Origin of the sequence: Streptomyces sp. H27-D2, from assembly GCF_035828615.1 — a bacterium.
Classification (GTDB): Bacteria; Actinomycetota; Actinomycetes; order Streptomycetales; family Streptomycetaceae; genus Streptomyces.
The window spans coordinates 1-48,986 of record NZ_JAYMZR010000058.1; the positions used below are offsets into that span (position 1 = coordinate 1).

Annotated in this window: 42 protein-coding genes and 1 tRNA gene; 31 read left to right on the forward strand and 12 right to left on the reverse strand. The window is 71.4% G+C overall.

All coding sequences use genetic code 11. The features are described 5' to 3' along the window. On the reverse strand, positions 1-702 hold a 702-nt coding region (locus tag QMK28_RS21410), incomplete at its 3' end, for an AfsR/SARP family transcriptional regulator (protein ID WP_326440408.1). 201 nt (positions 703-903) lie between these two features. Between QMK28_RS21410 and QMK28_RS21415 the strand changes: the two genes are divergently transcribed. Then, positions 904-1,770 carry an IclR family transcriptional regulator gene (locus tag QMK28_RS21415; RefSeq protein WP_326440410.1) on the forward strand — a complete coding sequence of 289 codons (867 nt, stop codon included), beginning with the start codon at positions 904-906 and terminating at the stop codon, positions 1,768-1,770. A 112-nt stretch (positions 1,771-1,882) separates the two neighbouring features. Here QMK28_RS21415 and cynR read toward each other — a convergent pair whose 3' ends face one another. Next, positions 1,883-2,794, reverse strand: a complete 912-nt coding sequence (gene cynR / locus QMK28_RS21420) for a transcriptional regulator CynR (protein WP_326440412.1) — start codon at positions 2,792-2,794, stop codon at positions 1,883-1,885. A gap of 135 nt (positions 2,795-2,929) precedes the next feature. Here cynR and QMK28_RS21425 point away from each other — a divergent pair, with 135 nt between their 5' ends. Together QMK28_RS21425 and cynS are read left to right on the forward strand one after the other, a co-directional pair. Further along, on the forward strand, positions 2,930-3,610 hold the full coding sequence (locus QMK28_RS21425; protein WP_326440415.1) for a carbonic anhydrase: 681 nt from the start codon (positions 2,930-2,932) through the stop codon (positions 3,608-3,610). A 121-nt stretch (positions 3,611-3,731) separates the two neighbouring features. Continuing rightward, positions 3,732-4,202 (forward strand): cyanase, encoded by a 471-nt coding sequence (gene cynS / locus QMK28_RS21430; RefSeq protein WP_326440417.1) that lies wholly within the window; start codon positions 3,732-3,734, stop codon positions 4,200-4,202. An 82-nt stretch (positions 4,203-4,284) separates the two neighbouring features. Here the strand turns inward: cynS and QMK28_RS21435 are convergent, their stop codons facing one another. Together QMK28_RS21435 and QMK28_RS21440 are read right to left on the reverse strand one after the other, a co-directional pair. Next, a complete protein-coding gene (locus tag QMK28_RS21435; RefSeq protein ID WP_326440419.1) occupies positions 4,285-5,094 on the reverse strand; it encodes an AfsR/SARP family transcriptional regulator in 810 nt (269 codons plus the stop codon). A gap of 90 nt (positions 5,095-5,184) precedes the next feature. Further along, entirely contained in the window at positions 5,185-5,388 is a 204-nt protein-coding gene (locus QMK28_RS21440) for a hypothetical protein (RefSeq protein WP_326440421.1), read from the reverse strand. Between the two features lie 295 nt (positions 5,389-5,683). Here QMK28_RS21440 and QMK28_RS21445 point away from each other — a divergent pair, with 295 nt between their 5' ends. The 21 genes from QMK28_RS21445 to QMK28_RS21545 all read left to right on the forward strand — a co-directional run bounded on the left by QMK28_RS21445 (position 5,684) and on the right by QMK28_RS21545 (position 29,997). Further along, complete coding sequence (locus tag QMK28_RS21445; RefSeq protein WP_326440423.1) at positions 5,684-6,040, forward strand: hypothetical protein; 357 nt, start codon at positions 5,684-5,686, stop codon at positions 6,038-6,040. A gap of 73 nt (positions 6,041-6,113) precedes the next feature. Next, the gene (locus tag QMK28_RS21450; protein ID WP_326440425.1) at positions 6,114-8,054 is read left to right on the forward strand and encodes a phage tail sheath family protein; all 1,941 of its coding nucleotides are present in this window, start codon (positions 6,114-6,116) and stop codon (positions 8,052-8,054) included. 30 nt (positions 8,055-8,084) lie between these two features. Further along, positions 8,085-8,585 (forward strand): phage tail protein, encoded by a 501-nt coding sequence (locus QMK28_RS21455; RefSeq protein ID WP_326440427.1) that lies wholly within the window; start codon positions 8,085-8,087, stop codon positions 8,583-8,585. Between the two features lie 27 nt (positions 8,586-8,612). Continuing rightward, a complete protein-coding gene (locus QMK28_RS21460; protein ID WP_326440429.1) occupies positions 8,613-9,503 on the forward strand; it encodes a T4 family baseplate hub assembly chaperone in 891 nt (296 codons plus the stop codon). Beyond that, positions 9,493-10,767, forward strand: coding sequence for a hypothetical protein (locus tag QMK28_RS21465; RefSeq protein WP_326440431.1), 1,275 nt, complete (start codon positions 9,493-9,495; stop codon positions 10,765-10,767). The genes QMK28_RS21460 and QMK28_RS21465 overlap by 11 nt, the downstream gene beginning before the upstream one ends. Beyond that, positions 10,764-11,603, forward strand: coding sequence for a DUF4255 domain-containing protein (locus QMK28_RS21470; RefSeq protein WP_326440433.1), 840 nt, complete (start codon positions 10,764-10,766; stop codon positions 11,601-11,603). The genes QMK28_RS21465 and QMK28_RS21470 overlap by 4 nt, the downstream gene beginning before the upstream one ends. Next, entirely contained in the window at positions 11,600-13,966 is a 2,367-nt protein-coding gene (locus QMK28_RS21475; RefSeq protein WP_326440435.1) for an ATP-binding protein, read from the forward strand. The genes QMK28_RS21470 and QMK28_RS21475 overlap by 4 nt, the downstream gene beginning before the upstream one ends. After that, positions 13,960-16,305, forward strand: coding sequence for an eCIS core domain-containing protein (locus QMK28_RS21480; RefSeq protein WP_326440437.1), 2,346 nt, complete (start codon positions 13,960-13,962; stop codon positions 16,303-16,305). The genes QMK28_RS21475 and QMK28_RS21480 overlap by 7 nt, the downstream gene beginning before the upstream one ends. Beyond that, positions 16,298-16,774, forward strand: a complete 477-nt coding sequence (locus QMK28_RS21485) for a hypothetical protein (RefSeq protein WP_326440439.1) — start codon at positions 16,298-16,300, stop codon at positions 16,772-16,774. Before QMK28_RS21480 ends, QMK28_RS21485 begins: the two co-directional genes overlap by 8 nt. Then, positions 16,771-17,481 carry a hypothetical protein gene (locus QMK28_RS21490; protein ID WP_326440441.1) on the forward strand — a complete coding sequence of 237 codons (711 nt, stop codon included), beginning with the start codon at positions 16,771-16,773 and terminating at the stop codon, positions 17,479-17,481. Before QMK28_RS21485 ends, QMK28_RS21490 begins: the two co-directional genes overlap by 4 nt. After that, entirely contained in the window at positions 17,478-18,071 is a 594-nt protein-coding gene (locus QMK28_RS21495; protein ID WP_326440443.1) for a hypothetical protein, read from the forward strand. Before QMK28_RS21490 ends, QMK28_RS21495 begins: the two co-directional genes overlap by 4 nt. Positions 18,072-18,080: 9 nt before the next feature. Next, positions 18,081-19,205 carry a phage late control D family protein gene (locus QMK28_RS21500; RefSeq protein WP_326440445.1) on the forward strand — a complete coding sequence of 375 codons (1,125 nt, stop codon included), beginning with the start codon at positions 18,081-18,083 and terminating at the stop codon, positions 19,203-19,205. Then, positions 19,205-19,849: a phage baseplate assembly protein V gene (locus QMK28_RS21505; RefSeq protein ID WP_326440447.1), complete on the forward strand. Its 645-nt coding sequence runs from the start codon at positions 19,205-19,207 to the stop codon at positions 19,847-19,849. Before QMK28_RS21500 ends, QMK28_RS21505 begins: the two co-directional genes overlap by 1 nt. Positions 19,850-19,853: 4 nt before the next feature. Beyond that, entirely contained in the window at positions 19,854-20,336 is a 483-nt protein-coding gene (locus QMK28_RS21510) for a hypothetical protein (RefSeq protein ID WP_326440449.1), read from the forward strand. An 83-nt stretch (positions 20,337-20,419) separates the two neighbouring features. Beyond that, on the forward strand, positions 20,420-20,782 hold the full coding sequence (locus QMK28_RS21515; RefSeq protein WP_326440451.1) for a GPW/gp25 family protein: 363 nt from the start codon (positions 20,420-20,422) through the stop codon (positions 20,780-20,782). A 52-nt stretch (positions 20,783-20,834) separates the two neighbouring features. Further along, complete coding sequence (locus tag QMK28_RS21520) at positions 20,835-22,409, forward strand: baseplate J/gp47 family protein (protein WP_326440453.1); 1,575 nt, start codon at positions 20,835-20,837, stop codon at positions 22,407-22,409. Continuing rightward, positions 22,406-24,469, forward strand: coding sequence for a hypothetical protein (locus tag QMK28_RS21525; protein WP_326440455.1), 2,064 nt, complete (start codon positions 22,406-22,408; stop codon positions 24,467-24,469). The genes QMK28_RS21520 and QMK28_RS21525 overlap by 4 nt, the downstream gene beginning before the upstream one ends. Before the next feature lie 35 nt (positions 24,470-24,504). Continuing rightward, positions 24,505-26,046, forward strand: coding sequence for an IPT/TIG domain-containing protein (locus QMK28_RS21530; protein ID WP_326440457.1), 1,542 nt, complete (start codon positions 24,505-24,507; stop codon positions 26,044-26,046). 14 nt (positions 26,047-26,060) lie between these two features. After that, entirely contained in the window at positions 26,061-29,237 is a 3,177-nt protein-coding gene (locus tag QMK28_RS21535; RefSeq protein WP_326440459.1) for a hypothetical protein, read from the forward strand. A gap of 181 nt (positions 29,238-29,418) precedes the next feature. After that, the gene (locus tag QMK28_RS21540) at positions 29,419-29,850 is read left to right on the forward strand and encodes a protein-tyrosine phosphatase family protein (RefSeq protein WP_326440461.1); all 432 of its coding nucleotides are present in this window, start codon (positions 29,419-29,421) and stop codon (positions 29,848-29,850) included. A gap of 73 nt (positions 29,851-29,923) precedes the next feature. Next, positions 29,924-29,997, forward strand: a tRNA-Met gene (locus QMK28_RS21545). 886 nt (positions 29,998-30,883) lie between these two features. Here the strand turns inward: QMK28_RS21545 and QMK28_RS21550 are convergent. Continuing rightward, positions 30,884-34,924, reverse strand: a complete 4,041-nt coding sequence (locus QMK28_RS21550) for an amino acid adenylation domain-containing protein (RefSeq protein WP_326440463.1) — start codon at positions 34,922-34,924, stop codon at positions 30,884-30,886. An 818-nt stretch (positions 34,925-35,742) separates the two neighbouring features. Between QMK28_RS21550 and QMK28_RS21555 the strand changes: the two genes are divergently transcribed. Together QMK28_RS21555 and QMK28_RS21560 are read left to right on the forward strand one after the other, a co-directional pair. Next, positions 35,743-36,681 carry a glycoside hydrolase family 16 protein gene (locus QMK28_RS21555; protein ID WP_326440465.1) on the forward strand — a complete coding sequence of 313 codons (939 nt, stop codon included), beginning with the start codon at positions 35,743-35,745 and terminating at the stop codon, positions 36,679-36,681. A gap of 224 nt (positions 36,682-36,905) precedes the next feature. Continuing rightward, a complete protein-coding gene (locus tag QMK28_RS21560) occupies positions 36,906-37,313 on the forward strand; it encodes a hypothetical protein (RefSeq protein ID WP_326440467.1) in 408 nt (135 codons plus the stop codon). Between the two features lie 289 nt (positions 37,314-37,602). Here the strand turns inward: QMK28_RS21560 and QMK28_RS21565 are convergent, their stop codons facing one another. From QMK28_RS21565 to QMK28_RS21575, 3 genes are all read right to left on the reverse strand, one after another. Continuing rightward, complete coding sequence (locus QMK28_RS21565; RefSeq protein ID WP_326440469.1) at positions 37,603-39,549, reverse strand: ABC transporter permease; 1,947 nt, start codon at positions 39,547-39,549, stop codon at positions 37,603-37,605. Positions 39,550-39,667: 118 nt separating this feature from the next. Then, the gene (modA, locus tag QMK28_RS21570) at positions 39,668-40,480 is read right to left on the reverse strand and encodes a molybdate ABC transporter substrate-binding protein (RefSeq protein ID WP_326440471.1); all 813 of its coding nucleotides are present in this window, start codon (positions 40,478-40,480) and stop codon (positions 39,668-39,670) included. 101 nt (positions 40,481-40,581) lie between these two features. Further along, on the reverse strand, positions 40,582-40,977 hold the full coding sequence (locus tag QMK28_RS21575; protein WP_326440473.1) for a TOBE domain-containing protein: 396 nt from the start codon (positions 40,975-40,977) through the stop codon (positions 40,582-40,584). Between the two features lie 210 nt (positions 40,978-41,187). Here QMK28_RS21575 and QMK28_RS21580 point away from each other — a divergent pair, with 210 nt between their 5' ends. Next, complete coding sequence (locus QMK28_RS21580) at positions 41,188-41,694, forward strand: DinB family protein (protein WP_326440475.1); 507 nt, start codon at positions 41,188-41,190, stop codon at positions 41,692-41,694. Between the two features lie 176 nt (positions 41,695-41,870). Here QMK28_RS21580 and QMK28_RS21585 read toward each other — a convergent pair whose 3' ends face one another. Further along, positions 41,871-42,842, reverse strand: a complete 972-nt coding sequence (locus QMK28_RS21585; RefSeq protein WP_326440476.1) for an NADP-dependent oxidoreductase — start codon at positions 42,840-42,842, stop codon at positions 41,871-41,873. A 159-nt stretch (positions 42,843-43,001) separates the two neighbouring features. Here QMK28_RS21585 and QMK28_RS21590 point away from each other — a divergent pair, with 159 nt between their 5' ends. The 3 genes from QMK28_RS21590 to QMK28_RS21600 all read left to right on the forward strand — a co-directional run bounded on the left by QMK28_RS21590 (position 43,002) and on the right by QMK28_RS21600 (position 44,977). Further along, positions 43,002-43,388, forward strand: a complete 387-nt coding sequence (locus QMK28_RS21590) for a winged helix-turn-helix transcriptional regulator (RefSeq protein ID WP_326440478.1) — start codon at positions 43,002-43,004, stop codon at positions 43,386-43,388. 180 nt (positions 43,389-43,568) lie between these two features. After that, positions 43,569-44,756 carry a cytochrome P450 gene (locus tag QMK28_RS21595; RefSeq protein ID WP_326440480.1) on the forward strand — a complete coding sequence of 396 codons (1,188 nt, stop codon included), beginning with the start codon at positions 43,569-43,571 and terminating at the stop codon, positions 44,754-44,756. 26 nt (positions 44,757-44,782) lie between these two features. After that, positions 44,783-44,977: a ferredoxin gene (locus QMK28_RS21600; RefSeq protein WP_326440482.1), complete on the forward strand. Its 195-nt coding sequence runs from the start codon at positions 44,783-44,785 to the stop codon at positions 44,975-44,977. An 89-nt stretch (positions 44,978-45,066) separates the two neighbouring features. Here the strand turns inward: QMK28_RS21600 and QMK28_RS21605 are convergent, their stop codons facing one another. Next, entirely contained in the window at positions 45,067-45,639 is a 573-nt protein-coding gene (locus QMK28_RS21605; RefSeq protein WP_326440484.1) for a hypothetical protein, read from the reverse strand. Positions 45,640-45,869: 230 nt separating this feature from the next. Here QMK28_RS21605 and QMK28_RS21610 point away from each other — a divergent pair, with 230 nt between their 5' ends. Next, entirely contained in the window at positions 45,870-46,514 is a 645-nt protein-coding gene (locus tag QMK28_RS21610) for a CatB-related O-acetyltransferase (RefSeq protein WP_326440486.1), read from the forward strand. Between the two features lie 98 nt (positions 46,515-46,612). Here the strand turns inward: QMK28_RS21610 and QMK28_RS21615 are convergent, their stop codons facing one another. Next, on the reverse strand, positions 46,613-47,131 hold the full coding sequence (locus QMK28_RS21615) for a DoxX family protein (RefSeq protein WP_326440488.1): 519 nt from the start codon (positions 47,129-47,131) through the stop codon (positions 46,613-46,615). Between the two features lie 279 nt (positions 47,132-47,410). After that, positions 47,411-48,898, reverse strand: coding sequence for a SulP family inorganic anion transporter (locus QMK28_RS21620; RefSeq protein ID WP_326440490.1), 1,488 nt, complete (start codon positions 48,896-48,898; stop codon positions 47,411-47,413). Positions 48,899-48,986 lie beyond the last annotated feature (88 nt).

Below are 48,986 nucleotides of genomic sequence, written 5' to 3' on the forward strand. Positions count from 1 at the left end.
CCGCAGAGCCGGGCCGGGGCCGATGCCCAGCTCCTGGGCTAATCGCCGCCGGGTGTGCTGGTAGCGGTCCAGGGCGTCGGCGGGGCGGCCGCAGCGGTGCAGGGCGAGGATCAGCTGGCCGGCCAGGCGTTCGTCCAGCGGGTGCGCCGCGGCGCGGGCCGAAAGCTCGGGCAGCAGCGCGGCGTGCCGTCCCAGGCGTAACTGGAGGTCGCCCAGGTCCAGTTGGGCAGCGCGCCGTTCCTGGTCCAGGGTGGCGCGCAGGGAGTTGATCCAGGGGGTGTCCATGGTGCCGAAGGCGTCCGCGCGCCACAGCCGCAGGGCCTGCTCGAACAGGGCCGCGGCACGGATGTCGTCGTCGCCGGCGCGGGCCTGTGCGACCAGCCGGCGGAAGGAGTGCAGGTCCACCGTCGCGGTGTCGGCGGTGGTGAGGGCGTAGCCGCCGGGGTGCCGCACGATGTTCGCCTCGCTGGTGGCGTCCAGGGCCTGTCGCAGGTGGGAGAGGTATCCGTGCAGGGTGGCCCTGGCCTGCCGGGGGAGACGGTCCCCCCAGACCCGGTCCGCCAGTTGATCGGTGGTCACCGGGTGATTGACGTCCACCAGCAGCACCGCGAGCACCGCACGTTGCCTGGCATGGCCCAGTGGCACGGGCCGTCCGTCGATGCCGGCCTCGATACTGCCCAACACACCGAATTCCACCGTCATCCTGACCGTATCCCCCCGAGTCCGGACACCGCTCTCCTGTCCTACCCGGTCCGACCGGCCGATTCAAGGTTTATCCCAGGTTTGTCCTTGGCCGGCCGGACACAGTGGTGCCCGGCGTGAGCCGGCAACCCATCACGAAGGACGACGCGCGCGACCACGGGTGTCGGCCGACGAGGTCACCGCGGGACCGGCGGCGACGTGATGGCAGCGAAGACGGGGGTCTCATCGGTGAGCCAGGTGCGGGAGCAGGAGAACCGGGCGTCCGAGTCCGGCAGCGGGACCGGGTGTCCGCCGTGGGCCGGGGGACGGAGCGTGCTGGAGGGCGCCTTCGGGCTGTTGCGGGCGCTGGAGCGGGCCGAGGAAGCGGGGTTGTCCAGCCTGGCGTCGGAGTGCGGGCTGCCCAAGACGACGGCGCACCGGTTGCTGGAACAGCTGGTCGGCCTGGGCGCGGTGGAGCGGTGCGGCGGCGGATACCGGTTGGGACCGCGGATGTTCCGTCTCGGGCAGGGCTGGCAGCCGTATCCGGGTCTGCGGTCCGTGGCGCGGGAGCCGGTGCGCCGCCTGGTGGGCGCGACAGGGGCGACGGTGGGGATCAACGTGCTGTGGGAGGGCCAGACGCTGGTCCTGAACTGGGCGTCCGGCGAGGCGAATGAGGTGCTCGGCCCCCTGCAGAACGGCGTGGCCTGGCCGTGGTTCACCGCGGCGGGCAAGATCCTGGTGGCCGCGGCGCGCCCTGCCCTGCCGCTGGGCCCGATGCCCGGGTCCTGGCTGCGGGAGTCGGCGGAGATCAGGGAGCGAGGCGTCGCGTACGACCGGGAGGAAGTGGTGACGGGGGTGTGCTGCGTCGCGGTGCCGCTGTACGGCACGAGCGGCGCCCCAGTGGCGTCCCTGTGCGTCCTGACGGACCCGTCCCACAATCTGGAACGGCTCGCCGACGTCGCCCAGCGGACCGGCCGGGCGATCAGCGCGGGGCTGCGGGGGACTGCGCGGGCGGTCATCGAGCCGACGGTGCGCCATGGGGTCCTCGCCCCTGGTGCCGGCCCGGCTGCGGAACATCGTCGAGGTTGAACTGCGGCTGCGCGGTGGACCGGCGGAGCGGTGGACCGGCGGAGCGGCCGGAGTGGCGCGCGTGGCCGTCAACGGGTGTGCAACCGGCCGGTACGGGTTTCGGACGTCCCGATCATCCTCGACGATCTGCGGGCCCGGCCGTGTTCGCCCAGTGCCGGGCGAGCGCGGTGAAGGCGCGGGCCGCGGCGCTCTGGTAGGCGTTCTCGCGGCGCAGCAGGGTGACGGTGCGCGGGGCCAGGGCGGGGTCGAGGGGGATCGGGTGGAGCCGGGCGTGGTCGCGGGTGACGGCGTCCGGGAGCACGGTGGCGAGCGGGGTGCGTTGGACGATCTCGGTGAGCGCGGTGATGGAGTTGGCCTGCACCGCGATGCGCGGCCGTACGTTGTGCCGGGTGAAGTGGGCGTCGATGTGGCCTCGGGTGGCGAAGTCGTCGCTGAGCAGGGCGAGCGGGTATGCGGCGAGTTCACGGACGGGCAGCGGGTCGGTGCGCCCCGCGTGCGGGTGGCGGGGGCCGACGACGAGGCTGAGGGCCTCGGTGAACAGGTCGGTGCCGCTGATGCCGGGCAGGTGGGAACCGCTGAAGGCGATGCCGAGGTCGAGTTCGTCGGCCAGCAGCGCGGATTCCATGCGGTCCTGTGTCATCTCCTTGACGTCCAGGGTGATTCCGGGGTGGCGGGTGTGGAGTTCCTCGGCGAGGGGGCCGATGAGGTAGGCGGTGAAGGTCGGGGTCATCGCCAGGCGCAGGGCGCCGCGGGAGAGGTCCGCGACGTCGAGGACGGCGCGTTCGGCGGCTGCGAGGTCTTGCAGGGCCCGGCGGGCGTAGTGGACATAGGCCGTGCCGGCGTCGGTGAGCCGTACGGTGCGGCCCGTGCGGTCCAGCAGTTGGACGCCCACGGTCCGCTCCAGCTGTTTGATCTGCTGCGACAGGGTCGGCTGTGAGATGCGCAAGTCCTCGGCAGCGCGGGTGAAGCTGCCGTGCTCGGCCACGGCGAGCAGATAGCGGAGGTGACGCAGTTCCAGGGCCATGGTCATGACTCTAACCACGACTATAGATGGCGTCGATAGGAATCATGGTTACTACGTCTTGGACACTATAGGAACAGGTCAGGCATGGTGGATCTCGTCAGCCCCACGGGGCCGGCCCCACCTGAGGGAGTGACCATGCAAGACCTCACCGAGGGCGTCGCGCACTTTCAGCGAGATGTCTTCCCGGCCAAGGCGCGGCTCTTCGCCCACCTGGCCACCACGCACCGGCCGACGACGCTGTTCATCAGCTGCTCCGACGCCCGCGTCGTGCCGGAGCTGATCACCCAGCGGGAGCCGGGCGAGCTCTTCGTCATCCGTACCGCCGGCAACCTCGTGCCCGCCTACACCCCCGGCGCCGACGGGGTCGCGGCCGGCATCGAGTACGCCGTCGCCGTCCTGGGCGTCTCCGACATCGTGGTCTGCGGGCACTCCGCCTGCGGCGCCATGACCGCCCTCGCCGACGGTCACGACCTCGCCGCCCTGCCGGCCATCGCCGACTGGCTGCGGCACGCGGACGCCTCCCGGGCCCGCGCCGCCTCCGCAAAGGCGGACGCGGAGGGCGCGGACGCGGTGAGCGTCCTGGTACGGGAGAACGTCGCCGCGCAGCTCGCGAACCTGGTCACGCACCCCTCGGTGGCCCGCGCGCTGGCCGGGAACGCCGGGAACGCCGGGAACGCCGGGAACGCCGGGAACGCCGGGAACGCCGGGAACGCCGGGAACACGGTCACCCTGCACGGCTGGGTCTACGACATCCCCACCGGCGCGGTCGAGGAACTCGATGCCGCCACCGGCCGGTCCGCCGCTCTCACGGCCTGACCGCGTGCCGCACCTGCCCCCGCGCCACGCCTGACCCCGGCGTCCGCCCGGGACCACCCACCCGACAATCCGCCGTTCCCGCCCTCTTCGCGGACCGGTACGTATGGAAGGAAGCCCTCTCATGGTGCACGCCCAGCTCGACCCCTCCGCCCGGCAGGCCCTGGCCGTCGTGGCTGTCGAGGCCAAGACGCGCAAGGACCTCTCCTGGCAGCAGATCGCCGATGTGACCGGCCTGTCGGTCGCGTTCGTCACCGCGGCGCTGCTGGGCCAGCATCCGCTCCCGGCCGACGCCGCCAAGGCCGCCGCCGAGATCCTGGGCCTGGACGACGACGCCGCACGGCTGTTGCAGACCATCCCGACCCGCGGTTCGATCCCCGGCGGCGTCCCGACCGACCCGACCGTCTACCGCTTCCACGAGATGCTCCAGGTCTACGGGACCACCCTCAAGGCCCTGGTCCACGAGCAGTTCGGCGACGGCATCATCAGCGCGATCAACTTCAAGCTGGACGTGAAGAAGGTCGCCGACCCCGAGGGCGGCGAGCGCGCCGTCATCACCCTCGACGGCAAGTACCTGCCCACGAAGCCCTTCTAGCCCTCCGGCCCGTGAGGCCCTCGGGGCGCGGCGGACCGATGTGCTCCCGGCCCGGCTCGACTCCGGGTCGGCGAGGCCGCCGTCAACCCCTCGGATTGACCACGGACTTCACGGGGAACGGCCCCGGCCGCGAACCGGCCGGCCCTGAACTGGGGGGACAACGCAGCAGGGCCGTGAGCTCGGGCGCGGGCCGCACGCCGAGTTCCCGGTCCAGCAGGCCCGCGTACACCGCCAGGCTGCGCCGGCCCTCCACCCAGTTGCCCGCGGCCAGGTGCGCTTCGATGAGGAGCCGCTGCGCGCTCTCGCGCAACGGCTCGGCGCCGACCGCCGCCATCGCGACGTCAACGGCGTCCGCGTAGAGGCCCATTCGCATGAGATGGCGGCTCTGGGAGTCCAGCGCGTGCAGCAGCCGCTGCCGGATGCGTTCGCGCTCCATCAGGGCCCAGTCGTCGTACCAGCCTGGCAGCAGTTCGAGTGAATCCATGCCGGGTGGCGCGGCCCGTAGATCGGCCGTGGTCGCGGTTCCGTCGATGACACGGGTGGCCCACGCGCTGACCGCGCGCAGATCGACGGCCACCTCATCGCGCATGGTGAGTCCGTACTTGTCGACCGACAGCAGTTGGACGTCCATCCGGTTCAGCCGCCACAGTGCGGATCGCAGGTTGCCGTCGGCGCGGGCCTCGTCATTTATCGGCCACAGCGATCCGGCGGCGTAGGGCCGTTCGACCCGGCTGGGACGCAGTGCCACGAAGACCAGGAGGCGCCGGCAGCTCCTGGGGATGTCCACCCGACGTGCTCCGACGCTCACGAACGGTTCGCCGAACAGGTGCAGCACGGGGAGCGGCCCGAGGGTGTCCCTCGGGACCAGCAGCTGCGGAAAATCCGGCATCATCACGCTCTCCCCCCGGGGAACGGTACCCGCCTTGTGGCGGTTCGATGAGCTCGTCATCCACTCCGGCACGGGGCGCTGAGTGATGGTTTATCACTGATCGGGAGTGGCAGCGAGGAAGTCGAGAAGAAATTCCCGCACGATCTGTACGGCGGATTCGGCATCTGCTGTAGACACGCTGACGCCTGTCGAGAACCGTTCGATTTCGGGATTGAGCCGCAGTGTGATCAGCAGTCCGTGGGTCTGGGCCTCCACGCGCACCACGCATACACCGGTTCTCGTCTCTCCGGCCGCCATGGGGGAAGCCTGCCAGGCCGATGTCACCGTGGCGTTGAAGCGGAACAGCTGAACGGGACCACGGGCACACCAGCGCGCCGGCGACCAGCGCCGCGTCCATGGTGACGGTCGGGTGACGGCGCGCGGTGATGCTGGTGTTGTGGCTCCGCTGCCCGGGTCCGTCCCGGAGGCAGGCTGCTGCGCCTGCGTGCCCCGTACCCGGGCGTCTCGGTGCGGAAGGCCTTCCGGTCTCCACGCACTTCGCCGAGGGGTGCCCGGCGCGGGCGTGCCTGGGCCCACAGCAAGGAGAAGAGACGTGGCCGTCAAGATCAAGAACCTCCGCACCTCGGGACCGATCGCGGTGCCGCTGAGCACGGGGACCACGCTGCGGCTGTCCCCTGGGCAGGTCTCGCAGGAGCTGCACGATGTGGAGGTCGCGGACAACGCCAAAGTGGAGAAGCTGCGCGGGCGGGGCGAGATCGAGGTAGAGGCGGTCGACGAGGCGTCCGGCCCGGATTCGGGCGAGGCCGCTGAGGACACGGACGAGTCGGTGGGCGACTCCGTTGAGGTGCGTGCGACGACAGAGGACACCGGTGCGCGCGACGCCCAGGCGCGAGCCGGTGAGAGCCGGTCGCGCGCACGCCCCAGTAAGCGCCCGGAGTCCTCAGGATGATCGAGGCCGGATAAGCCGGATGAGGCCGCGCGGCCGAGGCCGTGCGGCCGCGCTATCGCGACAGGAGACGACCATGCCGACGCTGAACTATCCGGGCGTCTACATCGAGGAGATTTCCGGCGGGACAAGGCCGCTCGAAGTCGCCGGCACCTCCACGGCCGCCTTCGTCGGCCTGGCCGAGATGGGGCCGGACAGTGCCACTCGCATCACCAACTGGACCGAATTCCAACGCCGTTACGGTAATTTCACCGACGAGGGTTTCCTCGCGCACAGCGTGTTCCAGTACTTCAACAACGGCGGGCGTCAGTGCTACACCGTACGGGTCACCCGCCCGGACGCCGTGATCGCCGCCGTCACCGTGAGCAACCGGGCTCCGGCCCCGATACCCGGTCTGACGTTCTTGGCCAAGAACAAGGGGGCCTGGGGCAATTCGCTGTTCCTCCAGGTCGAGGACGGCACGCTGGATCCGGGCAACGAGTTCAAGGTGAGCGTCCGCCGCCAGGCCGACCCCGCCGTCGTGCCCGCGAACTTCAAGGACATCACGCCGCTGGAGGTCTTCGACAACCTCAGCACCGACCCGGCCGCACCCAATTACGTGGTCGCCGTGCTCGCCGAGGACTCCTCCCTGATCGACGCCCAGCTGCTGTCGGGCAACACCAGCACGCAACGCGGGGTGCACCGGGGCGGTTTCGCGCCGGTCCTGCCGTTGACCGCGAATCTCGGCTTCCAGATCAATCTGGACGCCGACGGGTTCCAGGCGGTGGCCTTGCCGACCGCGGTGGGGAGCGTCACCACCCTGGCGGATGTGGCCACGGCGGTCCAGACCGCGGTACGCGCCCTGACCAAGAAGAAGACGTCCACCGACGCCCTCGCGTTCACCGCCTTCACCTGCACCGTGGAGACCGTGACCGGACAGTCCCGGCTCGTCCTCCAATCGGGCACGACCACCGCCGCCTCTTCGGTGCGGGTCCAGCCCGCGGCGGCCACGGACGCCACCGCCCTGCTCAAACTGGGCGCCGGCAGCGGCGGCCGATCCGAGGACGGGGCCGCGGTGCGCCGCCCCGCGAGGGCCGACGTGGTGCAGATCGGTGACGCGGCCATCGCCGCGCCGGTCACCGCCGCCACGGCCGGCAGCAACGGCGTCGCGCTGGTGACCGAGACGACGTTCGCCTCCGCGTTCCCCCGACTGGACAACGTGACGGACTTCAGCCTGCTGGCGGTGCCCGGCGAGGCGACCACCGCGATGATGGACCTGGGCATGGCCTACTGCGCCAACCGGCCGTTGCAGGACGTGTTCTACATCGGCGAGACGGCGGACCACGACGACACCGCGGACGAGGCCGCCGCCTTCCGTTCCAAGCTCACCACCGCCAACTCCTATGGCGCGCTGTACTTCCCGTGGGTCAAGGCGCTGGACCCGACCGGCCGCTCCCGGGAGCCGGTCCTGCTGCCGCCCTCGGGATACATCGCGGGGCTCTACGCCCGTATCGACGCCAACCGCGGTGTATGGAAGGCGCCGGCCGGCACCGAAGCGAGCCTCAACGGCGTGGCCGGGCTCGCCGTTGAGCTCAGCGACGTACAGCACGGGAACCTCAACCCGATGGGCGTGGACGTCATCCGCCGCTTCCCCGGCTCCGGAGTGGTGGTCTTCGGCGCCCGTACGATCTCGTCCGACCCGGCCTGGAAGTACGTTCCGGTCCGCCGGACCGCGATCATGCTGCGGGTCAGCATCTACAACGGCATCCAGTTCGCGGTCTTCGAGCCGAACGACGAGCCGCTGTGGTCACAACTGCGGCTCAGCATCGGGTCGTTCATGACGACGCTCTTCCGCCAAGGGGCGTTCCAGGGCTCCACGCCGTCGCAGGGCTTCTTCGTCAAGTGCGACGGCGAGACGACGACGCAGGCCGACATCGACGCCGGAGTGGTCAATGTCCTGGTGGGCTTCGCACCGCTGAAGCCGGCCGAGTTCGTCGTCGTCAAGATCAGCCAGAAGGCGGGGCTGGCGTCCGGGTAACGCCGGCGCCCACCGGAAGGAGAGCGGCCGATGGCCAAGTTCACCGTCAACAGCACACGGTTCGACCCATATCTCGGATACAAGTTCAAGGTCAAAGTGGACGGCCAGTACGTGGCCGGGCTCAGCAAATGCAGCGCGCTGAAGCGGACCACCGAGGTCACGCCCTGGTACGAGGGCGGCGATTCGAGCGGACCGCACCAGATCCCGGGCAAGTCGAAGTACGACCCGATCACCCTGGAGGCCGGTGTCACACAGGACCGCACCTTCGAGGCGTGGGCCGACAAAGTGAACAACTTCCAGGGGGACGCGGCGATGTCGCTGGCGTCCTTCCGCAAGGACATCAGCATCGAGGTCTTCAACCACCAGGGCCAGAAGGTCCTCGCCTACAACGTCTTCCGCTGCTGGGTCTCGGAATACCAGGCGCTGCCGCAGCTGGACGCGAGCGGCAACGCGGTGATGATCAGCACCGTCAAGCTGGAGAACGAGGGCTGGGTGCGGGACACCTCGGCGGTCGAACTCAAGGAAACCTAGAACTCAAGGAAACCTAGGAGGAGTCTGGTGGGTTCGCTGCCGGGCGGATACTGGGACGCCACCGGGCGGCTGCACCGTGAATTCGAGCTGGCGGCGCTCACCGGGCGCGAGGAAGAACTGCTGGTTCAGGCACGGCAGCCGCAGACCGCCACGCTGGTGACCGAGGTGCTCAGCCGCTGCGTGCGGCGGCTGGGCGACATCAGCCCGGTGCCGTCCGAGGTGGCCCGGCAGCTGCTGGTGGCCGACCGGCACTACCTGCTGCTGCAACTGCGCCGGGCGACGTTCGGAGATCTGGTCCACGCGAACCTGATCTGCCCGTGGCCGGACTGCGGCGAGCGGGTGTCGCTCGACTTCTCCCTCGCGGAGGTGCCCGTCGAGGAGGCGCGGCACCGGGCGCCGGTGCACACGATGACGCTGTCGGCCGCCGCGCCGAGCGGGAGCGGCACGGCGGCCGGCGGCTGTCAGGTGAGTTTCCGGCTGCCCAACGGAGCCGACCAGGAAGAGCTTTCCGAACAGCTGGCCCACAACGAAGCGCGGGCGCTGACCCTGCTGCTGACCCGCTGCGTCCAGCGCCTCGGCTCGTACGAGCCGCCCGAGGAGCGCCAGTTGGCGGAGCTGTCCGCGTCGGCCAGGTCCGAGATCGAGGAGCGGATGCAGCAGCTGGCGCCGAAGGTCGAACAGACGATGGAGGCCGCGTGCGCCGAGTGCGGCCGGACGATCGTCGCGCCCTTCGACATCCAGCGCTTCTTCCTCGGCGAGCTGCGCACCGACGGCGAACTGCTCTACCGGGAAGTGCACTACCTGGCGTACCACTATCACTGGAGCGAGCACGAGATCATGGAGTTCACCCGCGACAAGCGGCGCAAGTACATCGACGTGCTCGCCGACACGATCGAGGTGCTGAACAGTGGCGCCTGAGGGATATCTGCGGGGCGTACTGGCCGACGGGGCACGGCCCTTCCGGCATCGCGCGCGCGTGCGGGCGCTGCTGGGCCTGCCCGAGGAGACCGGGGTACGGGTCGACCTCGTTCCGAGGGCGCCGGTCGTGGGCTTCCCCTATCTGCGCCGCTCCTGCGAGTCGTACGGCACCGGCGAGGGCTACCTTTCCGGCGAGGCTCCGGTCACCGCGTCGAGCTGGCTGGACCAGACGGAGCACGTCTTCTTCGACGAGACGGCGCCGGTGAGCTCGGAGCAAGGCCCGTCGCCGTCCGCTGTGGATGCACCGCTCGTTGGTACGGTCCGAACGGGCGAGCTCGCCCCCGCAGAGGAGCCACCGTCGGGCTCTCCGGCTCCACCGGTCGTATCGGCCGCCTCGGTGGTCGTTCCCGGCACCACCGAGCGACCCGGGCAGAGCTGGACGCCGCCGCATCCGGGCTTCGGCGGCGGTACCACCGCCATGGTGGCGCCCGATCCGCACGGTACGCAGGCACCGCAGGGCGAGCCGGAGCGGCCACGGCAGGGCACATCGGGGCCCGCATCCCCATCTGCGAGTTCGGAGCGGCGGGAGGACAGCCAGGGGCACAACGGTGACGACGGCCCGGCCACCCGGTCGGTAGACGCCGCCACGTCTGCCCCCGGCGTACGGCCGCGCGGCTCGGCCGCCACCGCTCCGACCCCGCCGGCCGCCGGAACCGGGCCGAGCCGTCCGCCGCGCGCGCGGCCCGCGGCCGAGAGCACCGGAACGGCCGACGCGGGGGTGTACGCGGGCGGGTCGCCCGGTGATACGGGCGCGCGACCCGCGCAGGCGGCCCGGGCCGAGCGGACCGCCCCGAAACCGGCAGGTCCAGCGGCCGGTTGGCAGCCGGTGAGCGCCCCCGCACAGGTATCCGCAGCGGCAGGCCCGGCGTGGCCCGAGCCGCAGACGCCGGTCGCCGACCTGCCGAGCGGCGCGCCCGCCGCCGTAACCCGCGCAGTCGCGCGGCCCCGGCCCCGGCCGGTCCCGGGAAGGGCCGCAGGGTCGTACGCCGAGAGCGAGCCCCGTACGGCAGGGCCGCCGTCCCGCGCGGCCGCGACCGGCCGACCAGCCCCGCCACAAGCACCACAGGACCAGCCGCCAGGGACGCCCACCACCGTTCCCCTGACGGTGACCGTGGTCCAGGAACCGGCCCCCGAAGCGGTCGGCGCGGCAGCCTTCTGGGCGCGCCGGCACCTGGGCCGGCTGCGCGGCAGGATGCTGCGATGAGCGCCTCCACCGCGATCGGGATGGTCAGCGCGTCGCTGCGCAATCTGCTGGTCGGCGAGATGCGGCTGTCCCCGGCGATGGATGTGACGATCCTCGCGCCGGACGAGCAGGGCAGCGGACGGCGCATCAACCTCTTCCTCTACAAGCTCGCGGAGAACCCGTACCTCAAGAATCAGGACTGGATGCTGAAGCCGGGATCGTCCGGTCAACTGGTCGACTCCCCACTGTCGTTGAGCCTGTTCTATCTACTGACCCCCTACGCGCCCAACGACCCGCTCAACGGCAATGAGACCGCGCACCAGAGCCTCGGCGAGGCGATGCGGGTCCTCCACGAAAACCCGGTGATCCCGAAGGCCTATCTGGACCCCGGGCTGGCCGATGCCCGCGAACGGCTGCAGATCAGCAGCAACGCGCTGGACCCCGAGGAACTGAGCCGGATCTGGAGCACGTTCTCCCAGCCGTTCCGGCTGTCCGTGCTCTACCAGGTCTCCACCGTCCAGCTGGACCGGCTGCCCGCCAGCGCGCGCCCGATGCCCAAACGCGTCCGCCAGGTCGGTGTGCCAGATATCCGGGCGCCGCTCAACCCTCCCGCGATCACCGCAATGTCCCCGGCATCGGGCACCGCAGGCACCGTGCTCACCTTCACCGGGGCGCAGCTGTCCGGCTGGCGGGCCTCCGTACTCTTCGCCGACCAGACAGTGCTGACCGGTCAGCGGCTGACCGGCGACACCTTCACCGCGACCCTGCCGGGCGGCCTGCTACCCGGCTTCTACGACGTGCGGGTGGACGTCTCCCAGCTGTTCCGCCGTACGTTTCTGTTCGAGGTCACGCCATGACCGCAGCCAGGAGTGGCACGGACCACCACGCCTACCGGGACAACTTCGAGCACCTCACCGACGAACTGCGCAGGCTGGACCTGATGATCCAGTCGCGGCTGGCCACGGCGAGCCTGCAGAACGAGGCAGCCCCGCGGTCCCAGGCGGCCCGCACCGCCTACATCACCCGGCAGGAGGTCGACTGGCTGCTGTCGTACGAGGGCGGCGGCGCAGCGCGGGACACGGCAGCCCGCGGCAGGCCGGCCGGGGACTCGACGGCCGGGCACACGGGCGACGCCCCGGACTCAGCCTCGGGCACAGGAGGAGCCGCAGCCGCAGACCCAGCCGCCCCTTCGCCCCCCGACTGGAGCGCGGCGCTGGACGCGCTCGGCACCGAGATCGACGCCCGCGTGGAGCGCAGCCTGGCCGCAGGGGTGGGGCTGGCCCTGCCCGCTCTGGGCCGGCTCTTCGGGCTGTCCCCGGTGGAGCTGCGGACCGTCACCATCTGCCTGGCCCCGGAGCTGCGGCGCAAGTACGACCGGCTGTACGCGTACCTCCAGGACGACATCACCCGTAAGCGCCCCAGCGTCGACCTGGTCCTGGAACTGCTGTGCCCGGCCGAGCGGCAGCGCTGGACCGCTCTCGCCGCCTTCGCCGAGACCGCGCCTCTCCTGCGGACCGGCATCCTGCGCACGGTCGCCGATCCACAGAGCCCGTCCGGCTCGACCGGGCTGGCCCGGTTCCTGACGCTCGACCCGAGGATCTGCCGGTTCCTGCTGGGCTCGGATGAGCTGGACGTCCGGCTGGCGGGCCGGGCGAGGCTGTACCGCCCGTACGAGACGGCGGGGGCAGAGGCGGCCGGGGCGGCGGAGACCGACACGGCCCTCACCGACGGCCTGTGGCGGCTGGCCGAACACCACCTGGGGAAGGGCAGTACGGACCGCCGCAAGCTGGTGTTCTATCTGCACGGTCCGGCGGGGGCCGGCAAGCGGGAGCTGGCGCGGCAGACGTGTCACCGGCTGGGTGTCTCGCTGCTCAGCCTCAGCCTCGGCAGCGGAGCGCCGGGCGGCGGGTCCGGTCCGAACACTGAGGAGCTGTTCCGGCCGGCCTTCCGGGAGGGGCTGCTGCAACAGGCGGCGGTGCACCTGGCCGACGCCGACGCGCTGTTGCGCGACGATGCCCGTCCCGTGCTCGCGTCGCTGTCGGCGGCCGTCGACGACTTCGGCTGGCTGGTCTTCCTGACCGGGGAGTCGGGCTGGACCGGCGAGGCGGAATTCGCCGACGCGCTGCTGCAACCCGTCGCCGTACCGCTGCCCGACGTCCCCAGGAGCACCACCCTGTGGCGGCGCGCGCTCGCCGGGCACACGGCCGACCCGGCCGCCTGGGCCGCCGAACTGGCCGCCGTGTTCCGGATGTCGCCCAGCCGGATCCGAGGTGCCGTCGAACTGGCCGAAGGGCAGCGGCTGATGGAGCCGCTGCCCCGCGCGCTGACCCGGTCCGACGTATCCGCCGCCTGTCGGCAGCAGGCCGGCCGGAAGCTCGGCGAGCTGGTCGTCAAGGTGCGGCCCAGCAGCGGTTGGGAGGACCTGGTGCTGCCCGCCGACCGCACGGCCCACCTGCGGGACATCTGCGACCAGCTCCGGCACCGCTACCAGGTCTACGGCAGCTGGGGCTTCGGCGCCGGACTCAGCCGAGGCAAGGGGCTCAGCGTGCTGTTCAGCGGGCCGCCGGGCACCGGCAAGACGATGGCGGCCGAGGTGCTGGCACACGACCTGGGCCTCGATCTGTTCAAGGTCGATCTGTCCGGGGTGGTCAGCAAGTACATCGGAGAGACCGAGAAGAACCTCGCGCGCATCTTCGCCGAGGCGTGGACCAGCAACGCGATCCTCTTCTTCGACGAGGCCGACGCGCTGTTCGGCAAGCGCACGGAGGTCTCCGACGCGCACGACCGGTACGCCAACATCGAGACCAGCTACCTCCTGCAGAAGATGGAGGAGTACGAGGGCGTGGTCATCATGGCCACCAATCTGCGGCAGAACATGGACGAGGCCTTCACCCGGCGCATCCGGTTCATCGTGGAGTTCCCGTTCCCCGAGGCGGAGAGCAGACTGCGGATCTGGCGGACCCTCATCCCGTCGCAGGCACCGGTGTCGGCGGACGTCGACCTCGGCTTCCTGGCCCGGGAGTTCCCGGTGGCCGGCGGAAGCATCAAGAACATCGTGCTGAACGCGGCATTCCTGGCCGCGGCCGACGGCGGCACCATCGGCCGGCGGCACATCCTGCAGGGCACCCGGCGGGAGTTCGAGAAGATCGGAAAGCTCTGGGCGGAGCCGGCCCCGGCCGACGGGTCCACAGCGGCCGGGGGAGGGAGCGGGCGATGCTGACCACTCAGGACAAACCGGCGTCCGGGCCGCGTCCGGCGCCGACCGTACAGCGTGTGGCGGGGGCATCCGCATCGCAGACGTACGGGGCATCCGCGCCGCAGACGTACGGGGCAGCGGACAGCGCCCGTACGGCAGTCCAGCGCAGCCTCGGCAGCGACTATCTCCAACGCGCCGGCGAATGCGGCACCTCGGACCCGGACCGCAAGCCCGGTACGGACGGCGGCTGCTCCGGCTGCGGGCTGAGCCGGCCGGTGCAGACCAAGCTGAGCGTGGGACCGGCCGGTGACGCGTACGAGCAGGAGGCCGACCGGGTCGCCGAGCGGGTGGTCGGGATGTCCGGGCCGGCGGGCGTCAGCGATCCGGCGGGGGACGGGCCGCGCATCGACATCCAGCGCCTGGCGACCGGTCCGGCCGCTCCGACCAGCCCGGTCGGACCGGCCGGCGGGTCGTGCGACGCCCCGCTGCCCACCGGCGGCGGCCGCCCGCTGTCCGCCGCCACCCGCGCGTTCATGGAGCCCCGCTTCGGGCAGGACTTCGGCGACGTACGCGTGCACAGCGGCCCGGACACACACCAACTGGCCGCCCGTATCCAGGCCCGCGCCTTCACCCACGACAACCACGTCCACCTGGGCGGCGGCGAGAGCGAGCACAACCACCGCCTGATCGCCCATGAGCTGACCCACGTGGTGCAGCAGCGGGGCGGCGCGACGGCGGCCTCGGGAACCGGCGCGACGGCGACGGTGGCGCCGCCCTCGCGGGGAACCGTACAGCGGGCGATCAGCCCGGAGCTGGCACAGATCGAGGACTACCTCAGCTACGGAATCTTCGACTGGGCCATCACCGACGCGGAGGCGGTACGGGCTCTGACGCTGCTCAAGTCGCTGTCCCGCTTCCAGCAGGCGGCCTTCTTCACCGAGGCGACGTACGCGGGCCGGCTGCGCGGGAACCTGCCGGACGACCGGGTGGCGGAGCTGGACGCGCTGGCCGCCGACGCGGCCGGCCTGCAACCGCCCGCGGCGACCGTCGAAGCCATCGAGGACCGGCTCTCCTACGGCCTGTTCGACTGGGTGGTCACCGACAGGGACGCGGTCGAGGCGCTGGAGATGCTCAAGCAGCTCTCGGGCGGCCAGTTGGCCACCGCGCTGGCCGCGATCAACTATGGCCGCCTGATGGACAATCTGCCGGACGCGCGCAAGCCGGAGCTGACCGAGCTGTACGACCGGGGCCTGGGCCTGGGCGGCGCCCGCGAGACCGAGGAGCAGGAACACCCGGGCACCCTCATCAGGAGCATCTCCTTCAAGTCCGACCACGGGATGATGAAGGACAACACGGAGGACTGGGGCAACTCCGGCCGGCTGTACGGCGAGCCCGAGTGGTTCGCCGACAAGGGCAAGGTGGTCAGCCACCCGGTCAGCCAGACCCGCAACACCGCCGTGCGGGTCGATCTGGGCCTGAACGTACTGCCGGCCGACGCGCCCCCCGCTCCGGTACGGCTGACCGGCCGCAGCTCCGAGCCGGCGCTGAACTTCGACTTCACCGGCAGCATGCGGGGCGGCCTGAACCAGAGCCTGCCGATGACCTCCGCCGCCGCGCTGCCGGACACCATCACCGCGCTGGAGAACCGGCAGATCGTCTGGAACCTGGAGTGGCGGGACTGGAAACACGAGGTCGGCCGGACGCGGCACTCCCTCTACGTCACGGCCGCCACGCCGCTGGCGCCGGGCGAGGTCACCGACAAGCGGATGCGCGCGGCCGTATCGATGGTCGGTTCGGTCGCCCGGCAGATCGGCAGCCTCGACCCCCATCCGCTGGTGTCGGGAATCATGAGCAACTGGGGCGTCTACAACCTGGACGTGGTGCTCCCCAACGCCTGGGAGCTGGCCGACAACATCAGCCGCGGCGCCCAGTGCATCGACATCGTCCGCTTCGTCCAGGCACTGCTCCAGACCGTCGGCGCGCCGGGCGTCACGGCCGCGGTGGTGGTCTGGGCCAAACCGGACAGCCCGCTGGTCCCCGAGGAGAGCATGTTCCCGCACGGCGGACTGCACACCGTCGGCGCGCACCCCGCGCACCCCACCTGGTTCCCCGGGCTGATGGACGCCAACGGGTGCCCCAACGCGTTCGAGGCCGCGCTGCGGTTCGACCACGGCGGTCTGCGCCGCTATTACCCGGGCGGGGTCGACATGGCTCGCGTCTACTCCACGCCCCTGGACGTCCTCCGGGTCTTCCAGTGCTTCGCATGGCTCAGCCCGATCTCCCATCGCCATTTCAACATTCAGGTGATCGCGGCGACCTACCCGGACGGCACGTGCAGCACCGGCGAGGTGACCTGTGGCTGACGCGGACGAGCCTGTGAGCGGCGGCGCGGAGCTGCTGGCCCTGCTCCGCCGGCGCCTGCTGGCGTCCTTCGGGGTCGAGGGCCGGCCGGATGTACGGGTGCTGTCCGACGACCAGCTCCTCGTCTCCCGGAACCTGGTGCGGAATCCGTCCCTCGGACGGCGCGGCAAGGCGGAGACCTACGTGCCCGGCGCCGACGGCTACCGGATTCACGTCGCCCGGCGCTCGGCTGAGGCGCACGCGGCCACGGCTGCCCTGTCCCAGCGGATCACCGGCCCCGCCGGACGCCCGCCCGACGGGGACGCCCGCACCGTACGGCTGCGGGTGGACCGGGACGACCTGTGCCCGGAATGGACGCTGACCGACAGCCGGGGGGCGATCGTCACGGTGCACGCCGTCTGCGGCTCGCCGCGGGTGCTGGAAGAGGTCAACGCGATTCTCGGAGAGATCGAGGCGGTGTTGCTGGTATGACCGACGGCTTCCCCAACAAACCGAAGATTCTGCGCGGCGCATTCGTGGAATTCGGGCTGAGTCTGCCGCCGCTGCTGGTGGTGTTCCAGTTCAACCCCGTGCAGTTGACCCGCAACCGGGGGCTCTCGTACAGCTTCCCCGGGGCTCCGGACGCGGCGTCCAAGTCCTCGGCCGTGCCGCAGCGCACCCTGCGGAACTTCCACGGCGGCTTCTCGAATCTGCTCAGCCTCCAGAAGGAACAACTGGTCACGGTGGAGGAGCAGAAGCTCGGGTTCGACATCCGCCTTGACGCCACCGACCGGCTCAATGAGGGCGACACCATCACCGAACAGTTCGGCATCGCGCCGCAGATCGCCACCCTGGAGCTGATGACGTACCCCAAGCGGGAGAGCCTGCTCGGGTCGCTCGCCGACCTGCTGCCGGTCAAGCCCAAGGGGTTCAGCTTCACCCGCAGCACCAACCCGCCGCTGATCCTGTTCATCTTCGGCCGCAAGCGGGTGCTGCCGGTGAACATCAACACCATGAACATCACCGAGACGGAGTTCAGCACCGACCTGAACCCGGTCCGGGCCACGGTGGCCGTCAGCCTGACCGTCATCGAGGGCAAGAGCGTGCCGTACCTCTACTCAAAGGCCATGACCGAGGGGATGTCGGTGCTCAACCTGGCCAACATCACCGACGTCGCAAACGTCGTGGTTCCGGGGTGAGTGACATGTTCAGCAAGGAGTCGCGCTACCGCAGGGTGGACAACGTAGCGGTGCCCGACGCCCGCGGCCGGGTGCTGGCGTCCAAGGGCATCCGGCCGCTGCCCGAGGTCACCGGCACCGTCACCCACACGGTGGACTCCGGTGACCGGCTGGACCAACTGGCCTTCACCTACTACGGCAAGCCCTTGGACTATTGGCACATCTGCGACGCCAACCCGCAGTTCCTCTCCCCGCTCGCGCTGCTGAACGAGGAGCCGGTGGTCACCACCCGCTTCCCGCTCACCGCCCCGGCCGCCGGCCCGCCCTGGGCCGCGCTGCTCGGCAAGCTGTCCGGGACGGTGGGCGTGGAGGGCGTGACGGCGGCCGAGGACGTGGCCCTGGTGCCGCAGCGGCAGACGGTCGGCGGGCAGCAGGTCACCGTCGTGGTGGAGGTCTTCACCCGGGCCGTGCTCGTGACGTACAACCGGAACAACGTGAGCGCGCAGTCGGTCTCCGGGGTGATCGCGGCGGCCGGCTTCGCGGTCGGTCCGCCGGTCGACCAGGGGCGGCTGGGGCAGCGCATCGTGATCCCCGCCGCGGTGAGCGGCTAGGGCGGCGCGGTGAAACACGACGAGCTGCACGTGAAGATCGACGGCGTCGAGCTGGACGACCTCCTCTACAACGACCTGCTGAGCCTGGAGGTCGAGCTCGACGAGGACCTGGCCGGGATGTTCCGGATGACCGTGGCGCTGCTGCTGAGCGCCGACGGAACATGGAGCCACCTGGACGACGAGCGCCTCACCCTCTGGCGGCGGGTGGCCGTCACAGCGGGTTTTGAAGGCGACACCCAACAGCTGCTGAGCGGCTACATCACCCACCTGCGCCCGCACTTCGGCCCCGGCCTCGATCAGTGCCGGCTGGAGGTCTGGGGGATGGACACCAGCGTGCTGATGGACCGCGTGGACACGCTGAAGGCCTGGCCGAACACCAAGGACAGCGACATCGCGGCCGAGACGTTCCGGGCGTACGGCCTGATCCCGCAGGTCACCGACACCGAAGTCATCCATGAGGAGGAGGTCTCCACCATCATCCAGCGGGAGACCGACATACAGCTGCTCAAGCGGCTCGCGCTGCGCAACGGCTTCGAATGCTTCGTGGACGGAGACACCGGCTACTTCCAGCCGCCCGCGGTGGACGAGACCTCGCAGCCCGTGCTGACCGTGCACTTCGGCGAGGACACGAACGTCAACCGGTTCGGCCTCGAAGTCAACGCGCTGGCACCGACGGACGTGGTGATGTTCCAGGTGGACCGGATCACCGGTGACGTACTGGACGCGACGGCGGAGCCGGGCCGGCAGTCGGCGCTCGGCGCGCAGCCGGCGGCGAGCCGGCTCGGTCCGGGAATGGAGCCCGGACTCGTCTGCGTGGCGCAGTCTGCGGCCGCCGGTGTTCAGACGATGACCGCGCTCTGCCAGAGCCTGCACGACCAGGGGACGTGGTTCGTGACCGGCGAGGGCGAGGTCGCGGCCAACCAGTACGGCAGCATCCTCAAGCCGCGCGGCACCGTCACCGTCAAGGGCGTCGGGGAGACCCACAGCGGGGTCTACTACGTCACGCACGTCACCCACAGGTTCACCGTGGAGGGCTACGTCCAGTCCTTCCAGGTCAAGCGGAACGCCCTGATGCCCACCGGCCGCGAGAACTTCGCGGCCGACGGCGGGGCGCTGGGGACAGGGAGCGGATGATGACTCTCGAACGCATCGTGGCCGGCCTGGTGGAGGACACCGGCCGCCGCTGCTACGGCAAGTACCGGGGCACCGTGGTGGACAACGAAGACCCGTCCCGGCTGGGCCGGCTCAAGCTCACCGTGCCGGACGTATTCGGCCCCGATCTGGTCACCGGCTGGGCCGCCGCCTGCGTCCCCTACGGCGGCGCGGCGGACCAGGGCCTGCTGTTCGTCCCGGAGCGCAAGGCCGGGGTCTGGGTCGAGTTCGAGCAGGGAGACCCGGAGTTCCCGATCTGGGTCGGCGCCTACTGGAGCAAGAAGCCCGGCACGGGAAGTCAGCTGCCCAAGCCGCAGGCCGACGACGGCACCGAGGAGAAAGAGGTGCAGGCCTCGCCCACCCGGAAGATCATCAAGACGCTCAAGGGCCACACCATCCAGTTCGAGGACGCGGCCGGCAAGGAGGCGGTCCTCGTCCGCGAGGGCAGCCGGGGCCACGTGATCAGGATGGACCGGGACGGCATCTCGATCACCGACGCGACCGGCAACGCGCTCAGGCTGACCGCCGACGCCGTCACCCTCACCGCGAAGACTCCCCTGACGATCGACGCCGCCGGCCAGTCGGTGACGATCGTCTGCGCCGCCCTCGACGTGAAGAAGGGCTGAACCGATGGGCAAACAGGTCGTGGTCAAGGGCGACAGCGTCAAGGGCACCGATACGCACAACGTCACGGGCTGCATCGCGAGTCCCCCCGGGCCCTACACCGGCGTAGCCGACTTCACGTACGACGGCGCGATGACGGAGGGGCTCAGCGACTTCGTACGGATCGCCGGGGTCCCGGTGGCCCTGGTGACCAGCCGCAGTTCGCTCAACGCGGGCGAGGCCGTCGCTCCGACGGGCAAGCACTCCGGGCCGCTGGGCGGCAACTTCATACCGACCGCGCCGCTGCCGGTCCCGCTCTCGGTGAAGATCACCGACACTCCGCTGGGCACGGGAATTCCCAACTCGGCTGCGGGCAGCGCCCTGTTGACCGTCAACGGCGTCAAGGTCCTGCTGGACGCGGACAAGATCGACACATGCAGCGGGACCGGCGCACCGGCCGGCTCGGCGGTGACCTCGAAGGGACAGGACTTCGTGACCTGTTCGGCGTGAGGGGCCGCGGACGATCCTCCCGCGGACCGTGACCGACGGGACCGGAAATCCGGCAGACGGGAAGAGGAAGAGGAGGGGAGAAAGTGGCGACGGGGTTCGGATTTCCGTTCGGTGTCAATCAGGCGGGCGCGATCGCGCCCGCCCCGGACGAGAACGCGGAACTGCGCGGCAAGGTCATCCAGGTGCTCTTCACCGCACCGGGGGAGCGGATCAATCAACCGGAGTTCGGCTGCGGGCTGTTCAACCTGGTCTTCGACCCCAACAACACCATCATGGCCGCAGCGGTCGAGTTCACCGTCGGCCAGGCGCTGACCCGGTGGCTGGGCGACGTCCTGGTGGTGGGCGCGGTGGACGTACAGGCCCAGGACGAGGCGCTGACCGTGGAGGTGGCCTACGTACGGCGCCAGGACCTCACCCGGCAGGCGGTCCGGGTCCACTTCAGATGACCCCGCGTACACCCCGGACCCGTACGCGCGCACGTGAGGCAAGGACGATGTGATGGCTGAGATCAAACGGACGGACGACCGGCCGGTTATCGATTACATGGCCCGGGACTACGAGAGCCTGCTGCGGGCCATGCGCGACCTGATCCCCCAGAAGCTGCCGGAGTGGCGGGACTTCGCCAACGAGGCGGACTTCGGCAATGTGCTGCTGGAGCTGTTCGCGCACCTCGGTGACATCCTCAGCTACTACCAGGACCGGGTGGCCAACGAGAGCTTCCTGGGCACCGCGCGCACCCGCGGCAGCGTCATCGAGCATCTGCGCCTGATCGGATACGAACTGGGCACGGCGGCCCCGGCGGCGGCCTCGCTGAGCCTGACCGTGCCGGGCACGGTGAACGCGACGGTCACCGTCTCCAAGGGGGACGCGTTCGCCACCAGGAGCCAGCGGGACCGGCCCGGCGTCAGATTCGAATACACCCGCGAGGCTCCGCTGACGATCGACTTCGGCGCGATCGGCGCCGACCCCGTCACCGGGCGGAAGGTCTTCGGGCCCGCGCAGGGCGGCATCCCGGTCGAGGAGGGCCGGCTGATCAAGGACGAGCTGCTGGGCACCTCCGACGGCACACCGAACCAGCGGTTCCCGCTGGCGCACACCGGCCTGATCCTGCGCCCCCCTGGCCCGGCGGGACAGCCCGGCCGTGACCTGCTGCTGGTGACCCGGCTGGCGGCCGTCACGGACGCCTGGACGCTGCGGGAGAGCCTCGCCTTCAGCCAGGCCGGCCAGAAGGACTACGTGGTGGAGATCGACGCCGACGACCGGGCCGGCATCCTCTTCGGAGACGGCACCCTCGGCGCGATCCCGCCGTCGGGGGCACTCATCAGGGCCACCTACCGGGTCGGCGGCGGAACGGCGGGCAACGTGCCCGCGAACGCCGTGACCACCATCGTCGGCGCCCCCCAACTGGCCCTGCTGGGAGCGACAGTCGCCAACCCCGCCCCCGCCACCGGCGGCTCCGGGCGCGAGAGCATCGAGCACGCGGTACAGCACGCCCCGGCCGTGTTCCGCTCGCTCCGGCGCGCGGTGACCGCCGCCGACTACGAGGCGCTCGCGCTCAGCTTCAAGGGCGTCGGCAAGGTGCACGCGGACGCCACCGGCTGGAACCAGGTGACGCTCTACGTGGCCCCGGAGGGCGGCGGCAAGGTCAGCGACGTGCTGGAGGCCGGCCTCCAGGGCTACTTCGAGGACAAACGGATGCTCAGCCAGATCGTAGAGATCGCGGACGTCGACTACATCCCCGTCCATGTCACGGCCGAGCTCGCGATCGAGAGCTTCTACGTCCGCGCGGACGTGGTGGCCGCGGTGCAGGCGGCGGCGGCCGGACTGCTCGCGTTCGACCGGGTCGGCTTCCAGCAGACCGTTTACCTGAGCAAGTTCTACGAGGAGACCCAGGACGTCCCCGGCGTCATCTTCGTGAACATCACCGAATTCCGCCGCGGCGACCGCCCGTCCCCGGCGGTCGACCCGCTCGGCAAGCTCGCCCTCGGCCCGAACGAGGTGCCGGTCATCCCCGCCGACCCCGACTACGCCCCCGGCCTCAAGGTCGTGGTCGTCAACCAGGGAGGGCAGTGAGCGTGCGGCTGCTGGACATCACCGCCACCGCCCACCGGGACGGCAACAGGATCGACCTGGCCTGGCGGAACCCGGATCCCGGGCGCGCGCCCGGCGTGCGGGTGGTGCGCCGCGAGGGCACCCACCCGGCCGGCCCCGACGACGGCTTCACCGTCGCCCACGCCCTCGGCCTCAACAGCGCTTCCGACACCGTCGGCCTCCAGGGCGAGACGGTCTACTACTACACGCTGTTCCCCTTCAGCGGCTTCCCGGCGCCCGCGTTCGATCCCGACCCGCACAACCAGGCCTCGGCGATGGCCATCTCGCCGTACGACTTCGCGGGCCGCCTCTACGCGATGCTGCCCGCCGTGTACCGCCGCTACGACGCCGAGCGCACACCCCCGGCCGGCAGCGGGCTGCCGGCCGCCGACCGCGACAAGGGGCAGCTGCGCCGCTTCCTCGACCTGCCGGGCGGCGAACTCGACCGGCTCTACAGCTTCACCCGCGCCGCCCTCGCCTTCGCCGACCTGAACCGGGTCGACGGACGCCTGCTGCCGCTGCTCGCCCAGTGGATCGGCTGGCAGACCGACTTCGGCCTGCCGCTGGACGCGCAGCGCAACGAGATCCGCTTCGCACCGCGGATCTACCGGACCACCGGCGGGGTCCCCACCCTGGACGCCACGGTCGCCCGGGTCACCGGCTGGGGCAACCGCACCAAGGAATTCGTGCACAACGTGGCCCGCACCAACCAGCCGGAGCGGCTGAACCTGTGGTCGGCGCTGCGCGACACCGCGGGCAGTCTGACGGCCCCCGCGCTCGCCTCGGTCAACTTCGCCTACGACGGGCGGCCCGCGGCCGTCCAGGACGAGGACGGCTCGGCGCTGTTCTTCTACCACACCTACCGGCAGCACGGCTGGGACATCTGGTCCAAGCGGTTCGCCGCCGGGGCATGGCAGCCCAGCCGCCCGGTGGTGGACCAGCCGGGCATCGACAAACACCCCTCCACAGCACTCCAGTTGAACAAGCTCTGGCTCTTCTGGCAGAGCTACGACCCCGAGCGGCCGCCGGCCGACCGCAAATGGCGCGTCTTCTTCTCCACCCGCACCGGCACGACCTGGACACCGCCGGCCGTGTTCGGCGACCCGGCCACCGAGCGGCGGATGCCGACCGCCGTCGCCGACAACACCGGCGGGGTGTGGCTGTTCTGGCTGGAGCTGACCGGCGGCACCTGGCAGCTGCGGTACAACCGGCACAACGGCGCCGCCTGGCAACTGGACGTCCCGCAGACCCTGCCGCTGGACGGCGGCCAGGCCCCGCGCGTCGAGGACGACCTGTTCGCGCTGTTCCACCCGACGAGCACGACCCAGCGGCTGTGGCTGTTCTGGGCGCGCCGCGAGCCCGGCGGTCCCGCAGGACAGACCCGGTGGAGCATCGTCCACCGCGTCAAGCAGGGCCTGGACCCGGCCGCCGCCGACTGGTCCGCGATCCGCGCGCTGCCCAAGGCGGGCGCCGGCGGCTACCACGACCGGCAGCCCGCCCCGCTGCTCACCGCCAACGGCAACATCGAGCTGTTCTGGAGCTCCACCCAGCGGGGCGGCTGGTCGATCCTCCGCAACACGCTGACCGTCTCCACGCTCACCTGGGGGACCAACCAGCCGGTGGTCGGCGGCCCGTACGCGCGCCGGGGCCCGCTGGCGGTGGACACCGGCGCCGGCACGCTGCTCACCTACCGCTCCAACGAGAGCCTCACGTACGACAGTTCGGCTTACGGCGCGACCCACACCCTGGACCACCGCTACGCCGGCACGACCACCGTGGACACCGGCGGGACGGCGAAGCTCGCGCTGCGCGGCACCTTCGAGGACTTCCAGACCTATACGTACGACGCCGGGTCCGCCGGGACCGCCGGATCCGGCCGGGTGCGCACCAATGACAACCGCATCGCGCGGGACACCGTCGGGCTGTACCTCAACCCGGACATCACGGACCCGGACGAGATCAAGGCGGTGATCTCCCGGCTCGCCGGCGTACTGGCCGACGTCATCCCGGCGACCTCGCGCCCGGTCTTCATCACTCCATGACCGGCTGCCTCGACCGCACGAAAGAAGGGGGGACCATGGCGGACTATTCACAGTCACCGCTCGAACTGCTGCTGGCCAACCAGCGGAAGGGATACGTGGGAATCCACATCGAACAGGGAGTGCCGCTCCTGGAGCGCGACCTGAACCTGCTGCACGACCTGATCGCGGCCACGGTGCGCGCGGTCATCGCCCGCTACATCGGCAACGGAGCGCCGGCCGGGGCGAACGGCTTCGCCGTCCAGGCGCTGCCGGCCGGCCAGAACAGCCAGGACTTCCGCATCGCGGCCGGCGACGGCGGCCCGGGCACCTGCCTGGTGGGCGGGCTGGAGGTGGGCATTCCGGCAGCGGTCACCTACAAGAGCCAGCCCGGCGTACCCGCGCTCACCACGCCCACCACCGCCCAGCCCGACCCGCGCGCCGACACGGTCTTTCTGGACGTCTCGCTGGCGGAGGTGGACGCGACGGTGGACACCGACCTGGCCAACAGCCTGGACGTGGGTGTCGAGACGTCGGTACGGCTCAAGCCGGTCTGGGTGGTACGGGTCGCGGAGGGAGTCCCGGTACCGGCCGCGCCCGCCGGGCACACGTTCTACCCGCTGGCCGCACTCCAGCGCCGGCGGAACCAGGACACCATCGACGCGGCGGTCCTCACCGATCTGCGGCAGCGCCGGCTGACCGTGTCCGACGTGGAGCGCAGGCTGAGCCTGGTGGAGAAGACGCTGCTGCTGCCCGCCTTCGTCCCCCAGCCGCTGCCGCAGTTCGTACCGAAGAGCGGCGTGATCAACCAGCCGATCACGGTGAACGGCTCCAACCTCAGCATCGGCACCCCGACGGTCCGTTTCGGCAATCTGACGGCCAAGGTCTCGGGAGCGGCGTCGGCGACCCAGATCGTGGCCCGGGTGCCCGGCGGCCTCACGCCGGACGGTACGCCGGTGCAGGTCAAGGTCACCCTCGCCAACGTCGGCGGGGCGGTGCTCAGCGACGACGCCTTCACGGTGCAGCCCGCGCCCGCGTTCGCCGACCCGCCGAGCCCGCAGTTCGGCCCGGTCAACGGCACCCCCGGCACCCAAGTCACCCTCAACGGCTTCAACTTCAACGCGGGCGCGGCGCAGGTGCAGTTCGCCGCCGTGGCCGCCACGATCGTCGGCACCCCGACGAACACCGCGCTCGTGGTGCAGGTGCCGCCGGGCCTGGTGCCGGCGGGCAGCACCAACGCGGACGTCAGGATCACCGTGACCACGACGGCGGGGACCGCGGTCAGCGACGACACCTTCCGGGCCGAACTGAACATCCCCGCCCCGACCTTCGCCGTCCCGCCCTCGCCCCAGTTCACGCCCAAGAGCGGGGTGGCCGGCCAGACCGTCACCCTGAACGGCAGCAACTTCAACTTCGCCCCGGTCACGGTCAAGTTCGACACCGCCGCCGCGACCATCGTCGGCTCGCCCTCGGCGGCCCAGATCGCGGCCCAGGTGCCCGCGGGCCTGACGGCCCCGGGCACCTCCAAGCCCGTCAAGATCTCGGTCAGCACCGCCGGCGGGACCGTCACCAGTACCGACACCTTCACCGTCAACGGCTAGGTAGGGAAACCGCCATGACATTCCGCGTCTACCCCGACCCACCGACCACTCCGCTCAAGATCAACCCCGGCGCCACGGAGGCCGTCTCGATCATTCAGCAGCTCACCGGGGAGGCGGTGCCTCCGGGCTCGTACCCCAGGATGATGTTCTTCCGGGTGGCCATGGTCGGCGGCCTCACCCCGCCGACGCTGTTCCTCCAGGCGGGCAACGGCACTCCGGTGGAGATCATCACTTTCACCACCGGCGTGTTCGTGCAGGTGGCCGGCCAGCCGGACCGCTACGTCGGCGATGTGGTCCGGATCAACGAGACGGACAACGTCATCCAGATCCGGATGGGATTCGACCAGGCCGCCGGCCCCGACGAGACCTGGCATCTGCTCATCAAGAACAACGACCCGGCCAAAGCCAGGGAGTTCACCTGGGTGGTGGCGCAGACCATCGCCGAGACCGCGCAGCCGTGGATCGACATCACGCCCGCCCAGCTGCCGTACCACCCGCTCGTCAACGAATCCCTCACCGAGAGCGTGCAGGTGGCCAACAAGGGCACGGGGGCGCTCAACATCACCGGCGTCGGCCCGGCCCTGCCGACCGGCTTCGTGGTGAGCACCCCGCTGCCGCTGACCGTCCCGCCCTCCGGCACCTCGCCGCTGGCCGTCACCTTCACCGCGCCCGCCGCACCGCCGGCGCCCGACGGCAGGACCCTCGCGACCACCTCCCTCACCGCCTCCCCGGCCGACACCACGGCGGGCACCGGCGCCGGGCACAGCGGGCAGCTCTCGCTCGTCGCCACCACCCAGCGGCTGGAAGTCGTGCTGCTGCTGGACTCCTCGGGCAGCATGGACTGGGACCCGCTCGGCAATACGCTGCCGCCCGGCGCGACCACCCGGCGCTGGGACGAACTGGTCTCCGCGAACAGCCAGTTCCTGAATCTGCTCGCACTCTTCGGCCAGGGCATCGGCCGGTTCGGCATCGCACGCTTCCCCGCCGGAGACCCGCAGAACCCCGCCTCCTTCGACATCGTGCCGATGACGGCGATCCCGAACGAGGCCGGAATGGCCGCCGCGAAGGCCGCGGTCAAGGCGATCCAGCCGGCCGGCGGTACCCCGATGGGCGACGGGCTCGACCATGTGCTCGCCCCCGCCACCAGCTTCTTCGGCACCGACCAGCTCAGCGTGAGCGCCGACCGGCGCTGGCTGATCCTGATGAGCGACGGCGCGCACAACTCCGGCACCCACAACCCGCTGGAGTTCATCGCCCCGCCGGCGGGCACCGCGCCGGCCGGCACCTCGCTCGCCCAGCGGAACATCGCGCTGTTCGCCGTCGCCTACGGCATCGACGGGCACACCGACGTGAACCACCCGCTGATGACCCAACTGGCGGCCGGATCACTCGACGGCGGCAATAAGCGCTATGTGGACGACGAGAAGATCACCGGCCAGGATCTGGCGGTGATCCTGCGCGACGCCCTCAAGTCCGGCCTGGCGCCCGTCTCCTCACCGCTGGACCGGCAGTCCGTCTTCGTCATCGGCGACGACGAGGTGCGGCACGAGGCGGTCATCACCCCGTACGACAGCAAGGCCGCCTTCACCCTGAGCTGGAACACCCCCGACTCGGACCGGCTGCGGCTGGAGCTGCTCACCCCGAACTGCGAGCTGATCACGCCGGAGAACGCGGGCCAGGGCAGGTTCGAGCAGGTCACCTTCATCGGCGAGGACCGCTCGCAGATGTACTTGATCAACCCCGACTTCCTGCGCGCGCCCGCCTCGAACGGCAAAGCCGGCGTCGAGAGCGGCACCGGGGGCGGGAACGGGGACGGCGGCGGCCGCGCGCGGCACGGCACCTGGAAGTTCGTGATCACCGGCCCGGACGGCGGCATCATCCTGGGCGCGGACGAGCCGGACGCGGAGAACTACGCGTACGACGTGCTCGTCGACTCCACCCTGCGGATGGAGGTCGGCCTGGACCATGACACCTACTTCGCCGGGGACCCGGTCAACGTGACCGCACGGCTCACCATCGGCGGCCGTCCGGTCGCCGGCGCGGCCGTATCGCTCTCCACCACCGCCCCCGACCAGTCGGCGGACAATCAACTGGCCGCCCTGCGGGTACCGGAAGAGGCACTCAAGCGGGCCAGGGAAATCCTCGCGGGCAAGGACGCCAGCGAGCTGCTGATCAAGCAGCTGGGCGCGCAGCTGGCCGGTCTGGACATCGACAGCAGCCGCAGCCGGACCGCCCTGCAGATGAGCGACCCGGACGGCACGGGCGTCTACCGGACCGCCTTCACCGACACCTCGACGCCCGAGCACTACACCTTCTACGTCACCGCCACCGGCGTCACCGACGACGGCGCCCCCTTCCACCGCGAGGGCAAGCAGGAGACCTTCGTACTGGTCCGGCCCGAGCCGGAACACACCCAGCTCGACCTGCGGCAGTCGGAGCCCGGCGTCATCGACGTGACCGTCATCCCGCGCGACCGGTTCGGCAACGTCCTGCTGGTCGACCCGGCCACCACCGGAGGATTCGGCCTGACCGCGCTGGGCGGCAGGCCCGGCGGCCTGACCAGCGCGCTGGACGGCACGTACACCGGCTCGGTGACCTTCGATCCGAAGGTCAACCCCGCCATCGGGTTCCAGTTCGGCGGCCGGGAGGTGCTCGTTCCCAAGCCCGTGCCGCCGATCGCCGACCTGCAGTACGTGAACCGCGTGATCCGCTTCGACGCGGGCGCGATCAAGAGCGCCAACCAGCACGCCGACCCGCAGGCGGCGCTGGGCAGCGTCGTGGGCAAGCCCGCGACCAAGTTCCTCTCCCTCGGCGCACTCGGCGCCCTGGTGGCCGCCATCGACCACCGGGTCATCCTCGCCGGCGGCAACGACGCGGACGTCACGGTCTTCGTCCGGCCGGACACGGATCTGCGCTCCTACCGGGTGGAGGCCTACTCGGTGGACCACAGGAAGTGGGTGCCGCTCGGCGAATCGACCGGCATCACCCAGTCGTTCGGCCTGCGCCGGGCCAAGCTGAAGTTCGCCATCGCCCTGAGGATCACCGACACCAGCGGCCGCACCCGCGGCGACGATCTCAAGCCGCTGACCACCCCGGGAGTGAGCGTACGAGGCATCGGGGCGGCCAGGACCACCAAGGATCTGCCCTGCAACCGTGATCAGCTGCCGGACTGGTTCCCCTGGCCCCGGTAGAGCCGAGCGAGTGACGCTGCACGGGCCCGGTGTCCGCCGGGTGCCGGGTGGGTGCCGGGCCCGTGCAGCGTGCACAGCGCGACCCGAGCCACGCTCGTCGCTCGAAACGCCTGAGCGCCTGAGCCCGTCGAGGTCGGCTGGCTCGTCCCGCGTTGAATCCGGTGGTCAGTACGGTGGGCGTGTGATCGAGAGCTGGCACACAACCGACCCTGGAGTTCTGCGGCTTCCCTCCGGCCGGCTGGTCCGAGGCCGTGCGCTCCGCCGACCGCTCATCGCGGGACCGGTGCCTGACTTCGCCGTCTATCTGCTCAACCAGCAGCCCCCCGAGGTCTCGTGGGAAGCGCGCTGGCTGCGCTGGCCGGACTTCCGGCTGCCCAGCAGCCACTCGCAGGCCCAGGAGATGCTCGGGGAGGCATGGGCTCGCGCGGCCACTGAACGCGTCGAGGTCGCGTGCGGTGGCGGCCGTGGCCGGACCGGCACGGCTCTGGCTTGCCTCGCCGTCCTCGACGGTGTGCCACCGGAGCAGGCGGTGGACTTTGTACGTCGGCACTACGCTTCCCGCGCAGTCGAGACCCCCTGGCAGCGGCGCTACGTGCTTCGCTTCGCCGACTGACCGCCGGCCATTTCGGGCGAGCGCCGAGTGGTGTCCGGTCACCCTCGACATGCCGTAATGTTCATCTTACCGACGCGGGGTGGAGCAGCTCGGTAGCTCGCTGGGCTCATAACCCAGAGGTCGCAGGTTCAAATCCTGTCCCCGCTACGACACGCGAAGGCCCGGCAGCTCGCTGCCGGGCCTTCGCGCATGGGGCGTGCGGGGATACAGGGGATACGCGGGGCTTCGCTCGCTTTCAGGCCGCGCCGTGATTCCAGTGTCCCACCAGGTCCGTGTACAGCGCGGACAGGGTTGTCAGCAGCGCCTTGTCCCCGTCCAGCAGGAGGATGCGGGCCGCCCTGCGGGCCGAGCTGATGCGGTGGGCTCACGATGACGGTGCCGCCGCGGGCGAAGAAGGCGTGTTCCGCGCGGGCTTCGGCTCTCGGGTCGAGGTGCGAGGTGCGAGGGTAGCCCCCTACAGGGGTACGGCAGCCCGCTCCAATCCGACCAGCGGTCCGGATCGGGGTCCGGCAACGTACGGCGGGCGAACTCGGCGACCCCAGCGCCGCTGACCGCGCCGGCGGCGTCAGCGTTCTCCTGGGCGCAACCCGTCGGGAACATCGGTGGCCGTCGCGTCGTTGAACAGATTGCGGGTGCTGGTCGGGACTGTGTACCCGGGCCCACTTATCGCCCATGGGGACGATCGTTCGGCTGAAGCCCCATGGAGCCTTTCGCCGCGAGGCGACCACCCACCAGCATCCGCCTCGTAACCGGCCCCGGCTGAGTCTCCCCCGTCTCGGCTGGGGTCTCTCTGTCTGCTCACCGGCCGGTCCGGCGAGCGCGGCTGCGCCGCAGCCCTCGCGTGAAGTGGTGACCGGTGGGTGCCTTTGGAGCGCTCGGCAGTGCGTTCTGTCGCGGGTCGAACGCCCGGAACCGCTCGTCCCCTCCCGCTCTCCGGCCTGAGCCCGCTGGGGACCTCCAACTCTCGCTCCGGTGCACACCGACCGTCTCGAAGGCGTGCGCCAATATCAGCCGGATCGCTCACCGGCATCCCTCACGACGTGTTGACCGCGTCGAGGTGGTGCGAGACGGTCCGGCCGATCTGGGCCAGCGCTGCCGGCTGGGTCATGGCGTGGTGGGTGCACGCGACGTCGTGGGATTCGATGCGGCCCGTCACCAGCGGCCGCCATGCCTCGCTGGTGGGGGCGTGTGCGGGCTTGCCCTGTGTGGCGTGGAAGTACAGCAGGTCACCGTCGAAGACGCCCTCGACGACCGTCGGCAGGAGCTTGACGGAGTTGGTGAGGACCGCGGTCACCGCCGCTGCGTGATGGTCGCCGAGGCCGGAGTGTTCCGCCCAGGTCGGCAGGGGCTTCGTGGTCCCGTCCGCGCTGAGGGTCGCCTCGGCACCGGCGCCGGCGGCCGTGACCGTCGGAGCTCCGTCGGGTCGTTCCGGGGCGGTGCCGGCCGCTTCGAGGAGGAGGGCGCGGACATCCTGATCGGCGGGTGGACGAAGCCGTGCCCGCGGGTCGATGGGGCCGGAGTCGAGCATCGCCAGCAGAGCCACGCGCTCACCCTGGGACTGCAGCCGGACGGCGATGGCGTGGGACAGGGCGCCGCCGAGGGACCAGCCCAACAGGTGGTAGGGGCCGGTGGGTTGCACGGAACGGATGTGTTCCAGATAGTCGGTGATCATCTCCTCGAAGGTCGCGGGGAGCCTGCCGGGCCCCGCCAAGCCGCGCGCCTGCAGCCCGTACACCGGCAGGTCCGCCGCCAGGTGACGCGGCATCCCGGCGTAGCACCAGCTCAGACCGCCGGCCGGGTGGACGCAGAACAGCGGGGGCCGGGAACCCCCGGTGCGCAGCGGCAGCAGCATGCCGAAGGCGTCCCGTCGGGTGTCGGTGTCGAGCAGCCGGGACAGCGCGGCCACGGTCGGGGCCTCGAAGATCGCGCCGATGGACAGCTCGGTGCCCAGCGAGTGCCGGATGCGGCCGATGAGCCGGGCGGCCAGCAGCGAGTGCCCGCCCAGGGCGAAGAAGTCGTCGTCGATGCTGGTGCTCCGTACGCCGAGCACCTCGGTGAACAGCGCGCACAGCGTCTCTTCCTGTGGGCTGCGGGCCGGCCGGTCCGCGCGGTCCGCAGGGGGTTCGGGGGCCGGCAGGGCGGTGCGGTCCAGCTTGCCGTTCGCTGTCAGGGGGAGTGCGTCGAGGATGACGAAGGCGGCGGGCACCATGTAGTCGGGGAGCCGGGTCGTCGCCCAGATCCGCAGGCCGGCGGCGTCCACCAGAGCGTCGGCGGGGGTGCGTTGGGCCGGCACGGACTTGGGCGTGGTGCGGGCCGTGGGGACCACGTACGCGATCAGGCTCCGCTCACCCGGCCGGGATTCGCGTACCGCCACCGCCGTGTGCGCGACCCCCGGGTGGCGGTCGAGCGTGGTCTCGATCTCGCCCAACTCGATCCGGAAGCCGCGGATCTTGACCTGCTCGTCGCTGCGGCCGAGATACTCCAGTACGCCGGGCTCGGCCCAGCGCGCCAGATCGCCGGTGCGGTACATCCGCGCTCCGGGCGCGCCGAACGGGTCGGCGATGAACCGTTCCGCGGTCAGCGCCGGCTGGTCGAGGTAGCCGCGGGCGACCTGGCTGCCGGACAGGTACAGCTCGCCGGGCACGGCGGGGGGCTGCGGGTTCAGCGCCGCGTCCAGCACGTAGGCCCGCACATTGCGGCCGGGACGCCCGATGACCGGCTGGTCGCCCTGTTCGTCCAGGCGGCAGTAGACAGCGTCGACCGTGCACTCGGTGGGGCCGTAGTAGTTGTACGCGATCGTGCCGGGGCAGTCGCGCAGCGTCTGCCACAGGGCGGCGTCGAGGGCCTCGCCGCCGACCATCAGCAGCCGCGGGCGGTGCCGGTCGCCGGTGAGCAGCCCGGCGGCGATGAGCTGGTGGAGGTAGGAGGGGGTGAGGTCGAGGAAGTCGATCTCCCGCTTGGCGATGTGGTCGACGAGGGCGGCCGGGTCGAGCCGTACGGAGTCCTCGATCAGATGCAGTTCGTGACCGGCGGCCAGGAACAGCGGGCCTTCCCACGCGGTGTCGAAGGAGAACGTGGCGGTCAGGGCGGCGCGCAGCGGGCGGTCCGCCGCGGCGCTCGCGGGGGCGATGAGTTCGCTCCGGTGGTCGAAGTAGAGATTGGTGAGCTGGCGGTGTTCGACGACGACGCCCTTGGGCCGGCCCGTGGACCCGGACGTATAGCTGACGTACGCCGGATGGCCCGGCAGCAGGGGCGTCGTACGGTCGCGGTCGGTGGGGTCGGTGTCCGGGCGGCGGTCGAGGTCCCGGAGCGTGTCCGCGCCGTCGAGGAGCAGGGCGGGGGCGGTGGACCTCAGGGACGGCGCGCCGGCGGCTGTGGTGAGTACGCACAGCGGACGGATGTCGCCGAGCAGGAACCGGATCCGTTCCGCCGGATGGTTCCGGTCCAGCGGCACGCAGGCCGCGCCCGATTTGAGGACCGCCAGCAGCGCGACGAGGTGATCGGCCGTGCGCGGCAGCGCCAGCGCCACCCGGGTCTCGGGGCCGGCGCCGTGGGCGATCAGCAGGTGGGCCAGCCGGTTGGCCCGGGCGTTGAGCTCGGCGCCGGACAGTTCCATGTCCCCGCAGACCAGCGCGGTCGCCTCGGGGGCGCGGCGGGCCTGTGCCTGGATCAGCTCCGGGAGTGTCGTGGCGGGCACGGTGCGGGCCGTGTCGTTCCACGCGGACACCACCCGGTGGCGCTCGGCGTCCGCCAGCAGCTCGACGGCGCCGATCGGCCGGTCCTGGTCGACCGTGGCCAGTGTGTCCAGCAGGGCCAGGAAACGGCGGTGGTGGGCGGCGGTGACCTCGGCGCTGTAGAGGGCGGGACCGGCGTTGAAGTCGATGCGCAACGAGCCGTCGGCGGGCCGGTCGTACACATTGACGCCGAGACCGGTGACGGGGCCGTTGGAGAGGTTGTGCAGCACGGCGGGGTGCCGGCCGAAGGACAGCCGGGGGTCGTACCCCATGATGTTGATGCCCCAGTCGCCCAGGTACCCCTCGCCGTGGATGGTTCCCAGATCCTGGACGAGCTGCGGCGACGGATAGCGCTGGTGCCGCAGCAGACCCCGCGCCTGCTGCGCCGTGTGGCGCACGAGGTCGGCCACGGTGGTCCCCGGCCCCAACCGCACCGTCAGCGGCAGCACGTTGGCCAGCATGACCGGCACCCGCCGCGCCACGGCGCCGGAACGGCCGGTCACCGTCAGGTCGAGCGTCACCTCGCCGCGGCCGCTCATCCGGTGCACGTAGAGCGACAGCGCGGCCATCGCGGCCGACGGCAGGCCGGTCCTGGCCCGCCGCGCCAGGGCCCGCAGCCCGTCGGCGGCGGACGGGCCGACGTACCCGGTCTCCCGGACGAAGGTGTGCGGGACCGCCGTCAGCCGACGCGCCAGGTCCGACCCGGCCGGGCGGCCGGACGACTGCTCCGCCCAGTACCGCCGGTCCCGGGCGAACCGCTCGGACCGGAGGTAGTCGGCCTCGTCGGCGAGCAACTGCTCCAGCGTCCCGAACGGCGAGGGCGGACACTCCTCGCCGGCTTCCAGGGCGCTGTAGAGCGCGGCGACCCGCTGGATGAACAGCGAGAACCCGTAACCGTCCAAGGTGATGTGGTGCGCGCTGATGTAGAGCAGAAAGCTTTCGGCGGCAGTCCTCAGCACTGCGAAGGTGAACAGCGGCGGTCGCCCGAGATCGCATGGCCGGCGCAGGTCGGACCACATCCACTCGGTCGCGGCGGCCAGCGGGTCGCTCGCGCCGCTCAGCTCCACCACCGGCAGTGTCCAGTCCGGCAGCGGCTCGACCAGCTGCCACACCCGGCCCTCGTCGTCGGCCTCGAAGCGGACCTGGAACGCCTCCGTCTCCGCGACGGTCCGGCGCAGCGCCTCCTGTAGCAACCCCAGGTCGACGGGGCTGTGGAACTCCACGAACTCGGCGGCCCGGTAGTTGGGGTTCTCCGGGTCCAGCTGCTGGGAGAACCACATCCCCGTCTGCGAGGCGGTCAGCGGAAATCGACGATCGCGGGTGCCGGACGTGCTGTTCATGCGTGCCGTCTCCTGACGAGGTGCTTGGTCTCACGGTGTTCTGGCCTGCCCACCCGGCGCGGCCGGGGCCGCGTGAGGCCGGTCCGATGCCCGGTCGCGGGTGGGCGAGGTCCTGGCTCGGCCTCAGCGATGAGTGCGGGCCCGGACGCCGAATCCGGTGGCGCGGTACTCGACTCACTCGCCATCAGGGCCAACGAGCGTCACCGGGCAGGTGTATCGGCTCTTTGCGAACCCTTCGGCTGCCGGAGCGCATCCCGGCGGGCCGGGCGGTGTCCTTCGGCGCCGCGCAGGAGACGTTGATGCTGTTGGGAGCGGGGCGATGGGCTGTGCTCGGGCGCGCGGGCCGGCCCGGGGCAATCCACCGGGGCGCCCCTCGGCGGGGAGCGGGGAACGTGTGAAATTCGAACGAATGGCGGGATTGGGCCGGGGGCGCACGTCGGCTCGGGGGCCGGCCGCAGCTTGTGGCGGAGGCTCAGGTCGACAGGGTGCCGTCGTCACCCGTACGCCCTCGGCGGTCGGGTGGAGCGTTCAGCGGCGGATGGCGTCGATCGCGTGGGCCGGTCCGCCCCCAGGAGACAGGCGTGGGCCGGTCCGCCCCCGGAGGCCCGGCGGTCCGGCGATCCGGTTCCACCTCGGCGACGGTGAGGGAGATCCGCAGACCGGCGCTCTCCCCGTCGTAGCGGGCGGCTGCCGGGACGTCGGGGGCGCGATTTTCTCAACTCGCCTTACTGGGACCGCAGTTAGCATATTCTGGGAGCGTTCGGCAAGCGAGGTCAGCCGCCCGGCGAGAGCGTCGACCCAGTGAAGGACCAGGCACCATGACCGCATCCGCGCACCGGCGCCCACGACGCCTGCTGCTGCCCGCCGGTCTCGCGCTGGCTTCGGTGGCTTCTCTGCTGGCCTGGCTCACGCCCGTCTCGGGAGCTTCGCCCTCCTCGCGGGACGCCTGCCGTACGGTCGGCGACGGCATGCCGCGCGGTGACTGCGGGCCCTTCCGGCAGGTGTTCGCCGAGGACTTCAACAGGGATAGCGTGCCGCTGGGTTCGTTCAGCAACTGCGAGCACGACGTCGACACCCGCCAGGCGTACTGCGACGGCCTTCGGGGCGCCTACCGGGAGGATTGGTGGGCCTACCCCGACACCTGGAAGGACACCGCGAAGTCCGGCGCGGACGGCAACGCGGTCCGCGCGGTCGGCGGCACCTACCACCCGGAGGACACCGTGTGGGTCGGCCCGGCCGACGACGGCGACGGCCAGATGCACATCAGGATGTGGCGGCCACAGGACGGCGGCGACGTCCACGCCGCGGCCGTGGTTCCCAAGAAACTGATGGGGCGGACGTACGGCAAGTTCAGCGAGCGGTTCCGGGTGAGCAAGGCCGCGCCCGGCTACAAGTCGGCGCACCTCTGGTACGGCGACGGCTGCGAGATCGACTACCCGGAGCAGAACTGGACGGACACGATCTCGGCGTTCACGCACCCCTGCGGCGGCGGTGAGCAGGACGTGTTCACCACCGGCGCCCGGTGGACGCGCTGGCACACCACCTCCGTCGAGTGGACCCCCGACGAACTGCGCTACTACCTCGACGGCGAGCTCATCGGCTCCAGCACGCGCGGCGTACCGTCCGAGCCGCTGTCCTGGGTGCTCCAGAACGAGAGCGCCCTGTACGGAGCGGTTCCCGAGGCCAGTTCGTCGGCGCAGCTCGACATCACCTGGATCGCCGGATACACGTACGGCTCACCGGCCTCGGGAGGCTGACCGGGCACGTCGGCGCAGGCGATCGTCGGCGTCCGGCCGAGCCGGCTGCCCGGCGGTGTGCCGTAGCCGGGCCGGTGTCGGCCGGGCCGGCTGGCAGGCGGCCGGGACCGGGCTGCTCGGCGTAATCAGGGACTCGTTCGAGTGGGCGGCCGTGACCTTGAGCGGGGTGACCGAGGGCGCGCGGTAAGCGTGCGGTGTCCGATCCTCGCTCTTAGGAGATACGCATGCGTCAGCTCATCGGCCGCTCCGCCGCCGTCGCGGTGCTCGCCGCCGCCGCCATCATCCCGCTCACCGGCGTCGCCCAGGCCGCGCCGCAGACGGCGCCGGCCACCGTCACGTGGAGCCACCACGACGGTGACCACGATGGCCGTGACCACGATGGCCGCGACCACCACGGCCGCGAGGACGGTCGGCACCACGGCCATGACAACTGCGACGAGGGTCGCGGCTACGGCCACCACGACGGTCGCGGCTACGGCCACGACGGTCGCGGCTACGGCCACGACGGTCGCGGCTACGGCCACGGCGGCTACGGAGGTAACTACGGCGGCTACGGAGGTAACTACGGCGGCTACGGAGGTAACTACGGAGGTAACTACGGCGGCGGCCTGCTGGGCCTCGGCCTCCTCTGACCGCTGACGGGCCGCAGTCCCGTCGGACCGCCGCCCCGGTGACGAGAACGCGCACCGGACCGGCCCGCTGACGTACGGGACAGGCAGTGATGGGGCGGTCGTACCTGGGCACCCCAGGGCGGCCGCCTCTTTGCGTAGCCCGGCCCGTGGGCTGCTCGGACCCGTACACGGCCGGGTAAGATCGGCTTACGGGTGCGGTGCGGTGCGGTGCGGTCGCCGGGCTCGGGTCTGGCTCGGGGCCGCTGCCGGATCGCCCCGGCGGACACACGGGCCGCTTCCCGGGGCAGTTCTACAGTGCCACGAGCGTGGTCTCGGTGGCCTTGATGCTGGTCCAGACGGCCGCGCCGTCCGTGAGGCCGAGGTCGGCGGCGGCCTGCGGGGTGATTTCGGCGACGAGGTCGGGTGCCTGGTCCGAGGTGATCAGGATGCGCAGCCGGCTTCCGCTGGCGGTGATTTCGCGGATGGTGCCGGGCCAGATGTTGCGGGGGCTGCCGCCGGGTTGGTCGCGGTGTACGGATACCGCTTCCGGGGCGATGATCGCCAGCGCCGGGGTCCCGTCGGCGAGCGGGTCGGCGACGACGAGCCGGCCGCCGCCGTCCAGGGCGAGGCCGGTGGGCGTGGCGGTGCCGGACCAGGCGTTGCGGCCGAGCATGCGGGCGACCCAGGGGGAACGGGGGTGACGGGTGACCTCGGCGGGCGCGGCGTCCTGGAGCGTGCGCCCTTCGTCCAGGACGAGCACCCGGTCGGCGAGCGAGACTGCTTCGACCGGGTCGTGCGTGACGATCAGGCAGACGCCGCCGAAGCCGGCCAGGTGGGTGCGGAGCAAGTGCCGGACGTGGGCGCGGGTGATCTGGTCGAGCGCGGCCAGCGGTTCGTCGAGCAGCAGCAGCCGGGGGCGGGCAGCCACCGCGCGGGCCAGCGCGACGCGTGGGGACTGGCCGCCGGAGAGCCGGCCCGGCTTGCGGTGGGCGCGGTGCCCGACGCCGAGGCGGTCGAGCCACTCCTGGGCGGTGCGGCGGGCCGCGGCCCGGCCGACGCCGTGGGTGCGCAGGCCGTAAGCGGTGTTGGCGAGCGCGCTCAGATGCGGGAACAGCGCGCCGTCCTGGGGCACCCAGGCGACGCCCCGGCGGTGCGGCGGCAGCGCGGTGACGTCGAGGTCGCCGAGGCGCAGTTCGGCGTGGGCGCGCGGGGTGAGGCCGAGGAGGGCGCGCAGCAGGGTGGTCTTGCCGGCGCCATTGGGGCCGACGACGGCGATGGTCTCGCCCGGCCCGGCGTCGAGGAGGAGGGTGTTGAAGCCGGTGACCTCGGCGTGCAGCGGCCAACGCTCCTGCGGAGCGGGAGACTTCACCGGCTCGACGACGGCGATCGCGGTGCCGGCCGACGGCGGCTCCGCGTCGGCCGCCTGGCTCTTGACGCTCCGGGCGCGGCTGATCGTCCCGCCGGCCCAACGGCCGCGCAGGCAGATCAGCACGGCCATGGCGATGACGAGCAGCAGCAGGGACACGGAGGTCGCGGCCTCGGGGGAGTCCTGGAGCAGCAGATAGACCTGGAGCGGCAGGGTCTGGGTGGTGCCGGGCAGATTGCCCGCGAAGGTGATGGTCGCGCCGAACTCGCCGAGCGCCCGCGCCCAGGTCAGCGCCGCCCCGGCGGCCAGTCCCGGAGCGACCATCGGCAGCGTGACGGTGAAGAACACCCGTACGGGCGATGCGCCGAGGGAGGCTGCCGTCTCCTCGTAACTCGGCCGGAGTCCGGCGAGGCTGCCTTCGAGGCTGATGATCAGGAAGGGCATCGCGACGAAGGTCGCGGCGACGACGGCGCCGGAGGTGTGGAAGGGCAGGGTGATGCCGAAGGCGCTCTCCAGCCAGGGCCCGAGCAGGCCGCGGCGGCCGAAGCCCAGCAGCAGCGCGACCCCGCCGACGGTGGGCGGCAGCACCATCGGCAGCAGTACCAGGGAGCGCACCAGGGCCTTGCCGGGGAACGCGACCCGGGCGAGCAGCCAGGCCAGCGGCACGCCGAGCAGCAGGGACAGGCCGAGCGCCCAGAAGGAGACGACCAGCGAGAGCCGCAGCGCCTCGGTGACGCCGGGGGCGGTCAGATGTGTGCCGAGGTCGCCCCAGGTGGTGCGGGCCAGGATGCCGATCAGCGGCAGCAGCAGGAACGCGATCGCGAGCAGCGCGGGCACCGCCAGGACGACGGGGGTGCGGGTGCCGCGGGTACGGGGCCGGGGGCGTCTCATCGAGGTTCCTGGGATCGGGACGGGCAGGGCTCGCGGGATCGGGACGCGAGTGCCGCGGGAGCCGCGAGGGGCTGTCCGGTCCCCCCGACCGGACAGCCCTCATGGGGTGCGGAGCGTATTACGGCTTCTGGAAGCCCGCGTTTTGGAGGATCTTCTGCGCCTCGGGGGTGCTCAGCCACTTCACGAACGCGCTCGCGGCCGCCGTGTGCTCGGAGGTCTTGAGGGTGGCCGCCGGGTAGGAGGCGACCGCGTTCTGGTCGTCGGGGATCGCGATCGCGTCGACCTTGCCGGTCGCGGTCGCGGCGTCCGTCCGGTAGACGAGGCCGGCGTCCGCCTCGCCGAGCTCGACCTTGCTCAGCACGGCGCGCACGTTCGGCTCCTGGGAGACCGGCTTCACGTCGATCTTCTGCGCGGTCAGGATCTGCTCGCTGTAGCGGCCGACCGGCACCTCGGGGGCGGCGAGGACGACCTTCAGCTTGGTGTCGGCCAGGTCCTTGAGGCCGTCGATCTTCTTCGGGTTGCCCTCGCCGGCGGCGATCACCAGGCGGTTCTTGGCGATGACGGTCGGGGCGCCGGCGTCGGCCTTCAGCCCGTCCATCGTCTTGGTGTCCGCGGTGACCAGCGCGTCGGCCGGCGCGCCCTGCTTGACCTGGGCGGCCAGCTCCTGGGAACCGGCGAAGGAGAACTTCACCCTCGTACCCGGGTGCTTCTTCTCGTACGCGGCGCCCGCGGTCTTGAACACGTCGGTCAGCGAAGAGGCGGCGAGCACGGTCAGGTCTGCCTTGGGCGCGCCGGAGCCGGAGCCGGAGGCGGACGCTTTCGCGCCGCTGTCCTTCTTGTCGTCGTCGCTGCCGCAGGCCGCCAGCGGCACGAGCAGGGCGGCGGTCAGGACGGCGGTGGCCGCACGGCGTCGGGTGAGGGAGAGTGACATGGGAAGGGGACTCCTTGCGGTGCGGGTCGACTTCACGTCGTCCGAGCGGGGTGGTGGTGAGCCGCGCCGGGGACGGCGGCGCCGCTGGAGAGGGCAGTGGGTCAGACGCGGTCGATGTGCACGCTGGTGGACTTCACGCGGGCGGTGGCCTGCATGCCGACCTCCAGGCCGAGTTCCTCGACGGCCTCCCGGGTCAGCAGCGAGACGATCCGGTGCGGCCCGGCCTGGATCTCCACCTGTGCGGCGACGTCGCCGAGCTTGACGCTGGTGACGATGCCGGGGAAGGCGTTGCGGGCCGAGGTGTACGAGGAGTCCTCCTCGCCGTTGCCGCTCTGCCCGACCTCGACGGAGAAGGCGGCCAGATCCCGGCCGTCGATGAGGCGTCGGCCGGCTTCGTCGCGGTGGGTCGTGACCCGCCCGGCGTCCGCCCAGCGGCGCGCGGTGTCGGGGCTGACGCCGAGCAGACGCGCCGCCTGGCCGATCGTGTAGGACTGCATGCGCGTCAAGATAGAGCAGCATGCCTAGCATTTGCAAGGGTTTAGGTGAATCTCTATGGCATGTGCCACTTGGGTGGAGGAAGATCTAAAGTGCCGCCGTTATCCGTCATCCCGCCGCTCAGTAGCCTGACCCCATGCCGATCCCGTCGGCTGGCTCGGGCCGGTCCGCCGGGGCGAGGCCGTCGCCGTAGCCGTCGTGAGGAATCAGCCGTGACCGCCGAACGAATCGACCCGCCCTTGATCGCCGGTGAGCGCGAGATGATGCGCGCTTTCCTCGACTACCACCGCGCGACGCTCGCGATGAAGGTCGACGGCCTCTCCGACGAGGAACTGCGGCGTCAGTCGATGCCGCCCTCGACGCTCTCCCTGCTCGGCCTGGTGCGGCACATGGCCGAGGTGGAGCGCAACTGGTTCCGCCGAGTGATCGACGGCGAGGACATCCCGCTCGTGTGGTCGGACGAGGGCGACTACCAGGTGGCGTACGACGCGCGGACCGCCGCGCGGTCGGAGGCGTTCGACGCCTGGCGCACGGAGGTCGAGCACGCGCGCCGGATCGAGGCGGAGGCGCCCTCGCTCGACGTGACCGGCTTCCTGGCCCAGCAGGGCGAGCATGTGTCGCTCCGGCTGGTGATGCTGCACCTGATGCACGAGTACGCGCGGCACAACGGCCATGCGGACTTCCTGCGCGAGGGAATCGACGGGGCCGTCGGAGCCTGAGAACACCCGGCGGCCCCTGCGGGTCGACCGAGCCACCGTGGCCCGACCGACCCGACCCGACCGACCCGACCCGACCGACCCGACCCGACCGACCCGACCCGACCGACCCGACCGACCCGACCCGCGACCGTGGGGCCGCAGCCCCCGCCGCGCTGACCGTGCCTGCTGACCGTGCCTCAGGAAGCGACGCTCAGGACGAGCTTGCCCCGGGTGCGTCCCTGCTCGCCCCGGCGGTGCGCCTGCGCGGCGTCCGCCAGCGGCAGTACGTCCTCGACCTCGACGTTCACCGCGCCCTTGTCGATCAGCTCGGCGATCGAGGTGAGCGCCGTGCCGTCGGGCTCCACCAGGAAGCCGCTCGCCCGCAGCCCCTGCGAGCGGGCCGCCTCCAGCAGCTCGGGGGAGACGCCCGAGGGTACGGCGATGATCGTGCCGCCGCGGCGCAGCGTCCGCAGCGAGCGGGTGCTCGTCCCGTCCTGCCCGTCGCCGACCAGATCGATGACGACGTCGACGTCACGCACCGCGTCCTCGAAGCGGACCTCGCTGTAGTCGACCAGCTCGTCGGCGCCCAGCGAGCGCAGCCAGTCGTGCTTCGCGGCGCGCGCGGTGCCGATGACGTGCGCGCCGAGGTGCTTGGCGATCTGTACGGCGAAGTGGCCCACGCCGCCCGCGGCGGCGTGGATCAGCACCCGCTGCCCCGCCTCGACGTGCGCGGCGTCGACCAGCGACTGCCAGGCGGTGAGCGCGGCCAGCGGCACCGCGGCGGCCCGGTCGTGGTCGAGGGTGGCGGGCTTGCGCGCGAACTGCCGGGCGGGCGCGGTCACATACTCGGCGTACGCACCGGCCTGGCGCGGGAACCACGGCATCCCGTACACCTCGTCGCCGACCTCAAGGGTGTGCACGCCGAAGCCGACCTCCGCCACGACGCCGGAGACGTCCCAGCCCAGGATGAAGGGCGGCTCGCCCAGCACACCGGCCATGCCGCCGCCGTCGCGGGTCTTCCAGTCCACCGGGTTCACGCCGGCGGCACGCACCCGTACCAGCACTTCGGTGGGCAGCGGCTCGGGCCGCGGCACCTGGGCGAGCCGGAGTACCTCGGGGCCGCCGAAGGTGTCCTGGGTGATCGCGCGCATGGTCGGATCGCTGCTCATGTCGGGTTGCTCCTGAGGGTGTGCCGAGGGCGCCGAGGCGCGGCCCGGGGGGCTGATCATCAACGCTCGTAAGCTACCCCGGAGGTAGTGGTAACCAGCAAGGGACACTACTATCCATGGGAAAGCAATGAGCTCACAGCCGTACCGGAGGAGAATTTCATGGCCATGGCGTGTTCCACGGGCCGGCATGCGCAGCACGATGTGTACGCCGCGCTGTGCCCGTGCCGCGATGTACTCGACATGCTGGCCAACAAATGGGCGGCGCTGGCGATCGGCGCGCTCGAGGACGGGCCGCAGCGCTTCGGCGTGCTGCGGCGACGCCTCCAGGGGATCAGCCCCAAGGTGCTGACGAGCACGCTGCGCCGCTTGGAGCAGAACGGCTTCGTCGAGCGCACGGTTTATCCGGCCGTGCCGCTGCACGTCGAGTACGAGTTGACGGAGCTGGGCAGCGGTGTCTCGGTGCCGCTGGGGCAATTGCGCGCTTGGGTGGAGAACCACCTCGACGGCATACGGGCCGCCGACGCCGACGCGCCGTCCTGCGGCTGAGGCGCGGGCCCCGACCCTCGCCCGGTCGACTTCCGTACCGCTTCCGTACCGCGCCGCCGACGCGTGATCCGTCGAACCGGCGGGCTCAGCCGATTTGGCTGAACTGCGCGTAGACGAATTAGATGCCTCAGGCATGTAGTAGAGATCAGTAAGACTGACTCTTCGGTTGCGAGGTCATGCATGACGGAAACTGTCTCCTTCCCCCAGGACCGCACCTGCCCCTACCTCCCGCCCACCGCCTACCAGCCGCTTCGTGAAGAACGACCCCTCTCGCGGGCCGCGTTGTACGACGGCCGATCCGTCTGGGTGGTGACCGGCCACGCCGAGGCTCGTGCGCTGCTCGTCGATCCCCGGCTGTCCTCCGATCGGCAGAACGACGCGTTCCCGATCCTCACGGAGCGCCTGGCCGGGCTCACCCGACGCCGTATCGAACTGCTCGGGGTCGACGACCCCGAGCACAACACACAGCGCCGGATGCTGATCCCCGGCTTCACCCTCAAACGCATCGCGGCCCTGCGGCCGCAGATCCAGCAGACCGTGGACCGGCTGCTGGACGCCATGCTCGAAAAGGGCCCGTCGGCCGAGCTGGTCAGCGCCTTCGCGCTGCCCGTCCCCTCCATGGTGATCTGTGCGCTGCTCGGGGTCCCCTACGCCGACCACGACTTCTTCGAGGAGCAGTCGCGCCGATTGCTGCGGGGGCCGAAAGCCGCCGACACCGAGGCGGCCCGCGACCGGCTGGAGGAGTACTTCGGCGCGCTGATCGACCGCAAGCAGCTCGAACCCGGCGATGGGCTGCTCGACGATCTCATCGGGCAGCAGCTGAGCGAAGGGGCGCTGGACCGGCAGGAGTTGATCAATCTCGCCACGATCCTGCTCGTCGCCGGCCACGAGACCACCGCGAACATGATCTCGCTGGGTACCTTCACGCTCCTGGAACATCCGCGAAGGCTCGCGGAGTTGCGCGCCGATCCGTCCCTGATGCCAGCCGCCGTCGAGGAGTTGATGCGCTTTTTGTCCATCGCCGACGGCATGCTGCGGGTGGCGACAGAGGACATCGAGGTGGCCGGGACGGCCGTCAGGGCCGGCGAGGGCATCGTCCTGTCCACCTCACTGATCAACCGGGACACCTCCGCCTACTCCGCGCCGGACGCGCTGGACTGGCACCGCTCGACCCGCCATCACGTCGCCTTCGGCTTCGGTATCCACCAGTGCCTGGGGCAGAACCTGGCGCGGGCGGAGATGGAGATCGCGCTGCGCACCCTCATCGGCCGGCTGCCCGGTCTCCGGCTCGCGGTGCCCGCCGAGCAGATCCCCTTCAAGCCCGGCGACACGATTCAGGGAATGTTCGAACTCCCCGTCACGTGGTAGCGGTCGGCGGACGAAAGGGCTCGGCAATGCGGATCAGCATCGACAAGGAGACCTGCATCGGCGCCGGTCAGTGCGCCCTGACTGCACCGGGGGTCTTCACCCAGGACGACGACGGATTCAGCGAGTTGCTGCCCGGCCGTGAGGACGGCGGTGGCGGCCCCATGGCGCGCGAGGCCGCTCGCGCGTGTCCCGTACAGGCCATTTCGCTCTCGGACGACTGATTGCGGTTTGCCGGTGTGCGGGCGGTCCGGGCGGGCCGGGCGACCGCAACTGGGCCCGCCCGACGGCGCGCACACCGGCCAGGCCGCCGCTACGCGAGGACGAACGCCACGGCGGTAGCCGCTCCGAGGCAGGAGCCGGCCACCGTCTGGGCGACCGAGTGGTACGTCAGCGCGACGCGGGACCAGCACACCGCGACGACCAGCGCGTAGCCGAGGAGCCACCAGGGGGAGTGGACGGCAGCGAGCATGGCGACGACGGCGGAGGCGACGGTGGCGTCCACCGAGATCTTCCAGAGGGAGTTCACGGCCAGCAGGAGCACGGTCACCGCCCACAGCGCGAGCATCGCGACGAGGATGTCGCTCGGAGCGCCGGCCAGGATCATGACGCCCGAGCCGATGCCGATCGAGGCCAGGATGACGCCGAAGATACGCGGCCGCTGCCGCCGGTCCACGACGTGCCGGTCGCCCCACGTGCCGCGCTTTTGCTCCCACTCGATGTAGGCGTACGGGACGATGCCCGCACAGAGGGCCGCGAACAGCCCCCAGGCCGCGCCGGTCCAGTCACGCGCCGCGGCGACGCCGATGCCGGTGAGCCCGGCGAGCAGGACGTTGCGGGGCTGGAAAACGTCGGTGACGGTGCGCGCGGTGCTGGTCGTGCTCATACGGGTCGCCTCACGGACTCGGGAACTCGCTCCGAGGAGGAACTGTGCCAGCAGGCCGCCGGGCTCCGGCGCGTGGGCCCGCCGTACGGGTCTGCCGTACGGGCCTGTCCGGCGAGCCCGCCGAACGGTCCGCGCCGGTACGGCTGCGATCACGGATACCCGACACGCGACCCCGTACGACAGCCGCCCGTAGGACACCCGCCTATACAACACCCGGAAGTGGACCTGCCATGCGCCCTGTACCCGCGGACCCGACCGTGCTCCACCCGTTCCCCGACCAGCCTCGGGTGGTGCTGTTGAAACCGCTGGTGACCTCGCCGCTGATCGAGGTCGGGGAGTACTCCTACTACGACGATCCGGACGATCCCACCGCGTTCGAGACCCGCAACGTGCTCTACCACTACGGGCCGGAGAAGCTCGTCATCGGCAAGTTCTGCGCGCTCGGCGAGGGGGTGCGGTTCATCATGAACGGGGCCAACCACCGGATGGACGGCCCTTCGACCTTCCCCTTTCCCATCATGGGCGGCTCCTGGGCCGAGCACTTCGACCTGATCAGCGGGCTGCCCGGCCGCGGTGACACGGTCGTCGGCCATGACGTCTGGTTCGGCTACCGCGCCATGGTGATGCCCGGCGTCCGGATCGGGCACGGCGCCGTCATCGCCTCCGGGGCGGTCGTGGTCGACGACGTCCCCGACTACGGCATCGTCGGCGGCAACCCCGCCAAGCTCATCCGCAGCCGCTTCAGCGCGCCGGACATCGCCCGGCTGCTGGCCGTCGCCTGGTGGAACTGGCCCGCCGAGCACCTGACCGAACACCTGCGGACCGTCATGTCCGGCAGCATCGGCGAGCTCGAAGCCGCCGCCCCGACGGAGTGACGACCGGTCGGCCGGACGGACGCCGCTCAGCGGGCAGCCGCGCGCCGGCGAGGGCGCTGTCCGCGTTCCCTCGCCGGCGGTGAGCGGCGGCTCGTGGCTCACGCCGGGCGGCTGGAGACCTCGTCGCCGTCGCCGTCGTCGTCGCCGGAACGGGCCTGAGCGCGGCGGAGTGCGCGGCCCAGGGACAGCGCGCCCGGTCCGGTGAACACCAGGAACAGGAACGCCCAGCAGAAGATCGCGGCCATCTCCCCGCCGTTCTGCAACGGCCACAGGCCGGTGGGCTGGTGCACGTCGAAGTACGCGTACGCCATCGAGCCCGAACAGATCAGGGCCGCCGCGCGGGTGCCGATGCCGAGCGTCACCAGGGTGCCGCCGACGAGCTGGATGACGGCCGCGTACCAACCGGGCCAGGTGCCCGCCGGGACCGACCCGCCGGTCGGCACGACCCCGCCGAGCACGCCGAAGAGGGCCGCCGCGCCGTGGCAGGCGAAGAGCAGACCGATGACGACGCGGAAGAAGGACAGCGCGTAGGGGCGAGCCACGTCGAGACGCTGGGTGAGCGAGACGGGCGCGGCTGTGTACGGCGTGCTCGAAGCGGACGGCAAGGTCGTGGTCATGGTCGGGCTCCTCGGGTCGGGTGAAGACGGGCGCCCCGGAGCTGTTCGACATGGCGCGGCCACGAGGCGGGAGTGAACCGGCTGACCCATAGTTTTCCGGACAGGACTTGAGCGCGTGTCGTACGGCGGGCGGCTCACCGGCCACTCCGACGGCAGTACCGCTCGCAGCGAGTCGCGCCCGGTGACCATCCGGGGCCGGACGGGCCCGCCCGGCCCCGCGGAACGCCTGCCCCGCCCCCCAGCGCGTCCGCCGGCACGTCCCCAGCGCGCCCCCGCCGGTCACCTAGCGACGCGCACGGGCGCCACATCCCGGGAATTGTGCCGCTCGGCCCAGCCGAGCAGCGCCGTGACGCACGCGTGGTCGATGTGCCGCAGCATCCGCAGGTCCAGCTCTATGTCCCGGTCGCGCGGAAGGGCCTCCAACTGGTCCAGAATCCGGGGCAGCCGCAGGAAGGTGGCGTTCCCGGACAGCCGTACGGTGATCGACCCCGCGCCGTCGTCCAGCACCTCGACATGACCCTGCGAGGTGTCCCACGCCGTCTTGACCACGGCGAGCAACAGCCCGATGAGCACGCCCTTGAACATGTCGGTGATCACGATCGCCGCAGCGGTCACCAGCAACACCACGGCCTCGCCGCGGTGTTCACGCCACAGCAAGATCAACTCAGCGCGCGGCAGCAGTTTCCAGCCCGCGTGCACCAGCACGCCGGCCAGCGCGGCGACCGGGATGACCTCCAACGCGGCCGGCAGCAGAGCGGCGAAGACGAGCAGCCACACACCGTGCAGCACGCGTGACCACTTGGTCCTGGCGCCGGCCTGGAGGTTGGCGGCGCTGCGCACGATCACCGCCGTCATCGGCAGCGCGCCGAGCGCGCCGCACACGGTGTTGCCCGCGCCCTGCGCCATCAACTCCTTGTCGTAGTCGGTCCGCGGTCCGTCGTGCAGCCGGTCCACGGCCGCCGCGCTGAAGAGCGATTCGGCGGAAGCTATCAGGGTGAAGGCGAGCACCGAGCCGAGCATGCCCAGCTGCGCCAGTTGCGCGAACTCCGAGCCGCCCGGCGGCTGTACGGCGTCCAGCAGGCCGCTTACCTCGACGCGGGCGATCGGCGGATCGAACAGCACGGCGGCGCCGGTGGCCAGCGCGACCGCCGCCAGCGGAGCGGGCAGCAGCCGGGCTGCCGGGGGAAGCCGCGGCCAGATCAGCAGCACCGCGATGGTCCCGGTCCCGACCGCGAGCGCGGCGAGCGACGTACCGGAACCGGCGGTGTCGGAGACCAGCCCGGGCAGTCCGGCGAGCTTGGCGACTCCGCTGCTGGGAGCCCGTGCGTCGGCCAGTGTGTACACCTGTCCGGCGACCAGTACGAGCCCGATGCCGGCCAGCATCCCTTGCACGACCGCCACCGAGATCGCCCGGAACCACCGGCCCAGCCGCAGCGCGCCCATGGCCAGTTGCAGCAGCCCCGAAGCCAGCACGAGCACGCCGAGCGCGGCCAGGCCGAACGTCTCGACCGCCTCGTAGACCAGCACGGTCAGCCCGGCGGCGGGACCGCTCACCTGGAGGCTGCTGCCGGGGAGCAGCCCGGCGACCAGCCCGCCGACGATGCCGGTGACCAGGCCGAGTTCGGCCGGCACCCCGGAGGCCACGGCCACGCCCACACACAGCGGAAGAGCGACCAGGAAGACCACGAGCGACGCGGTGACATCGGCCCGCAGATGGACGGGCAGATGGACGGGCAGGCGGACGGGGAGTCGCACGCGGCGCTTCACCGCTCGCTCCGTGCTGCTATCCGGTCCCGGAATCCGTGGACATGGCCGATGACGGTCTGCATGAAGAGTCGCCTCCAGAGGCGCCCGT

Coding starts and splice junctions, on each gene's coding strand:
- QMK28_RS21610 (WP_326440486.1), top strand. CDS start 45,870: ATGCGCCCTGTACCCGCGGACCCGACCGTGCTCCACCCGTTCCCCGAC.
- QMK28_RS21510 (WP_326440449.1), top strand. CDS start 19,854: ATGGGCAAACAGGTCGTGGTCAAGGGCGACAGCGTCAAGGGCACCGAT.
- cynS (WP_326440417.1), top strand. CDS start 3,732: ATGGTGCACGCCCAGCTCGACCCCTCCGCCCGGCAGGCCCTGGCCGTC.
- QMK28_RS21595 (WP_326440480.1), top strand. CDS start 43,569: ATGACGGAAACTGTCTCCTTCCCCCAGGACCGCACCTGCCCCTACCTC.
- QMK28_RS21455 (WP_326440427.1), top strand. CDS start 8,085: ATGGCCAAGTTCACCGTCAACAGCACACGGTTCGACCCATATCTCGGA.
- QMK28_RS21440 (WP_326440421.1), bottom strand. CDS start 5,388: ATGGCGGCCGGAGAGACGAGAACCGGTGTATGCGTGGTGCGCGTGGAG.
- QMK28_RS21530 (WP_326440457.1), top strand. CDS start 24,505: ATGGCGGACTATTCACAGTCACCGCTCGAACTGCTGCTGGCCAACCAG.
- QMK28_RS21575 (WP_326440473.1), bottom strand. CDS start 40,977: ATGCAGTCCTACACGATCGGCCAGGCGGCGCGTCTGCTCGGCGTCAGC.
- QMK28_RS21475 (WP_326440435.1), top strand. CDS start 11,600: ATGACCGCAGCCAGGAGTGGCACGGACCACCACGCCTACCGGGACAAC.
- QMK28_RS21590 (WP_326440478.1), top strand. CDS start 43,002: ATGGCCATGGCGTGTTCCACGGGCCGGCATGCGCAGCACGATGTGTAC.
- QMK28_RS21505 (WP_326440447.1), top strand. CDS start 19,205: ATGACTCTCGAACGCATCGTGGCCGGCCTGGTGGAGGACACCGGCCGC.
- QMK28_RS21585 (WP_326440476.1), bottom strand. CDS start 42,842: ATGAGCAGCGATCCGACCATGCGCGCGATCACCCAGGACACCTTCGGC.
- QMK28_RS21560 (WP_326440467.1), top strand. CDS start 36,906: ATGCGTCAGCTCATCGGCCGCTCCGCCGCCGTCGCGGTGCTCGCCGCC.
- QMK28_RS21415 (WP_326440410.1), top strand. CDS start 904: ATGGCAGCGAAGACGGGGGTCTCATCGGTGAGCCAGGTGCGGGAGCAG.
- QMK28_RS21480 (WP_326440437.1), top strand. CDS start 13,960: ATGCTGACCACTCAGGACAAACCGGCGTCCGGGCCGCGTCCGGCGCCG.
- QMK28_RS21615 (WP_326440488.1), bottom strand. CDS start 47,131: ATGACCACGACCTTGCCGTCCGCTTCGAGCACGCCGTACACAGCCGCG.
- QMK28_RS21470 (WP_326440433.1), top strand. CDS start 10,764: ATGAGCGCCTCCACCGCGATCGGGATGGTCAGCGCGTCGCTGCGCAAT.
- QMK28_RS21600 (WP_326440482.1), top strand. CDS start 44,783: ATGCGGATCAGCATCGACAAGGAGACCTGCATCGGCGCCGGTCAGTGC.
- QMK28_RS21490 (WP_326440441.1), top strand. CDS start 16,771: ATGACCGACGGCTTCCCCAACAAACCGAAGATTCTGCGCGGCGCATTC.
- QMK28_RS21565 (WP_326440469.1), bottom strand. CDS start 39,549: ATGAGACGCCCCCGGCCCCGTACCCGCGGCACCCGCACCCCCGTCGTC.
- QMK28_RS21425 (WP_326440415.1), top strand. CDS start 2,930: ATGCAAGACCTCACCGAGGGCGTCGCGCACTTTCAGCGAGATGTCTTC.
- QMK28_RS21605 (WP_326440484.1), bottom strand. CDS start 45,639: ATGAGCACGACCAGCACCGCGCGCACCGTCACCGACGTTTTCCAGCCC.
- modA (WP_326440471.1), bottom strand. CDS start 40,480: ATGTCACTCTCCCTCACCCGACGCCGTGCGGCCACCGCCGTCCTGACC.
- cynR (WP_326440412.1), bottom strand. CDS start 2,794: ATGGCCCTGGAACTGCGTCACCTCCGCTATCTGCTCGCCGTGGCCGAG.
- QMK28_RS21450 (WP_326440425.1), top strand. CDS start 6,114: ATGCCGACGCTGAACTATCCGGGCGTCTACATCGAGGAGATTTCCGGC.
- QMK28_RS21555 (WP_326440465.1), top strand. CDS start 35,743: ATGACCGCATCCGCGCACCGGCGCCCACGACGCCTGCTGCTGCCCGCC.
- QMK28_RS21535 (WP_326440459.1), top strand. CDS start 26,061: ATGACATTCCGCGTCTACCCCGACCCACCGACCACTCCGCTCAAGATC.
- QMK28_RS21550 (WP_326440463.1), bottom strand. CDS start 34,924: ATGAACAGCACGTCCGGCACCCGCGATCGTCGATTTCCGCTGACCGCC.
- QMK28_RS21520 (WP_326440453.1), top strand. CDS start 20,835: ATGGCTGAGATCAAACGGACGGACGACCGGCCGGTTATCGATTACATG.
- QMK28_RS21435 (WP_326440419.1), bottom strand. CDS start 5,094: ATGATGCCGGATTTTCCGCAGCTGCTGGTCCCGAGGGACACCCTCGGG.